General features: G+C 36.4%; 50 protein-coding genes, 1 pseudogene and 1 other annotated feature (1 of these 52 running past the window's edge). Of the genes and pseudogenes, 3 read left to right on the top strand and 48 right to left on the bottom strand.

The genetic code is table 11. The features are described from left to right. Positions 1 to 424: 424 nt before the first annotated feature. The 38 genes and pseudogenes from ACIP9W_RS03225 to ACIP9W_RS03040 all read right to left on the bottom strand — a co-directional run bounded on the left by ACIP9W_RS03225 (position 425) and on the right by ACIP9W_RS03040 (position 42249). Positions 425 to 877, bottom strand: coding sequence for a YrhA family protein (locus tag ACIP9W_RS03225; protein WP_400785914.1), 453 nt, complete (start codon positions 875 to 877; stop codon positions 425 to 427). Between the two features lie 12 nt (positions 878 to 889). Further along, complete coding sequence (locus ACIP9W_RS03220) at positions 890 to 2521, bottom strand: T7SS effector LXG polymorphic toxin (RefSeq protein WP_400785974.1); 1632 nt, start codon at positions 2519 to 2521, stop codon at positions 890 to 892. Positions 2522 to 2671: 150 nt separating this feature from the next. Next, on the bottom strand, positions 2672 to 3376 hold the full coding sequence (locus ACIP9W_RS03215) for a PoNe immunity protein domain-containing protein (RefSeq protein ID WP_400785912.1): 705 nt from the start codon (positions 3374 to 3376) through the stop codon (positions 2672 to 2674). A gap of 15 nt (positions 3377 to 3391) precedes the next feature. Beyond that, positions 3392 to 4540, bottom strand: a complete 1149-nt coding sequence (locus ACIP9W_RS03210) for a hypothetical protein (RefSeq protein WP_400785910.1) — start codon at positions 4538 to 4540, stop codon at positions 3392 to 3394. Between the two features lie 451 nt (positions 4541 to 4991). After that, entirely contained in the window at positions 4992 to 5321 is a 330-nt protein-coding gene (locus tag ACIP9W_RS03205; RefSeq protein ID WP_400785908.1) for a hypothetical protein, read from the bottom strand. A gap of 14 nt (positions 5322 to 5335) precedes the next feature. Further along, positions 5336 to 7252 (bottom strand): T7SS effector LXG polymorphic toxin, encoded by a 1917-nt coding sequence (locus tag ACIP9W_RS03200; protein ID WP_400785906.1) that lies wholly within the window; start codon positions 7250 to 7252, stop codon positions 5336 to 5338. A gap of 301 nt (positions 7253 to 7553) precedes the next feature. Continuing rightward, the gene (gene lysS, locus ACIP9W_RS03195) at positions 7554 to 9107 is read right to left on the bottom strand and encodes a lysine--tRNA ligase (RefSeq protein WP_400785904.1); all 1554 of its coding nucleotides are present in this window, start codon (positions 9105 to 9107) and stop codon (positions 7554 to 7556) included. 81 nt (positions 9108 to 9188) lie between these two features. Then, positions 9189 to 9442 (bottom strand) — a binding site (T-box leader). A gap of 119 nt (positions 9443 to 9561) precedes the next feature. Continuing rightward, positions 9562 to 10179 (bottom strand): nicotinate (nicotinamide) nucleotide adenylyltransferase, encoded by a 618-nt coding sequence (nadD, locus tag ACIP9W_RS03190; protein ID WP_400785901.1) that lies wholly within the window; start codon positions 10177 to 10179, stop codon positions 9562 to 9564. Between the two features lie 51 nt (positions 10180 to 10230). Next, positions 10231 to 11682, bottom strand: coding sequence for a nicotinate phosphoribosyltransferase (locus ACIP9W_RS03185; RefSeq protein ID WP_400785899.1), 1452 nt, complete (start codon positions 11680 to 11682; stop codon positions 10231 to 10233). A 20-nt stretch (positions 11683 to 11702) separates the two neighbouring features. Beyond that, positions 11703 to 12254: a cysteine hydrolase family protein gene (locus ACIP9W_RS03180; RefSeq protein WP_400785896.1), complete on the bottom strand. Its 552-nt coding sequence runs from the start codon at positions 12252 to 12254 to the stop codon at positions 11703 to 11705. Between the two features lie 90 nt (positions 12255 to 12344). Further along, positions 12345 to 13145 (bottom strand): NUDIX domain-containing protein, encoded by an 801-nt coding sequence (locus tag ACIP9W_RS03175; RefSeq protein WP_400785894.1) that lies wholly within the window; start codon positions 13143 to 13145, stop codon positions 12345 to 12347. Between the two features lie 219 nt (positions 13146 to 13364). After that, a complete protein-coding gene (gene splB, locus ACIP9W_RS03170) occupies positions 13365 to 14393 on the bottom strand; it encodes a spore photoproduct lyase (protein ID WP_400785892.1) in 1029 nt (342 codons plus the stop codon). 226 nt (positions 14394 to 14619) lie between these two features. Beyond that, positions 14620 to 15384, bottom strand: coding sequence for an IclR family transcriptional regulator (locus tag ACIP9W_RS03165; protein ID WP_400785889.1), 765 nt, complete (start codon positions 15382 to 15384; stop codon positions 14620 to 14622). 30 nt (positions 15385 to 15414) lie between these two features. After that, positions 15415 to 16599 carry a CaiB/BaiF CoA transferase family protein gene (locus tag ACIP9W_RS03160; protein WP_400785887.1) on the bottom strand — a complete coding sequence of 395 codons (1185 nt, stop codon included), beginning with the start codon at positions 16597 to 16599 and terminating at the stop codon, positions 15415 to 15417. Between the two features lie 37 nt (positions 16600 to 16636). Then, positions 16637 to 17446 carry an enoyl-CoA hydratase/isomerase family protein gene (locus ACIP9W_RS03155; protein ID WP_400785884.1) on the bottom strand — a complete coding sequence of 270 codons (810 nt, stop codon included), beginning with the start codon at positions 17444 to 17446 and terminating at the stop codon, positions 16637 to 16639. Next, the gene (locus ACIP9W_RS03150) at positions 17439 to 18464 is read right to left on the bottom strand and encodes an acyl-CoA dehydrogenase family protein (RefSeq protein ID WP_400785881.1); all 1026 of its coding nucleotides are present in this window, start codon (positions 18462 to 18464) and stop codon (positions 17439 to 17441) included. The genes ACIP9W_RS03155 and ACIP9W_RS03150 overlap by 8 nt, the downstream gene beginning before the upstream one ends. After that, positions 18461 to 19615 (bottom strand): acyl-CoA dehydrogenase family protein, encoded by a 1155-nt coding sequence (locus tag ACIP9W_RS03145; RefSeq protein WP_400785879.1) that lies wholly within the window; start codon positions 19613 to 19615, stop codon positions 18461 to 18463. Before ACIP9W_RS03145 ends, ACIP9W_RS03150 begins: the two co-directional genes overlap by 4 nt. 360 nt (positions 19616 to 19975) lie before the next feature. Continuing rightward, positions 19976 to 20629: a hypothetical protein gene (locus tag ACIP9W_RS03140; RefSeq protein WP_400785878.1), complete on the bottom strand. Its 654-nt coding sequence runs from the start codon at positions 20627 to 20629 to the stop codon at positions 19976 to 19978. Then, the gene (gene lhgO / locus ACIP9W_RS03135) at positions 20629 to 21852 is read right to left on the bottom strand and encodes an L-2-hydroxyglutarate oxidase (RefSeq protein ID WP_400785876.1); all 1224 of its coding nucleotides are present in this window, start codon (positions 21850 to 21852) and stop codon (positions 20629 to 20631) included. Before lhgO ends, ACIP9W_RS03140 begins: the two co-directional genes overlap by 1 nt. A gap of 22 nt (positions 21853 to 21874) precedes the next feature. Continuing rightward, on the bottom strand, positions 21875 to 23167 hold the full coding sequence (locus ACIP9W_RS03130) for a (Fe-S)-binding protein (protein ID WP_400785873.1): 1293 nt from the start codon (positions 23165 to 23167) through the stop codon (positions 21875 to 21877). Further along, a complete protein-coding gene (locus tag ACIP9W_RS03125) occupies positions 23160 to 24578 on the bottom strand; it encodes an FAD-binding oxidoreductase (protein ID WP_400785871.1) in 1419 nt (472 codons plus the stop codon). The genes ACIP9W_RS03130 and ACIP9W_RS03125 overlap by 8 nt, the downstream gene beginning before the upstream one ends. Before the next feature lie 165 nt (positions 24579 to 24743). Then, positions 24744 to 25541: an ABC transporter permease gene (locus ACIP9W_RS03120; protein WP_400785869.1), complete on the bottom strand. Its 798-nt coding sequence runs from the start codon at positions 25539 to 25541 to the stop codon at positions 24744 to 24746. Beyond that, the gene (locus ACIP9W_RS03115) at positions 25541 to 26494 is read right to left on the bottom strand and encodes an ABC transporter permease (RefSeq protein ID WP_400785866.1); all 954 of its coding nucleotides are present in this window, start codon (positions 26492 to 26494) and stop codon (positions 25541 to 25543) included. Before ACIP9W_RS03115 ends, ACIP9W_RS03120 begins: the two co-directional genes overlap by 1 nt. Beyond that, positions 26458 to 27558, bottom strand: a complete 1101-nt coding sequence (locus tag ACIP9W_RS03110; RefSeq protein ID WP_400785972.1) for an ABC transporter ATP-binding protein — start codon at positions 27556 to 27558, stop codon at positions 26458 to 26460. The genes ACIP9W_RS03115 and ACIP9W_RS03110 overlap by 37 nt, the downstream gene beginning before the upstream one ends. A 108-nt stretch (positions 27559 to 27666) precedes the next feature. Then, positions 27667 to 28761, bottom strand: a complete 1095-nt coding sequence (locus ACIP9W_RS03105; RefSeq protein WP_400785864.1) for an extracellular solute-binding protein — start codon at positions 28759 to 28761, stop codon at positions 27667 to 27669. 232 nt (positions 28762 to 28993) lie between these two features. Continuing rightward, the gene (locus ACIP9W_RS03100) at positions 28994 to 30370 is read right to left on the bottom strand and encodes a sigma-54-dependent transcriptional regulator (protein ID WP_400785861.1); all 1377 of its coding nucleotides are present in this window, start codon (positions 30368 to 30370) and stop codon (positions 28994 to 28996) included. Continuing rightward, on the bottom strand, positions 30367 to 31455 hold the full coding sequence (locus ACIP9W_RS03095) for a two-component system sensor histidine kinase NtrB (protein WP_400785859.1): 1089 nt from the start codon (positions 31453 to 31455) through the stop codon (positions 30367 to 30369). The genes ACIP9W_RS03100 and ACIP9W_RS03095 overlap by 4 nt, the downstream gene beginning before the upstream one ends. After that, on the bottom strand, positions 31452 to 32381 hold the full coding sequence (locus ACIP9W_RS03090) for a substrate-binding periplasmic protein (protein ID WP_400785857.1): 930 nt from the start codon (positions 32379 to 32381) through the stop codon (positions 31452 to 31454). The genes ACIP9W_RS03095 and ACIP9W_RS03090 overlap by 4 nt, the downstream gene beginning before the upstream one ends. A gap of 192 nt (positions 32382 to 32573) precedes the next feature. Continuing rightward, positions 32574 to 33800, bottom strand: a complete 1227-nt coding sequence (locus tag ACIP9W_RS03085; RefSeq protein ID WP_400785855.1) for an MFS transporter — start codon at positions 33798 to 33800, stop codon at positions 32574 to 32576. Next, positions 33797 to 34840 (bottom strand): ArsR/SmtB family transcription factor, encoded by a 1044-nt coding sequence (locus ACIP9W_RS03080; protein WP_400785853.1) that lies wholly within the window; start codon positions 34838 to 34840, stop codon positions 33797 to 33799. Before ACIP9W_RS03080 ends, ACIP9W_RS03085 begins: the two co-directional genes overlap by 4 nt. A 170-nt stretch (positions 34841 to 35010) precedes the next feature. Beyond that, a complete protein-coding gene (locus tag ACIP9W_RS03075; RefSeq protein ID WP_400785851.1) occupies positions 35011 to 35955 on the bottom strand; it encodes an MBL fold metallo-hydrolase in 945 nt (314 codons plus the stop codon). Positions 35956 to 35976: 21 nt separating this feature from the next. Further along, a complete protein-coding gene (locus ACIP9W_RS03070) occupies positions 35977 to 37062 on the bottom strand; it encodes a metallophosphoesterase (protein ID WP_400785848.1) in 1086 nt (361 codons plus the stop codon). A 130-nt stretch (positions 37063 to 37192) separates the two neighbouring features. Next, positions 37193 to 38398 (bottom strand): acyl-CoA dehydrogenase family protein, encoded by a 1206-nt coding sequence (locus tag ACIP9W_RS03065; protein ID WP_400785846.1) that lies wholly within the window; start codon positions 38396 to 38398, stop codon positions 37193 to 37195. Positions 38399 to 38414: 16 nt separating this feature from the next. Next, complete coding sequence (locus tag ACIP9W_RS03060; RefSeq protein WP_400785844.1) at positions 38415 to 39575, bottom strand: CaiB/BaiF CoA transferase family protein; 1161 nt, start codon at positions 39573 to 39575, stop codon at positions 38415 to 38417. Between the two features lie 270 nt (positions 39576 to 39845). Next, positions 39846 to 40163 (bottom strand): DUF3870 domain-containing protein, encoded by a 318-nt coding sequence (locus tag ACIP9W_RS03055; RefSeq protein ID WP_282244533.1) that lies wholly within the window; start codon positions 40161 to 40163, stop codon positions 39846 to 39848. 105 nt (positions 40164 to 40268) lie between these two features. Then, positions 40269 to 40370 (bottom strand): annotated as a pseudogene (locus tag ACIP9W_RS03050) (GNAT family N-acetyltransferase); the annotation flags it as partial. A gap of 101 nt (positions 40371 to 40471) precedes the next feature. After that, positions 40472 to 40786, bottom strand: coding sequence for a GNAT family N-acetyltransferase (locus ACIP9W_RS03045; RefSeq protein WP_400785841.1), 315 nt, complete (start codon positions 40784 to 40786; stop codon positions 40472 to 40474). A 776-nt stretch (positions 40787 to 41562) separates the two neighbouring features. Then, positions 41563 to 42249, bottom strand: a complete 687-nt coding sequence (locus ACIP9W_RS03040; RefSeq protein ID WP_400785839.1) for a Crp/Fnr family transcriptional regulator — start codon at positions 42247 to 42249, stop codon at positions 41563 to 41565. An 83-nt stretch (positions 42250 to 42332) separates the two neighbouring features. Between ACIP9W_RS03040 and ACIP9W_RS03035 the strand changes: the two genes are divergently transcribed. After that, positions 42333 to 43106 carry an HAD-IIB family hydrolase gene (locus ACIP9W_RS03035; RefSeq protein ID WP_400785836.1) on the top strand — a complete coding sequence of 258 codons (774 nt, stop codon included), beginning with the start codon at positions 42333 to 42335 and terminating at the stop codon, positions 43104 to 43106. Positions 43107 to 43325: 219 nt separating this feature from the next. Here the strand turns inward: ACIP9W_RS03035 and argH are convergent, their stop codons facing one another. Further along, entirely contained in the window at positions 43326 to 44699 is a 1374-nt protein-coding gene (gene argH, locus ACIP9W_RS03030) for an argininosuccinate lyase (RefSeq protein ID WP_400785834.1), read from the bottom strand. Further along, positions 44696 to 45904 carry an argininosuccinate synthase gene (locus tag ACIP9W_RS03025; protein ID WP_282244526.1) on the bottom strand — a complete coding sequence of 403 codons (1209 nt, stop codon included), beginning with the start codon at positions 45902 to 45904 and terminating at the stop codon, positions 44696 to 44698. Before ACIP9W_RS03025 ends, argH begins: the two co-directional genes overlap by 4 nt. Before the next feature lie 178 nt (positions 45905 to 46082). On the opposite strand from ACIP9W_RS03025, the gene ACIP9W_RS03020 reads away from it, so the two are divergent. Beyond that, complete coding sequence (locus tag ACIP9W_RS03020; RefSeq protein WP_282244525.1) at positions 46083 to 47102, top strand: NADH:flavin oxidoreductase/NADH oxidase; 1020 nt, start codon at positions 46083 to 46085, stop codon at positions 47100 to 47102. A gap of 374 nt (positions 47103 to 47476) precedes the next feature. Here ACIP9W_RS03020 and ACIP9W_RS03015 read toward each other — a convergent pair whose 3' ends face one another. From ACIP9W_RS03015 to ACIP9W_RS02980, 8 genes are all read right to left on the bottom strand, one after another. Further along, positions 47477 to 49129, bottom strand: coding sequence for a M20/M25/M40 family metallo-hydrolase (locus ACIP9W_RS03015; RefSeq protein ID WP_400785831.1), 1653 nt, complete (start codon positions 49127 to 49129; stop codon positions 47477 to 47479). 61 nt (positions 49130 to 49190) lie between these two features. After that, positions 49191 to 49874 carry an amino acid ABC transporter permease gene (locus tag ACIP9W_RS03010; protein ID WP_400785828.1) on the bottom strand — a complete coding sequence of 228 codons (684 nt, stop codon included), beginning with the start codon at positions 49872 to 49874 and terminating at the stop codon, positions 49191 to 49193. A 42-nt stretch (positions 49875 to 49916) separates the two neighbouring features. Then, complete coding sequence (locus tag ACIP9W_RS03005) at positions 49917 to 50732, bottom strand: transporter substrate-binding domain-containing protein (RefSeq protein WP_400785826.1); 816 nt, start codon at positions 50730 to 50732, stop codon at positions 49917 to 49919. Positions 50733 to 50775: 43 nt separating this feature from the next. After that, the gene (locus ACIP9W_RS03000; RefSeq protein ID WP_400785823.1) at positions 50776 to 51498 is read right to left on the bottom strand and encodes an amino acid ABC transporter ATP-binding protein; all 723 of its coding nucleotides are present in this window, start codon (positions 51496 to 51498) and stop codon (positions 50776 to 50778) included. Positions 51499 to 51575: 77 nt separating this feature from the next. Beyond that, complete coding sequence (gene gcvPB / locus ACIP9W_RS02995) at positions 51576 to 53153, bottom strand: aminomethyl-transferring glycine dehydrogenase subunit GcvPB (RefSeq protein WP_400785821.1); 1578 nt, start codon at positions 53151 to 53153, stop codon at positions 51576 to 51578. Between the two features lie 25 nt (positions 53154 to 53178). Beyond that, positions 53179 to 54570 carry an aminomethyl-transferring glycine dehydrogenase subunit GcvPA gene (gene gcvPA / locus ACIP9W_RS02990; RefSeq protein ID WP_142540615.1) on the bottom strand — a complete coding sequence of 464 codons (1392 nt, stop codon included), beginning with the start codon at positions 54568 to 54570 and terminating at the stop codon, positions 53179 to 53181. Positions 54571 to 54599: 29 nt separating this feature from the next. Continuing rightward, positions 54600 to 55385: an SDR family NAD(P)-dependent oxidoreductase gene (locus ACIP9W_RS02985; RefSeq protein ID WP_400785818.1), complete on the bottom strand. Its 786-nt coding sequence runs from the start codon at positions 55383 to 55385 to the stop codon at positions 54600 to 54602. 182 nt (positions 55386 to 55567) lie between these two features. Beyond that, complete coding sequence (locus ACIP9W_RS02980; RefSeq protein ID WP_400785816.1) at positions 55568 to 56314, bottom strand: SDR family NAD(P)-dependent oxidoreductase; 747 nt, start codon at positions 56312 to 56314, stop codon at positions 55568 to 55570. A gap of 351 nt (positions 56315 to 56665) precedes the next feature. Here ACIP9W_RS02980 and ACIP9W_RS02975 point away from each other — a divergent pair, with 351 nt between their 5' ends. Further along, on the top strand, positions 56666 to 57241 hold the 5' end (the start) of the coding sequence (locus tag ACIP9W_RS02975) for a sigma-54 interaction domain-containing protein (RefSeq protein WP_400785814.1). The gene runs 819 nt beyond the window's last position; 576 of the gene's 1395 nt are visible here — the first part of the coding sequence; its start codon is at positions 56666 to 56668; the stop codon falls past the right edge of the window.

Raw genomic sequence — 57241 nt, 5'->3', positions numbered from 1 at the left:
GCCAACCTGGGTAATGCCATCTGTTCCGGGTTTTGCCTTCTAGTCCTCCGCACGGAATCTCGCGATACCCGCACTACCAGTCAGCTATACACTTCCGCCACTACGGCATGTTAGGGACTTTCACCCGTTAGAGAAAAGCGCTGCCAAGCGCACAAAAGAGACTCCAAATCAAGTATGGAGTCTCTTTGAAATTATTAATCTGCTCAGAATTAGAAACATTATCCTCTAGAATTCTTAATTATTGACTTACATCTTCGTCAGATATTATAGGATTGCATTTTTTATTTATAATTTCAACTAATTCCTCTTTAGAATTTTTTCTATATTAGGACTTTCTGGATGTTGCATGCCTTTTTAAGTCGATAAACTGTTCTATGGAGCTTATAAAACGTTCTTATATTTACGTTAATTTTTTTAAATTTTTTTATAATAATGAATCTGACAATAGCTTTTCAAGCATTTCATCAAATTTTTTGAATTCAACCATTTCTCGCCCTGATGGATTATCTAATTCAATATATTGCTCTTTATTTGTATCATATACATACCAACTGATATTACTTTCTCCCAAAAACAAATATTTTTTTTGGTCTTCATTTTCATACCATATCTGATTAAAAGAAATTAATCCATTAATATGTTGGTTCGGTTTCTTTTCTAATAATACTTTATCTATTCCGTATAAAATAAACCCATTAAACTCTAAACCATTTATTACCTTAAGAACATTAATATATTCACTTGGTAATTTTTTTTGTAACTCTTCCTTAACATTTTTCTTAAATTTTTCTAACTCTGCTTCACTAGCACCTGTATTTACCTGCTCACCATATAAATTTTTTTCCTCTATTATTTCTTCTAATTTGATATTCCACATATTTTAAACCCCCTAACGTTTTTCAGGATACAATTTCCCTTCAGGAATTGGCCAATCAACTATTTGTTTTTCACCTGGAGCTAGTTGCTTTGCAAAACTATTTTGAAAATTCGTTATAACTTTATGATAAGGTTCATTCTGGATTAATATTAGGTTACTAAAACTATTTGTTCCGCTATCATCTATTGGTACTTTATGATGAACTTGCCAACCATCAGGAACTCTACCTTTTTGTAATTTTGCTATATCAATATCAGAGAAACCTGCATCCTTTAAAATCTCTGTATTTTTTGACAAGTCACTCAAAAATTGTTTTCTTATCGAATTATCAAACTCTTTTCTTAAGCTTTCTAATTCTGTTCTATCTCGTTTTACATATACTATTTCTTTTGTTTTTATTCCTTCTAGAGTAACACTTTCACCTCGAAGTTTTCCTGTAAAATCGGTCTTTGTCCCTCCTTCAATAACATTACTAGTACCCTTAGCCCCAATATCCACATTCTGTATGTCAGTCTTAACATCACCACTTTTGATCGTCGTAGGGATATCGGTTTTTGGTGGCAAATTAAAAGTAAAGGCATTTGGCGTACCTAATTGGTAACGTGTATTAGTTAATATATCTAGCTGATTTTGTGTTTTACCAAGTGGACTATTCACCACGTCTTGGTAAATGGGTGTATAGATGGATGCCATTTTCTCCGTGTTCACTACATTTCTTGCTTCCAATAAATCGCTGCCTTTTTTGACGAATTTTCCACCTGTACTCGCCCAGCCTGCAAAGGGAATCATTGCACTAAAAGAGAGTGCTGCGTTCGTCGTATCTCCTCGAGCGGTATAAATAATCCCATTTACACCATCGGCTATTTCTCCAACTCCTGGTATAAGTCCGGCCACATCTAATACAGTCTGGAAGATATCTAGTCCTATATTTTCTTTTGGTTTCTCAACTTGAACGGTCTCTTGTTTATATTCTACTTTAGAAACAACTTCATAGAAAACTGTTTCTCCAACCATATATTCTTTAACAAGCAATCCATTTTCATATTGATGGTATTTGACATTTTCCTCTACGTTTTCTTCGACAGTGGATACTTTTTTTCCTTCAAGTCCTTGGAAAGTCGCTAAGGTAAGCATGGTGCCAATCAACTTTTCCTGTTTCTCCACCCACAAGTTACTAGGATCTAAGTATACTTTTGGGAACAGTTCTGTTCTAATGTCACTTCTTAACGTAAGAACTTCCCACTGGCTTTGCTCAAAGGTTATATCTTTTACCCCTGATTTAAACAGTCCTTCCAAATCTGCTAGCCATGTGTCCATCGCCTGCAAGCCCTGTTCAATGGGATTTAGTACGGTAGTTTGAGACGCATCAAATTCATAAAGCCCAACGACCGTGTCATCCCTTTTTTTCTTAGAATCGATGACTCCTATTTGTACTCCACTATCATCCAAATGGGGTAAACCAACAATATCACTGACTTGGTCCATTATACTATTCGTTTGATCCGTTAAGCTTTCGGTCAGTTGACCAATTAGCGTCAGTCCGTCTTCCAGTTCGCCTTCTAGAAATTGTTCCAGTATGTAGCCTGCGGAATCTGGTTCGAACGAGTGAAGAGCTGCTTCCATCTGACTGAGGACTTGCTGAATTCCTTGTTAGCTAGCTAATAATAAAAGAGACTCCAAATCTGGTATGGAGTCTCTTTAAAATTATTAAATTACGTAGAATTATCTAGTATAGAATACACTCTTTCAAGTTTTAATATTAAAGGAAGTTTTAAATAAACTAGCAATTTCGTTTTAGATTCCTCTAAAATGTACCATGTCATAAGGATAATAGGGAATAGTTTTTAATATGCTATCATCTAGTCCTAATATCTTTACAATGGCTCCACTTTCAAAACTCCAATAGCCAAAGTATAATTTTTCACGATGCTTATGGCAGTCATACCATCCCATATCCTTATGTCCAACATACCACTTTTCTAACAGATATTCCTTCATTAAGGCAATAGCATCGCCTTCATTCTCCGCATGAATTACCTTTATCAGACTATTAAATGGTACTTCAAACAACAATGCACTATCCTGATAATTCACCTCACTTTTTCTTGAATGAATGATAAAATTATATAAAAAATCATCCAGGTGGCTGTTTTCTACTAACTTCACTAAAACATTAAAGGATTCATCATCAATCTCCAACATAACACCTATAGCTAGCATCCACAACATATCTTCATAACGTGCAGGATCCCAAAGTTCTTTCATGTCTTGCACTATTAAACGATAGTCATCAATGAGATTTTCTACCGGTTCGCCCATTGAATAATTAGCTATTAATATTTGAAATTTTAAATCATATACTTTTTTTTTGACGTTTACGACTCTATCTTCTCTTACTTCATTACTACTTAACTTTAACTCAAATTTATTTATTCTATTTTTTTCTTCAGCAACATATTCGTTAAAATATTTTGTATCTTTAAGTGAATCTCTTACCATTTTTTTCACACCCTTTTATTTTATTACATATCCATTATCATCTAATACTTTAGTTATAACAGAACCGTCTTCTCTAGTATTCACTAATATCCTATCATATCCTTCTAGCAAAATATCATCTGCATTATCTTTTCCTACTGCGCTTTCTAGTCTATTTCTTCCCTCTATCCATGTTTCACTCATTTGTCTTCCATCTTTGGTATTGCTTAGAGTAGAACTCCCATATTTGGCCTCACCGAGAATATATTTTGGAGGTGGGCCTAGGTCAAGGTATACCCCATCAATTCCTTTTACTATTTTATCATCTAGACTAGTTACTCTATCGTTACTAATTCTAGTAAAACCTTGACTTTCAAAATGGATATCCATTTTCATTTCACCATAGTTACCTTTTTGCTTGTTCGTTACTAAAGTTATATTCCCCGTTTCAACTTCCTCGACAACTTTTAATTGGTCTTGATTTAAGGTTGCACCCTTTGCTCCACCTTTGACATTATCCGTGGCTTTACTTGCACTTTGGGCATCTACTATCGCCTCGCTGCCTTTTTTGACGAATTTCCCACCAGTACTCGCCCATCCTGCAAAAGGGATCATTGCACCAAAAGATAATGCGGCGTTCGTTTTATCTCCTCTAGCGGTATAAATAACCCCGTTTACACCGTCCGCTATTTCGCCAAATCCTGGGACAAGTCCGGCCACATCTAATACGGTCTGGAATATATCTAGTCCTTTATTTTCCTTTGGTTTCTCAACTTGAACGGTCTCTTGTTTATATTCTACTTTAGAAACAACTTCATAGAAAACTGTTTCGCCTACCAAATACTCTTTAACAAGTAACCCATTTTCATATTGATGGTACTTGACATTTTCCTCTACGTTCTCTTCGACAGTGGCCACTTTTTTTCCTTCAAGACTTTGGTAAGTCGCTGCGGTAAGCATGGTGCCGATCAACTTTTCCTGTTTCTCCACCCACAAGTTACTAGGATCTAAGTATACTTTTGGGAACAGTTCTGTTCGAATGTCACTTCTTAACGTAAGAACTTCCCATTGGCTTTGCTCAAAGGTTATATCTTTTACCCCTGCTTTAAACAGTCCTTCCAAGTCTGCCAGCCATGTGTCCATCGCTTCTAAATCTGATAGGGCAGGTTGAGGTTGCGTAACCATGCCTCAACGTTTTATTAATCTTCGACCTGTCCAATACTTCACTACCTTTATATTCCATAACGCAAATTTATGTTTATTATGTTGTACCCTACAAAAAAACCTTGAAAGGCAAATTACCAATCAAGGTCTTATCAAAAATTCTTAATCTATTGTAATACAAAATATTGAATTAGATATAAAGAAATGATACGTTTGAAAATAAATACTCCATGACTTCTAAAAAAAATCTTAACTTCATTCATAACTTCAAAGTCATAATTTAGATACTAACGAGTATAATCATTATAAAAACTTAACAAGACCCATCACTTTACATTCACAATATATTTAGCAAATATACTTTATCTTTACGTCTATATATATGCTTTTATCCATGTTCATAACTAGTATTATTTTGTTTACAATTCAATACATAAAGTTGATACTGACCGTTTTAATGCTCAACTCTTTTTTAATCATCACCTAAAATTCTATCATCCAGCTTTTCTCTGTCTTCTGCAATTTGTTCATACGAACTAATAAGGTTACTAATATAATCAACCTGAACCTCTCTATCATCTTGAAACAAATGGATTGTAGCCCCTTTACTTATTAAAGCTCCCATTGTTTTCTTAAAATCTTTTAATTCATCTGTATCAAAATAATCACATTCTAGTACAACTTTATTATCTTCTATATTTGTTTTTATATCTTGAATACTTGCTCCATTATTCTGTCTGATAATAGATACATACTTTAATTTATTGGAATCATTATCAATTTTCAATTTCATTTTCACCATAAAATTTTCCCTCCCTAAAAGTCTTTAATTGGAATAATAGGCTCCCCCGGAATACTATTCCTCCAATTTCCACCATGCCATCCTTTTAAATGTTCATTAAAAGTTGCTGGATAGATTATTTCTCCTCTATCAGCAAGATGTGGATATTTCGAAGCACTATAACTATGATGCCCTGCAATTGGTTTATTAGCATATTTAGGAGTTTTACCAGCAAGAATATCTTTTAAGTGTTCTTGAGACCAATCACGAGTAAGTGGTTCATTATTTAATAATCTTTGTTGTTCTTGATACCAAAATTCTTTAACTCCTTTATCCCTTCTTTTAGCAAATTCTTTATTCCAAATGTAGTCTGCATACTCTTGTTTTGTGATAGTTCTATTATCAATCTTATCTTTTAACTCTTTCATTTTCTTAGAACTCATTTGTTTTGTCGTAGTTGGATGCTCTTTTAAATCTAGTCCTTTTGTTCTCTCTGCTATAATTTCTTTTGCCTCTTTTACGGATGGGATATAAGAAATTTCCTTACTAACTTCACCCGTACCCTTAGACCCAGCTTCCACATTCTTTATATCAGTCTTAACATCGACATCCGCACTTTTAATCGTCGTAGGAATCTCCGTTTTGGCTGATGGCATATTAAACGGAAGGGCATTCGGCGTACTATATTTGTAACCATTAGACAATATATCCAGGTGATTTTGTGTTTTTCCTAATGGACTATTGACGACATCTTGGTAAATGGGTGTATAGATGGATGCCATTTTCTCCGTGCTTACAACATTCCTTCTTTGATATAAATCGCTGCCTTTTTTGACGAATTTCCCACCAGTACTCGCCCATCCTGCAAAAGGGATCATTGCACCAAAAGATAATGCGGCGTTCGTTTTATCTCCTCTAGCGGTATAAATAACCCCGTTTACACCGTCCGCTATTTCGCCAAATCCTGGGACAAGTCCGGCCACATCTAATACGGTCTGGAATATATCTAGTCCTTTATTTTCCTTTGGTTTCTCAACTTGAACGGTCTCTTGTTTATATTCTACTTTAGAAACAACTTCATAGAAAACTGTTTCGCCTACCAAATACTCTTTAACAAGTAACCCATTTTCATATTGATGGTACTTGACATTTTCCTCTACGTTCTCTTCGACAGTGGTCACTTTTTTTCCTTCAAGACTTTGGTAAGTCGCTGCGGTAAGCATGGTGCCGATCAACTTTTCCTGTTTCTCCACCCACAAGTTACTAGGATCTAAGTATACTTTTGGGAACAGTTCTGTTCGAATGTCACTTCTTAACGTAAGAACTTCCCATTGGCTTTGCTCAAAGGTTATATCTTTTACCCCTGCTTTAAACAGTCCTTCCAAGTCTGCCAGCCATGTGTCCATCGCCTGCAAGCCCTGTTCGATGGGGTTTAGCGCGTTCGTCTGAGAGGCATCAAATTCGTGAAGCCCATTGACCGTGTCAGTGCGTTTTCTTTTAGAATCGATGACTCCCATTTGTACCCCACTATCATCCAAATGGGGTAAACCAACAATATCACTGACCTGGTCCATGATACTATTGGTCTCATCCGTCAAGCTTTCGGTCAGCTGGCCAATCAGCGTCAGTCCATCTTCCAGTTCGCCTTCTAGAAATTGTTCCAGTATGTAGCCTGCGGAATCTGGCTCGAGTGAATGAAGAGCTGCTTCCATCTGGCTGAGGACTTGTTGAAAGTTTTCGGAAAAGATGCGGAAAAATTGTAGAAATGGCAGATGACATTCCCGGTAAAAGGAGCGAATGGCATTTCCGCCTGCTCCTTTCAATTGTTCTTCCATATCAACCAGTCCTAATACTGACTGATAGATGGAATCTACTTCGCTTCTTAACCTATCAAGCATCGCTATGTTGCGTTGTAACCCATCTTCAAATAGATCTACATCTAACACTTTCATAAGCAATGCCTCACCAAAATTTTAGAAACAATCACTATTGAACGATGCCCATTTTCTTCATTATACAATAATCCCACGTACGTGAACATGCTTCTCCTCCTCTAGTAACCTATCAATAGTTATAATATTCCACTTTTACAATAGAAGGTAAAGAGAGAAGTTGTAATTTTCATAAAAACAATGCTTAGGAATTAAATAGAAAAAATTGGTTTGTAACTCTTCTACCACCACTCAAGGAAAATAGTGGTTATTTGGACAGCACTCATTATAGGTCTTATTCATCAGAAACAGGAATATCCACTCAAGAAAATGTAAGTAGTTTAACCATTTTCTCTCTACCAACCGCACTTATGAGTAAAGGTAATCTGGGTCCACTACTTTGACCTATAACTAATTGATAGACATTTTGAAATAAGTCTTTTTGGCTTTCACGCATTCTTTTTTTATCGTCTTCTTCACATATAGCATATATTTGGTTCATAAAAGAATCTCCTGATAAGGAAGTTTCATTTCTTAGCAACTCTGTTAGTTCGTTTACTTTGCTTCGTTGCTCAGTAGTCAAATTATTGTAGTACAAGATATTATTTTCCTTGTTTATACTTACCGATCGATGAGGATTCCAATATTTTATCCAATGAGCCACCCTGTCACTAATCGGATTGATCTCTTCCATTGTATATTCTTCTCCAGTTCGACTTAAGGAAGTTTGTAATAATTCATAGTTAAAACCTATAAGCGAGAAAATGCTTGCAACTTGGCTAAAACTCGGCTGTCTATTTATACTACCGCCACAAGCCAACTCCAATGTAAGTCGAATATCTTCTTTTATCAATCCCTTTACATAAGCTAATTGATATCGTTCAAACTCTGAGTAATTGCGCAGTACATCTTCATCTAGTCCAATATGAAAGGAAGCACTTGGTTTGTATTTGGCAAACATAAATAGAATAATTTCCGGTGTGTAGACTAATAGAAGATCATTTGGTGTTAGTACGTTTCCTGATGAGCTAGACATTTTTTCATTTGTCCCTTTTAGTCCAATAAATTCATACGCGGTATAGTCAGGCGCCTCGTAATTAAAGATTTCTTTCGCAATAGCTTTAGAAACATTGTAACTTCCAGTTGCAGATGAATGATCTCTTCCCCCTGGTTCAAATACTACATCTTCCATCATCCAGCGCATTGCCCAATCGACTTTCCAATTTAGTTTTATCCTGTTTTTTCCCCCTAGTGATTGCACTCCTTCATTCCCACAAGTACAGGTGTATTCGATTTGTCCGAGTTCTTCGTTAAAAGCACTTATAGCGGTCGTATCCTTGTTACAGCTGTCACAATATAAGGTGATGGGGAAAAATGCTTCACTTTGTTCGGAAGAAAAAGGGCTGGACTTAAAACGCATGAGTATCTCGTATATCTCTTTCCTTTTCTTCAATGCAATCCTAATGTAGTCCGAATATCGTCCACTTTGATACTCCACACTTTGGTATATAAACTCAGGTTGGATGCCAAAAGCTTGTAAGGATTGTTCAAACTCTTTTTCAAAATAATGAGCATAACTTCCTTCTCCAAAAGGGTTTGGGACATCCGAATAAGGTATACCAACAAATCTTTCAAAAGATGCTGGTACATTTTGAGGAACTTTTCTTAACCGATCAAAGTCATCCCACGAAAAAATAAACCTCGTTTTTTTACCTAAGCTTTCTAAAGCCCTCACTACAAAAAAAGTTGTTACGATCTCCCGGAAATTCCCGATATGGACAGAACCAGAAGGGCTAATCCCTGAAGCACAAGTAAAAACCTCTTTTGTTGGATGTTTTTCAATTAATCTTTCCGCTATTTCATATGCCCAGTGCATACACTCCACCTCTTTTTTTCTATTTTTCCTTCCACACATTTTAAATAAAATAAAAAAACTCCCACCTCCCAAGATTTTCATCTTGAGGGCGAGAGTTTGAATTCGCGGTACCACCTCAGTTTGCTTGTTGATCACTCAATAAGCCTTATCAGGTACGGCCATTTGGCGATACCTTATCCCTGTAACGGAGGAAACCGTCGTAGCATCCCTAAGACTCGCTTAGTTCCATACGAAGCTCGGAGTTTTTTTTCAATAAGAATTCCCATCCCTTTTTTCACCAACCAAGGGTCTCTGTAATGCTGCATCTTATCTAATCGTCTCGTCATCGCTAATAAGTTATTGTTACTGATAATAGCAAATACCATTTAACCAATCAACTGTTTTTTTCAAAAAGTCTAATTATTCATTTTAGACAGTGGTTAATGAGGGCTAAGTTACTTTTCGCAGCAACATATCACCTACTATATAGTCCATGTTTTTTTATATAGTTATAGCATGAAGAAGGTAATAAATATTTCGGTTCTCCGCCCATAGCAAATTCTTCTCGAATATACGTCGAGCTAATCTCCATTGCCAATCCTTTATCAACTAAATGGAAGGTTGAACCATCATCATTGTTTCTAAGTATTGCAGAGCGACTTATAGTAGATAGCATATCTACTCCCTCTCTTGCCATCACTATGAACTTGTTTTCAGAAACTAACTCTCTCCCTTTAACCCATTCACCTTTTGCAATATCTACTAACAAATCTGCTCCCATAATGAAGTACACTTCATCATTTGGATACTTCTTCTTAAAATGTACCATTGTGTCATACGTATATATATTCCAAGCATCTTGCTTCATTTCATGATCATCTGCAATAAAACGACTATCATCTTCAATAGCCAGTTGAAGCATATTCCAACGATGCTCATCTTCCGTTTTCATTCTTTTGTCTTTTCTTTTACTTGAGCAAGGCAAGAAAATCACCTTATCCAATTTACAGCGATGTGCAACAGTGCTTGCTGTCCATAAATGTACGTTTGTGATTGGGTCAAATGAAGACCCATAAATACCGATCTTAGCCATTAATTGTTTCCTCCAAATCCCTTGTTCGACTTTTTCAATATAATCGCAACATTATCTTCGCACTTTTTCTTGAATTTCACGGATTCGCTCCATCTTGTTATCCCAACAAGCTTGACTCAAATCGACTGGGTACTCTTCTGGATTCATCGTACGTTTATATTCATTCCATAATAAATTTAAATTGTCGTTTGCATAGCGTTGTATTTCTTGAATTGTAGGTAATTCATATTCAACAGAACCGTTCACTATTACATCTAAATGCAATTCCTTTGCAGTAAAATCAGTTACGAATTTACTAATGTAGGTGTGTACCGGATGAAACATTTTCAAACGCTCTTCTTCTTGTGGTTTTTCATGCGCTAAAGCAATATAGTCTCCTTCTGCATGACCGTTGACGTTATTGATAATACGATATATACGTTTCATTCCCGGTGTTGTTACCTTTTCTGGATTAGCAGAGATTTTAATGGTATCTACCATTTCTCCAGCTTCATTCTCAATGGAAACTAATTTATATACAGCGCCAAGAGCGGGCTGATCATAGGCAGTAATCAATTTTGTTCCAACACCCCAAGTATCTATTCGAGCTCCTTGTGCTTTTAAGTTCATAATCGTGTATTCATCCAAATCATTAGAAGCGGAAATTTTCGCTTCTGTAAAACCAGCTTCATCTAACATTTTCCTTGCTTCTTTTGAAAGGTAAGCCATATCCCCACTATCTAAACGAATCCCTATAAAATTAATCTTATCGCCAAATTCCTTGGCTACCCGAATAGCATTAGGTACACCAGAACGCAGCGTATCATATGTGTCTACTAAGAAAACACAATCCTTATGTGCTTCTGCATATTTGGTGAAAGCTACATATTCATCCTGATAAGCTTGCACCATCGCATGTGCATGTGTTCCAGCTACAGGGATACCAAATAATTTCCCTGCACGCACATTACTTGTTGCAGAAAACCCTCCGATATAAGCAGCCCTAGTGCCCCAAATTGCCGCATCTAATTCTTGTGCGCGTCTAGTACCGAACTCCATTGCTATCTCGTCACCAATCACGTGTTTGATCCGGGAAGCTTTTGTAGCGATTAATGTCTGGAAGTTCACTATATTCAATAAGGCTGTTTCAATCAATTGAGCTTCAGCTAATGGAGCTTCTATTTGCAAGATAGGTTCATTAGCAAATACCAATTCTCCTTCTTTCATGGAACGAATCGATCCTGTGAATTGAAGATTACTCAAATATTCAAGATACTGTTCAGAATATTGCCCTTCCTCCCGTAGATAGGCGATATCGCTCTCCGAAAACCCGAAGTTTTCAATAAATTCAATTATACGCTGCAACCCTGCGAACAGGGAATAGCCATTCCCAAACGGAAGCTTACGGAAATAAATTTCAAAAACAGCTTTCTTATTGTGTATGCCATCCTTCCAATAAGTCTCCACCATATTAATTTGATATAGGTCTGTGTGTAACATGAAACTATCATCTGCGTATTTCATTTTATTTTCCTCCTTTAATTTTAAACGATCTTTGCTCCAAGTGAATTTTCAAAATGCCCTAGTGCCCATTCATGTCCCGCTTGATTGAAGGAAGCTACTGCATCTTTATGGATGATAATATGAAATCCTTTGTTATAAGCGTCTACTGCTGTATGAAGCACACAAATATCGGTACAAACGCCAACTAAGTGAATTTCTGAAATTCCTCGTTCCCGTAATTTAATTTCTAAATCTGTTCCTGCAAATGCTGAATATCTTTTTTTATCCATGAAGTAGACATTTTCTCTTCTTTCATTTGTGTCGTATACATTTTTTAAAGAACCATATAAATTTCTACCTTCTGTATTTCTAATATTATGAGGGGGAAATAATTTCGTTTCGGGATGATATTTGTCCCCTATTTCATGGACATCCACAGCAAATACCGTAAAATCTCCATTTGCAATAAATTCCTCTGTCAGCTCGCTAATTTTTGTTTCCAATCTTTGACCTGGTTCACCACAAGTTAAAGAACCGTTTGTCGCAACAAAATCTTCCGTATAATCAATGTTAATCAATGCACGTTTTTGCATAATATCTTCTCCTCATCTTCAGTTTTTAATTAGTAATTATTGAATTACAAGTTACATTACCTAAAATGATTAGGAAAGAAAATAACTTTCCTAATGGTAAATAGACTCAATAATCTCAAAATCATTAAATGTATATAATTGAGATGGCCTAAATGAATTTCTATTCGTTTTTTTCGGCTTTCCTTCATTATCTATAGCCTTTTCGATAAAGGGAAGCTTTGGTGCTTTTGTAAAAAATACAGAATCATTTGAGATACGTGGATCCTCTCCCACAGTCAAAAGAACTCTTTGTAATTCAGATAAGGTGAATTCTTTCGGTAGAAAATTTCTGGCTATTGTTGATTGAATCATCTCTTTTTTGATGGACTTCAATGCATCGCTAATTATTTGGCGATGGTCAAAAGCTAAATCCAACTTGAAAACTTCTTCTATGTCGAATAATTCCACTTCTGCAGCATCGTCATTTGCTTGTCGCTGTCCTATATGATTATCAGGAACTATTGCGTAAAAGGCATTTGAAATCATCCATCCACGAGGATCGCGACCAAATTCGTCATAAACGCCAAAATGCTTAATATGCAATCCGTCTACATTTGTTTCTTCTTTCAATTCTCTCTTTGCCGCCATGAAAGCCGTTTCTTTTTTCGGAGCGTCTACGAAACCACCAGGAAGGGCCCATTTTCCTCCTTCAATATTAGGATTATTTTCGCTATCTTTTTCAGCTCGTTTGATTAACATAATATTCAGTGTCATCTTTGGCGGAGCCTTCTCTAATACTTTTTCCGATACAATCGTAAAAATGGCGATATCCGCTGTGTATCCATCTGGTGTGCGGTATTTAGAAGAATCATATTTCTTTAGAAATTCTTCTTCTGTCTTATAGTTTGTCATGAAAATAAATCATCCCTTTTAGTAATTTGTAATTATTGAATTACTATTTGTTTATATGATATTCCTTCTTCGTTTATTTTGCAACTCTTTTGTTTAAAATATTTTAAGAAAATTCTACTTTTTAGAGAAATCTGGTTATTTAATTGGATTTTAAGTCTGCTAGACTGTTTGGTTACGCACAAAAAATAGCCCCAGTTTCCCGAGGCCATACGTTTTTTATTAAGTAAAATATTCTAACTTAGCATTAGGAAAGTACTTTTCCATATAGCCGTATAGATGAGATTTTATTTCTTCCTCTTCGTCCTTTTGGTAAATATACTTACCGATTCCATACTTGCCCCATTTGTAACGTCTTTTTTCTTCGTCTAATTCCAATTTTGTCTTTGGATAATTCTTTTCAATCACTTTTTTGGCGGGCTTTGTAAACCGGTGTTGAATAAATTCAAATGTAATATCCTCTCTTGCATCTTGCGGCAATTCTTCGTCAAGCCGTTCAAACAAGTGGCGATAGCCTTCCTCCCAGCCCTCATGCAGATAGATTGGTGCAATGATAAATCCAAGCGGGTAGCCAGCTCTTGCCACTTTTCCTGCAGCCTCGATTCTTTTATCGAGAGGAGAAGTGCCAGGTTCAAAGTTTTTAATAACATAATCAGCATTTACACTAAATCGGAATCGCGTCTTGCCATTATGCTTGGCATCCAACAAGTGGTCGACAAAATGGAATTTAGTTACAAAACGTAGCCTACCTAGTTCTGTTTGACCAATGTGTTCAATGGCTCTTTTCAATGAATGCGTTAAATGGTCAATACCCACAATATCGGATGTACAGGCTGCTTCGAATCGGGTAATCTCTGGAGCGCGTTCTTCAATATAGCGATCAGCTGCTTCCAAAATTTCCTCTACGTTTACGTAAGTTCGAATATAAGGTTTGCTGCCCATCGTCGTTTGCAAATAACAATAATGACAATGTCCCATACAACCTGTTGCAAGCGGGATTGCATATTCAGCTGAAGGTTTGGATGTATCAAATTTTAGTGTTTTTCGAATACCTACAACTAAAGTAGATTTAGCGATACGATATTTTTGAGCATCCGTCTCACCCGGCAAATCTCTAATTTGGTTATGTGAAGTCGTAAAGCGAGTTTCAATTCCCATCTTCTCAAACTTTTCCTTCAACTCTTTACCAAGCGGATAATCAAGTGAATTTGGTTCAAAATATACAAGCTGTGGTGTGAAGGGTTTATTCATATTGCGTACAACCTAATTCATAATTATTATCCATTTAATCATCTTACTCCTTTTACTTAGCTTGTCTAAAAAGTGAGTAATTATGAAAAGGATTTAATTACGAGTGAGTTCCCACAAAACTATTCAATTATTAAAACAATTCTACCTTGTACATGTATGAAATTATATAAATCTTTATTTATGATAGGATTATTTAGCTCCAATACATCACATTTAAGAATAATTCCTAATTCATAATTCTTTTTGCTGCATCCTTTAATAAACAAATAAGCTCTTCAATATCATACTCTTCCTGACGTATAACAGGAAATGTTACGGACAATGTACCAAGCAACAAGTTACCTTTAGCAAAAATTGGTACGCTTATGGACATAGCTCCTTTGACGCGCTCTCCTTTCGTCATTGCATATCCTTGGTTTCGGATAACAGATAATTGTTCAAGAAGACTTTCTTTCGAATCTACCGTACTATCCGTAATTCTTTTTAATTCAATCATATTTATAAAGTTTTGAATAAATGTATTGTCTTGATATGCAAGCAAAATTTTAGCGGAGGCTCCCGCATACAATGGCGAGGTATGTCCAACAAAAGTAAGTGCTGACAGTTCGTGACGGCTTGGCAGATTATAGATACAACGGCGCTCATCATGTTCAATAATATTTAATGAGACATTCTCTTTTGTTTGGTCATTCAATTCTTCCATTATCGGAATGGCTCTAGAAAGAAGGGCATCATTTTGGGTTACCAGTTGCCCCAAAAACATAAGCTCTAGTCCTAATGAATACTGTTTAGTTTTCTCATCTTTTACTAGAAATCCTTCGTAAGCTAATGTACTAACGATTCTTTGCAAACTAGAAAGGGAAATTTCAGTCCGCTTAGAAATTTCAGTCAATGATAATTTGGGATGTTCAATCGAAAATGCGCGTAACACTTGAATCACTCGGTGAATCGAAGACATGGAATAATTACTTTTAAATGTTTCTTCCTTCAAGGTGTACACCTCTTTCATATCTACTCCCATTTATAGTACATTATTTTCTTTCAATATTGAAACTTCCTTTTTTTTCAACTGAAGAAGTTCTTGTAATACTTCCTCATTATGCTGACCTAATGTTGGAGGAGCCATTCTTGTCCTCACATTAAGTCCACTATGTTTTAAGGGACTAGCCAGCAGTTTTACTTCACCTACTTCGTGTAGCAAATTTTCAATGCCTCCACGAGCAATGACTTGTTCTTGATCTAATGCTTGCTGAATATTATTCACGCGACCCACTGGGACTTTGGCATCTGAAAGGATATCTACCCATTGATCTGAATTTTTCGTTTTCAATACTTCCTCTATTAAAATTACCAATTCATTTTCATGTTTTTTTCTATCATTATTAGTTATAAAGCGTGAATCATTTCCCCATTCTGGATGACCAAGCGCGGCAGCAAACTTTTTAAATAGCCCGTCATTACCAGCACAAATCATAATAGCGAAGTCTCCGGTTTGGAATACTTGATAAGGTGCCACGTTATTATGTTGATTTCCTTTTCTCTCAGAAATCATTCCCGTGTTCAAATATGCACTTGCAACATTAGCCATGCTCGCCACTTGGACATCAAGTAGTGAGAGATCAATATATTGCCCTTCACCTGACATATCTCGCTGACGAATGGCAGTTACCACGCTAAGGGCAACATACACAGAGGTAATAATATCAGCAATTGGTATACCTACTTTTGTTGCAACATCTTGGGGATTACCAGTCACATCCATTAACCCACTCATTGCCTGGATAACAGGGTCAAAACCCGGTAATTCGCTAAGTGGTCCTGTTTGCCCGAATCCAGTAACTGAACAAACAATAATTCCAGGTTTTTTCTCTTTCAACACTTCATAATTAATACCTAACTTCTTCATAGTTCCAGCTTTAAAATTCTCGATAACTATATCTGATTTTTCAACAAGATCAAAGAAAAGCAGTTTTCCTTCTTCTGACTTCAAATCGATCGTGATAGATCGCTTGTTACGATTAGCACTTAAATAATAGGTACTCTCTCCATTTAAAAAAGGGCCCCAATCTCTCATACTATCAGAACCCCCGGGCGGCTCTATTCTAATAACATCTGCCCCAAGGTCTCCTAAAATCATAGCACCAGCAGGAGCTGCATAAACACGTGATAGATCCAATACTCGTATATCATGCAATGGCTGAATCATTTTACTGCACCCCTTTTCATCGTTTTCTCCTAGTATATTACTTTCCAAATTCCGGTTTTCTTTTCTCCATGACCGCCTGCACACCTTCCTTGTGATCTACTTCTTCCATCACGAAGGCCATTTTGGATGAGATATAATCGAGAGACGATCGTAAAGTCATTTCACTGTTCTGATAAACAGCCCTTTTAATAAGCTGAGTTGCAAGCTGCGGACCGCTTGCCAATTTTTCCGCATACTCATCGACCGCTTGTTCTAGTTCCTCATCTGGAACGACAAATGTAACTAGTCCGCGTTCTTTCGCTACATTAGCTGTTAAAACTTCTCCTGTCCACAACATATGCAATGCCATATCTCGCCCTACAAGTCGTGGTAAAAAGTACGCCCCTCCATCTCCTGGTACTAATCCTACCTTAATATAACTTTCAGATAGTTTGGCAGACTCTGCCACAAAGCGAATATCACACATCAGAGCCATATCAAGTCCGGCACCAAATGCTACACCATGCACTTTTGCGATCACCGGTTTATCAATTTCTTCTAATAGAAGTGGAATTCGTTGCACTTTTTTCCAAAGAGAATTTTTTCTCCTAATTCCATTTGAAATATTATCTTTTTCTGATTTATAAAATCCATTGCCCGCAATCATTTCTTTAATATCTCCACCTGAACAGAAACCTTTTCCTGCTCCTTGAACAATCAAGACAGATATTTCATCTGAATCACGTACTTTTTCAAGAGCATCAATCCATAAATCTAACATTTCACCACTAAACGCATTTAAAGCCTCTGGTCGATTTAAAGTGATTTTAGCAATTTTATTATTTACTTCAAATAATAAATCAGACATGAACTTCCGCTCCTTTGACTTGAGTAATGGTCTCCCAAATTGTTTCTTCACGTGTCAGGTACATAGTAGCGAGCTTATCTGCCCAATATGTTTCATTTCCACCTTCTTCTCGCCATGCCCATAAGCGTCTCGTAAAATGATGCAACTCGTGTTCATAGGTCATCCCAATTCCTGCATGTAACTGGTGTGCGGCCTTCGCTACTAAATTTGCATTTGCTGAAAGCTCTATTTTCGCCATTGCTATTTGTTCTTTTCCTACATTTGTCTGATATGCTGCGCTAGTTACAGCTAAATTTGCATTTGCTGCAGCAGTTTCACCTGCCATTACAGCCAAGTGTTGCTGAATTGCCTGAAATTTATATAGAGAACGACCAAACTGTTGACGTTCTTTGGAGTAAAAAATAGACAATGCTAATACACTTTCCATTGCCCCAGTCATCATCGCAACCCGACTAAGCGCCATGTAGTTTGTATAATCTTCTAGAGCATTTTCAAACGTAGTGTTTAACTTTCTGTATTCTAAATGCTGTATCACCTTCACTGTGTCTCGTGGTTCTGCAGCAATATTTTCCTTGTTACTACTGATTTCATTTAAAGCGAGATTAACTACCTTATAGCCTACTGTTGATACCACAATTACTTCATCTGCATACCGGGCGAAAGGGACGTATTTTAGTTCCTCGTCACTTCCATTTTCAAAATGTATAACCCGTAGCTTATCTTCAACTTCACCTTCATGAATTGCTATAAACTGATTGGCATAAATTACTTCTGCTAAAGGAATTGGAGCTGCATACTTTCCGGCAATATGCAAAATAGCAAACACATCTTCATAGTCGCCACCAACCCCTCCTTTTTCTTCATCAATACCAAGGAGTGTTAATCCTGCTTCTTGAATTGCATGCCATAATGGCACATTCCATTCTCCTTCTTCGAAACGTTCTCGCTGTTCTTTTGTCGATAAGTCTTTTAGAATTTTTTCCGTTGTATCTTCAATGTACGATTTCATTTCGCTCATGCATAAACCACTCCTTTCGCTACAATACCTCTCATAATTTCAGTTGTTCCCCCGCGAAGGGTAAATCCTGGACCATGTAGAATAGATTCGGTTAGTAAACGAGTATATTCATCGGTAGACTGTTTATCAGGTAGTGTTGGTAACAACAATCGAATCACTTCAGCCACATGCTGTTCAAAATTCGTTCCTAAATCTTTAACAAGAGCCGCTGCCAAATTAACATCTTTTTTCTCTTCTAATAAAGCAGCTATTCCAGCGGACATATTACGGAGATACCACATTCGACTAACTAGTTTTGAAGCTTCCATCAAGCCTTGATGATCCCTTTTTTCTTTTAAAAGGTTGATAGCGGTCTCTAGTAATGGAAATGTACTCAAAATTCGTTCTGGACCACTTCTTTCGAAAGCTAATTCCGTCATTCCTTGTGACCATCCATCTCCTATTTTTCCTACTACTCGATTATCAGGAACGAAAACGTTTTCAAGAAAAACTTCATTGAAATGATGTTCACCTTTTAAGTATTGAATTGGACGTATGCTAACTCCCTCAGACTTTAAATCAACGATTAACTGGCTCATTCCATGGTGGCGTTTATTAGGATCCAGTTGAGCAGTACGACATAAAGTAATCATATAATGTGAATGATGTGCTCCTGATGTCCATGTTTTCATACCATTCACTAGCCATCCTCCATCTACTTTCTTGGCACTTGTCTTCAATGAAGCAAGGTCAGAACCTGAATTTGGTTCAGAAAGCCCTATGGAGAAATAACATTCCCCTTTTATAATTTGAGGGATGAAAAAATCTTTTTGCTCGTCTGTACCGAATTTTAACAATAACGGTCCTGTCTGGCGATCAGCGAACCAATGAGATGCTACAGGAGCACCTATAGCTAGTAATTCCTCTGTGATAATGTACCGATCGATTGAGGATCTTGCCTGGCCTCCATATTTTTTCGGGAAAGTAATTCCAATCCATCCTTGTTGGCCAAGCTTCTTTGAAAATTCAGCGTTGTAACCACTTAACCAAGAATCTGCATGCGTTTCAAATGTCCCTTTTGCCTTTTCTTCTTTTAAAAAAGAGCGAACAAACCGTCGGAATTCTTTCTGTTTTTCTGTAAATTCGAATGCAGGAAGTTGTAATTGTCTCATTATAATCTCCTTTTTACCGATATGCGGTAGTAATTATTCTTTAAAGGTAACTAAACAAATAATATCGATCATTAATTTGTTTGTCAATTCTGAATTTACTAAAAACAAATAATACATACTCGGTTTATTTCGTGTGTTCTACATGTTTGGATTCATTAGAGAATACAAGGAAATAAATTTATGAGAGTGGTTATTAAATATAGAAGAAGTATTGAAATAGATGATATATGAAAGTGTAATCAGTGAAAAATATTAACAAGAGAAAATCATCCCTGTATATGTGTATATTTACAGAGAATACACAGAGAAGGAATGATCTTCTTTTAATATTTACCAAAATTAAATGACGAGCGTCAAAGGTTATTTACTCATATTTAATCGATGAGTGTGCAAGTAATCTAGGCATCTTTTAGCAGATGCTCTTGGAGCAGTAAGTATAGGAACAGACGTATTTAGCTGATCGGCGATATGAGCCATACTATATTGAGAGAGGACAATTACATCCACCTTATCTTCTACTTGATGTACCATCTTTCGTATTTTTTCATCATGTTCATCTTTCTTGCCTAGGGAAAGTAAATGGATAAGACCCGGTTCAACTAGAGATTCCACTAAAATTTCGGGTTTTTTTCCTGTTAAGTAACTTAGTAACGCAATAGGAGTTTCTCTAACTGTTGATATCAAACCAACCCGTTCATAAGTAATTGCTTCATCAAGCATTGCTTCATCAGACCGAAAAAGCTTAACGGAATAAAGAGGTTGAAGAATATCTGTTACATTGTTAAAAGCAGAGCAAGTAAGCAAAATGCAGTCTACCTCTGATTGTATAGCTAAATTAACCAGTAAAGAAAAGCGATTTATGATTTCCGGTGTAAGAGAGCCACTAGTTTCAATCATAGTGAACAAGCCTGTATCCATGAAATGCAGAAGTTGAACATCAGGTGCTTCTTCATGGAACGCTTTTTCTATAGGTTTTAATGCGGTAGTTGTTGCGTGAATTAATCCAACTTTCATCAGTTAACCTCCCTTAGTCTAAATAGTTTACGGCTTTCAATCTGTTCAATTTTATCAACCACTGCTTTTCCAATCTCTAGTGAGGCAGTGGCCGCTGGCGAAGGCGCATTGCACACATGAACACTACTCCGACCATTTACGATGAAGAAATCATCCACAAGGCTACCATCGCTTTTAAGCGCTTGTGCGCGTACACCAGCTGGTGCAGCAATCAAGTCTTCTTCAGAAATATCAGGGATAAGAATACGTGCATTCTCAACAAATCTTTTTTTGCTTACAGATCGGGCGAATTCTTCTAAGCCTTCCTTTGAGTTTTTTAATCCCAGCTTCCAAAAGCCTGGATATGTAGCCATTTCTCCAAAGTCTTTTAGATTAAATGACATTTTTTTATATGCCTCTCTTTTAAATCCAGGTACTGCATTGGGACCAACATCAACTTCGCCATCAATCATTCGTGTGAAATGTACGCCCAAAAACGGAAAATCCGGGTTGGGTACAGGATAGATTAGATTTTTAACGAGTCTTCTTTTTTCTTTCTTCAGTTTGAAATATTCACCACGAAAAGGAAATATTTTCATATCAATTACATAGCCGGCCATTTTTGCTATTCTGTCGCTATGTAATCCGGTGCAGTTTACAAGAAACTTTGCTTTATATGTTTTATTGGTTGTTTCAATTGTTACTTCATTCGCCTGCTCGTTAATTGCTTTCACCTCAGCATTATATTCAATTAATCCACCGTAATTTTGAATAATCTCTGCCATTTTTTCTGCAACCGTTTTATAATTAACAATACCTGTTGTAGAAAGATGAATTGCTGCGGTACCATTTACATGAGGTTCTTTTTCAAGTAATTCTTCCTTATTTAATCTAGTCACATCAAGCTTGTTTAGTAGGGCTCGATTATAAAGTTTTTCAAGTTCTGGTAACTCTTTTGGATTCGTTGCAACTATAACTTTTCCACAAATGTCATGGGGAATTCCGTTTGTTTCGCAAAAAGCCCGCATACTTTCACTTCCGGCTTTTGCAAACTTCGCTTTATAGCTCCCTGGTTTATAATAAACTCCAGAATGAATTACCCCGCTATTATGTCCTGTTTGATGCAGTGCAAGTTCTGATTCTTTTTCTAGTATTGTAAGTTTCGCGTTAGGATTTCTTTCAAGAATTGTCATCCCTACTGACAAACCAACAATTCCTCCGCCAATAATAAGATAATCATTCAAATGCCTAACCTCCTTTATTACTTTAGTTAATCTCACATGCTTCAGCGATGAGTTCTACGAGATGGACAACCTGAATTTTATCTTGCAACCCTTCTCGCTTCACACCTAATAACATCTGAAGATGACAACCTGGATTTGTGGTTACAATCACATCAGGTACAATTTTTTTTACATTTTTCATCTTGTTATCAAGAACAAGCATCGATTCTTCGTGATGAACAATATTATATATTCCCGCTGATCCACAACACATATCTTTTTGTTCCATCGCTGTATAAGTAATGCCCGAAATTTGATTTAACAGTTGTAAAGGTTCAGCTACAATATGTTGAACATTCGTTAAATGGCAAGATGGCTGATAAGATACGGATTTATGAATGCTTTTTTGGAATGGCAATTCTAACTTCGATAAAAGAACGCTGATATCTTTATTTTTTTCACTAAAAATTGTTGCTCGTTCAAACCATGGATCTTTATCATCAAAATACAGTGGATATTCAACAAGTGCAGCTCCGCAACCACCTATCGAATTTACGATAAAATCAAGTTCATAGTTCTCAAAAGCTACAATATTCTTTTTTGCAAGTGTAACTGCTTGATTACTATCACCTGCATGATGCTGTAGTGCTCCACAACATCCTTGTTCTTTAATAGTGATAACTTCACAACCACCTGCTTCTAGTAGTTTAATCGCAAGGTCGTTAATATTAGCAAAGAACGTATCCATCACACATCCTGTAAAATAACCAATACGCAAAGGTGGAGAACTCTTTTCAGTAGATAACATATTTTTTCTTTTTAATGGAAGTTTAACAGCAGGTGTAATCGACTCCATACGTTGGATTGCTGAAGGGAACATTGATAGTACATTAGTTTTCCTAATCCCATTAATCAATTTTGTCTTTTGGAGAAAATAAAGACCTTGTCCCATTAATTTCAGTACTCTTTTATTTGGTAATGTATGATGAAATAGAAGAGATCTTACTGCATTTGTCTTACGACTTCTTTCTTTCTCTCTATACTCGGCCAATACATTGACAGCAGAAGTAAGAATTTTTCCATATTCAACATTCGTAGGACAAACGGTTTCACAAGCACGACAACCTAAACAGAGGTCAATTGGATTTGCCATATCCTGAATGGAAATTTTCCCTTCCGCGGCCATTTTTACAAGATTGATACGACCTCTTGGGGAATGTGTCTCTTTGCCAAAAGAAATATAAGTAGGGCATGTCGGTAAACAATGGCCACACTGAACACAACTAAACGTTTCATCGTAAGCGAGTTTTTTTCTTATTTCTTTGTTATCAATCATTTCGCAACTCAAACCTTTGTCCTGGTTCCGGAAAAATTTTTCCTGGATTTAGTATATTTTGAGGATCCCAAGCATCTTTGATTAACTTCATCATGTGTAAGCCATCTTTTCCTAACTCCATCTCCATGAATGGTGCTTTCATAAGGCCAATTCCATGTTCGCCAGATAGTGTTCCCCCCAGTTCCACTGCTGTTTCAAAAATTTCTTCAACTGCTTGTTCAACTCGACGCATCTCTTCTTCATCACGTTGGTCTGCAATAATATTCGGATGCAAATTGCCATCTCCTGCATGACCAAATACGACGAGATGAACATTATATTTTTCCCTAATCTCTTTAAGACGTTGAAACATTTCCGGTATCTTACTGCGGGGAACGGTTGCATCTTCCGAAATTTTTGTAGGCTTTATTTTTACAATAGCAGGAGAAACTAGTTTTCTTGCCTGCCATAATTGTTGGGCTTCTTCATTGTCTTTAGCTACTTGCACATGTCTTGCATTGACCATCATACAAGCTTCTGCCACTCGGACCATTTCTTCTTCTAAGGCAATTGGATGGCCGTCCAATTCGATCAATAGAATTGCTTCCACGTCAATAGGCAATCCAAGAGAAGCATATTCTTCCACAGCAATAATCGAATGCTGATCCATTATTTCCATTTTGGACGGCATAATCCCTGAACGAAGCACTTTAGAAATGGCACGACCGGAATCTACAATTTCATCAAATAAAACCATAGCTGTTTTCGTAGCCATTGGTTTCGGTATAAGTCGTAAGGTTGCCTCTGTAATTATTCCAAGTGTTCCTTCAGAACCAACAATTAACTTCGTCAAGTCGTATCCCGTAACATTTTTCACGGTCTGTCCGCCTGTTCGAATCACCTTTCCTTGAGCAGTTACCACTTCAAGACCAAGTACATAGTCTTTTGTTACACCGTATTTCAAGCCCCTTGGTCCGCCTGCATTTTCAGCTAGATTTCCTCCGATTGTTGACATATGAGAGCTACTCGGATCGGGTGGATACATCAGTCCGAATTCCTCTGCTTTTGTATTAATCTTCGCAGTGATAACACCCGGTGAAACAACTGCGACTAAATTATCTGGATCAATTTCAAGCTTCGTATTCCACAAAGAGAAGTCGAGCATAATTCCACCTTTGATAGGAAGTGGGCCGCCACTTAAACTCGTACCTGTTCCTCTTGCAGTGACGGGTATTTCGTGCTGCGTCGCCAATTTTAAAACTTTCACAACTTCCATAGTTGCCATTGGTTGACAAATAAAATCAGGTTTATAAATGCCAAAAGAAGCGTCGAACGAATAACTAAACAAATCATGTACCTCTGTTAATACTCTTAATGGATCACCGATTGCTTCAATGAGCTTTTCGATAATGGTATCTCTAAGCGCATTCATGTTCTTTCCTCCCCAAGTTATTTGAGGCAAACTAATCCAATCTAATGGCGAAGGAAATAAGATTAGCTTGCCGAGTTTTGTAGATTCAAGCGACAATTACACAAAAGGGAGATGTTATCTGGAGAATTTGACATGTACCTCACTTTTGCAATGTATATTAGTTGTTTAAGAACTTGGCCCTCCAAAAGCCTTTCCAACCCCTTGTAATTTTTCAAGAATAAGAATCAAAATAACAGAAATAAAGATTACTAGACTAGAAACAGATGCTATTAATGGATCATACGCATCCTGCATATGTGAAAATATCTCAAGAGGTAGCGTTCGCATGGTAGATGAGACCATAAATAGTGAAACAGTTACATTATCAAATGACGTAAGGAAAGCAAATAATCCCCCTGAAATAATCGCTGGACGTATTAGTGGCAACGTCACCTTCCAAAATACAACTAGCGGATTTGCGCCAAGAATAGTTGCAGCTCGTTCAAGATTGTAATCGAAACCGCTAAGACCAGTAAGTACAAGCCGGATAACATAAGGAATACATATGATTATATGAGCAATTAAAAAACCAGTTGGTGTGCCAGCAAGCATCATCGGTGTAAAATAAATTAGTAATGCTATACCGAGAACGAGTTGCGGAACACTCAGAGGAGCAGTCAATAGTGTTGTAATATAGGATTTTCCAGGTATTTCATACTTGGCAATAGCAATTGCTCCTAATGTGCCAAAAATCACTGAAAATAAAGCCGCCATAAAAGCAAATTTTGCACTATTACCTAGGGCTTCTATAAATTCAGGACGCTCCAATATCTTGGTATACCACATAAAAGAAAATCCCTGTGCCGGAAAGCTTGGATAATTTGCACTTGTAAAGGAAGCTGGGATAACTACAAGCAGTGGAATTAAAATATAGATAATACTGATCACTGCAACCGCTAAGCGTAGTCGGCCAAGAGTTTTCATTATCTGAATACCTCCTTATATTTCCCCAATTCAAAGACACGTGAAAAGACGAATACCGAAATAAGCGTTGTTGCTAGCAGAACATATGAAACAGCAGAACCGAAAGTCCAACGCAACAGACTGTTAATTTGATCGTATGCTACAACTGGCATTACTGGCACATTTGCCCCTCCCATTAAGGCTGGTGTAACATATGAGCTCATTGAAAGGCTGAACACAAGTACACAACCCGCTACGATACCTGGTAGGCTAAGTGGTAGCGTTATTGATAAGAAACTACGAAGAGGACTGCTCCCCAGAATAGCTCCAGCCTTCTCCAGATCCGGATCCACACCATATAAACTAGTAGCAATTGTAAGTATCATAAATGGTAAATATGCATTTGAAAGACCGATAACAACCCCGACCTCAGAAAATAATAGATTGAGCGGAGCATTGATAATTCCAATTGAAACTAGGAGATTATTAATAGTTCCATTCGGTAACAATAGGAGATACCAACCAAAATTACGAACAACAATACTAACTAAAAGTGGTGAGGCTACAAGCAAAGCTATATAACCTCGCACTCTTGGCGAACTTTTTGCCATCGTTAATGCAACTGGATAAGCAAGAAGAAGTGAAACGATTACTGTATATAAACTTATTCTTACTGTTAACCATAATGAGGACAGATAGTAACTATCAGTAAAGAACTGAATATAATTTTTGAAACTGTATACTGCATCAGCTCCACCTAAATTGTCTGTATCAATAAAACTTAAATACAAAATATAAAGCATCGGTACAACGAAAAAACCGACAAGAAACAATAGAATAGGAAGGAGAAGAAGAAGACCAGGATTTCTCCATTTACTTTTTTTATTTCTCGGTTGTCTTGGTGGTTCTATACGTTGCGTTATTTTTGTGCTTTGGGCTACTTCTTGACTAGCATCATGTCTGATGGATTCCATCCGATATACACCTCTTTCCCCTGCTCCCAAGAAGAGTCGATAGCATAAGTCAATACTTGATATGATTCACCATACATCCTTACATCTATATCCCATGAAGTACCGAGATAGTTCAATTGAGATATGTTAGCTTTGTAGAAATTTAATGGTTTTTGAGAAACAGTAGCCTTTGAGAGGATTTGTATTTTCTCCGGTCGAATGTATAGCTTAACGGGATCACCAGCATGACAAGAATGATCGTTGCCCATGATGTTATCTACATTTACTCGCATAATGTCATTATTCACTTTTACAACAATTTCTCTATTCTCTACTGCTATGATAGTACCTTCAAAACTATTAGATTTACCAATAAACTGATAGACAAATTCGGAACTTGGATGATTATAAATTGTAGTTGGTGTGCTGACTTGTTCTATTTTACCTTGATTCATTACAACAACTCGGTCAGATAGAGAAAGTGCCTCTTGCTGATCATGGGTAACAAAAATCGTCGTTACCCCAATTTCTTTCTGTAAGCGCTTTATTTCTGCACCAAGCTCATGGCGCAGCTTCGCATCAAGATTCGATAAGGGTTCATCAAGTAAAAGCAACTTTGGCTCTACTACAAGTGCCCGGCAAATAGCTACACGCTGACGTTGTCCACCAGAAAGTTCACGAGGATATCGATTTTCCAAACCTGACATTCTTACGAGTTCAAGATTTCTGGCAATACGTCTATCCTTCTCTGACTTCTCTATCTTGCGCAATTTTAGACCAAATTCTAAGTTTTCATATACAGTCATATGGGGAAATAAGGAATAAGACTGGAATACCATTCCTAAATCCCTCTTATATGGCGGTACTTTTGTTACTTTCTTGCCTTTAATATATACGTCGCCTTCATCTGCTTCGAGAAACCCTGCAATTAGGTTTAAGGTTGTTGATTTCCCACAACCTGATGGTCCAAGTAAGGTAAGTAACTCTCCCTGTTTTACTTCCAAATCAATCCCATTTAGCACGATATTTGAACCGTATTGTTTAAAAGCGCCTTTTATTTCAACATCATTTTTCAAACCTTGAATTGTTGGATTTTTTATTTCAACATCATTTTTAATAGCTTGTATCATTGGATCTTTTATATCTAGCTCGTTTTTTATTCCTTGCATCTTTTTATCCTCCTTTATTATTTCTTATTTTAGAAGTTTTCCAAGTTCGGGAGTAACCTCCTTCGCCCATCTGTCTGTCCACTCTCCGCGGACTTCTGCCATTTTGGCTACATCAGGTACAAAGGTTTTATCTGTTTCTTTCAGACCTATAATAGGTTCAAATTTTTCTAGGAGACTCATCCCTTGAACAACTGGATAAAATGCATTTTCTGCTATTAATCCTTGCGCCTCTTCACTAATTAAATAATTTATGAAATCAGTCGCTTCTTTTTGATGTTGTGCATTTTTCACAAGAGTAGCACTGAATGCTTGAAGAGGTACTCCTTCTTTTGGTACGACCATTTTAATTGGTACTCCGGAATTTGCCAGTTCTGCAATCGCGTAGCTTCCCATTACTGTAATATCGCCTGCACCTTGTTGGATAGCTGGGATTACCTGAGTAGAGTTTTTATAAAATGTAGTGGAATAGCCTGCTAGCTCTTTTGCTTTTTCCAGCCCTGCTTCCATATTTTCCGTGCTACCACCATTTGCTATTGCTAAAGCATTAAGAGTGTTAAAGCCCCAATCATTCGTAATATCAACAAAAGCTGTTTTACCCTTGTATGCAGGACTAGCTAAATCGTTCCATGACTCAATTGGTTTAATGCCGTTCTTTTCGAAACTTTCCGTGTTATAAGCTGGAGCAATTGCAAGACCAAACACTGGTGCAGCAGCACCTTCCACAGCTACAAAACGAGGATCAACATTTTTGAGATTGGTAACAACAGTTTCGTCAAGCATTTCAGAAAGCCCTTTGTCTTTTGCACGTTGAACATCGTTAGGAACAAAGATAGCAATATCAATTTGGGGAGAATTTTTCTGCAATTCTACTTTAGATAAAACTTCACCTGATAAACCGGCAACATAATTTATTTGGATACCAGTTTTTTCTTTATATTTTGGAGCAATTACGTCGCGTATCGTTTTTTCAATCACTCCTCCATTTCCTGCAATCGTAATTTCTTTAGCTCCACCTTCAGAGGATACATTGGTTGCTCCTGGTTGTTGTGGAGTAGGGTTTCCACAACCGGAAAGCAAAACAAGTAATGCAATAATAAATACACTTATAGTTTTTTTCATTTTAATAAACCTCCTAGTTTTCTTTGAATTCCTCATGGGTATACCAAGTAATATAGCTCCTAAAGTAAATACTTCTTTCCTCCTTCTCTATTTTTATATTTATAATGCAATTACCATGCCAATTTTCTGAACCTTCTAAATAAACTGATATAAAATTAAAAGAATGAAAAACCGGCAAACTTTTCCTGGTCAAGGAAAAGTTTGCCGGCATATATTTCCGTCTTCTTCTATATTACTCCTCTATTTCGTACTGTTTAATTTTATTGCGAAGACCACGCTCTGAAATTTGTAGGGCATGAGCAGTATTTTGTCGATTCCATCCATAATAATCTAGCGTTGCGGCGATCATCTTTTTTTCAATTTCCTTCATTGAAATACCTACTGGAATATATATCCCATCTTCCTCTTCATTGGTTACAGAAGTTGAAAAATCCTCTTTTTGTACCATTATATACGTTGGTAAATCATTATCTAATATGTAGTCACCTTTAGATAATGCAACAGCATATTCAATAATATTTTCTAGCTCACGTACATTTCCCGGATAATTGTAATCGAGTAGAAGTCGATAGGCATCTTTAGAAAAATGCTTATTGTTCCTATTCATTTCTAAACAATACTTTTGTAAGAAATAATCAATCAAAAGGGGTAAATCTTCTTTTCTTTCTCTTAAAGGAGGAACTATAAGGGGAATGACATTAAGCCTAAAATATAAATCGTCACGGAAAGTTCCCTCACTAACCATTTTCTCCAGTTTTTTATTGGTAGCGCTAATAATCCGTACATCTAACGAAATTTTTGTATTGGAACCCAATGGAGTAATTTCACGCTCTTGAAGTACACGTAGCAATTTTGCCTGAAGTGCAAAAGGCATCTCACTTACTTCATCTAGGAAGAGTGTACCTCCATTAGCGGATACCCATTTTCCTTGTTTGCGTTGCGTGGCACCGGTAAAAGCTCCTTTTTCATAACCAAACAACTCAGATTCGAGTAAGGCTTCGGGGATGGCAGCGCAATTTACAACTTCAAGTGGACCGTTTTTTCGTTTTCCGCTGTTGTGTATATTTCTCACTACTAGTTCTTTTCCACTGCCGCTTTCACCCATTATAAGAACATTTGAATCTATATCTTTAATGCGATCAATCAACGAAAAAACACGATACATAGCCTTACTCTTACCAATAAAGTTTTTATAACCAATCCTTTGCTCCAGTTCTTCCGTTAACGTTTCAACTCGAGATGATAAGCCCTTATATTCAAGGGCTTTCGATATAAGTAACTGAAGTTCCTCAATAATAATAGGCTTTTCAATATAATAGTAGGCACCCTGCTTAATAGCTTCAATAGAAGTTTCAATAGAGGAATAGGCAGTCATCATTATAACAGTAACGGACGAATCTTTTTTCTTAATCTCTTGAAGCATATCAAGTCCACTATAGATTCCTAACTTAAGATCCAGAAGAACTAAATCTATATTATCTTGTTCAATGATTTCAATCCCTTCCTGAGGATTACTAGTCGTTATAACATCGTAATTATCCTCAAGAGCAAAACTTAGGGATACGCAAATAGCAGTTTCGTCATCAATTATTAAGATCCGAGAATTCATCTTTCCTCCCCCTCTGTTTCGAACAATGGTAATAATACGGTAAATTTCGTACCTTGACTAGGATGGCTGTCCACCTGAATATCCCCATTATTTTCTTTAACCAACTTGTAAGATACAGATAAACCCAATCCTATACCTTTTTCCTTATTTGTATAAAAGGGTTCAAATATTCTATTAATATCTTCTTTTCTTATACCTATCCCTGTATCGGTAATTGTAATTTTCCCCGTATTGGCATGTTCTTTTTCTATCTTAACCGTAATTTTTTTCTCCTCAGTCTTCTCAACCGCATCAATTGCATTTAGCATTAAATTTAAGAGCACTTGACGTATTTGTTGTGGATCAATATAAAAAACTAAATCTCCCTCTACTGATTGTTCAAGGACAATTTGTTTGTTCTCTATAGTAATTTGAAGAAATGATAGCAATGAAGTAAGCTCGTTAATACTATTATATCTTTCCTTTTTAGGTGGACGGGGACGCGAATAATCAAGTAGATCAATTACAATTTTATTCAATCGGCCTACTTCTGCTGGTAAATGATCAATAATTGATGCTCGAAATTTAGGCTGATCATATTTTTTAGGAAGTAAATCAATAAAAGTTTTAATCGACGTTAAAGGATTACGAATTTCATGCGCGACACCAGCTACAAGTTGACCCAGCGCATGCATTTTCTCTTGTGAATTAAGTTTACGTTCGAGCTTTTTCTTTTCTGTTTCGTCATTCATGGAAAGCAAATAACCGGTCTGCCTTTCTTGAGAATCATACATTTGAACTACCCGGTAAGATATTAACTTTTGCTGCGTCCCCTCATTAACTTCCCAAATATAGGGGATAGTTGAATCATCCTTCCTTTCACTCCCAACTTTATATTGTAGAAATAGTTCGTTAAGAAGGGATGAATCTTGCAGGTTATCAACCTGATTAGGAGAGAGACCAAGTACATCTATTGCTTTGGCATTCCAGCTCGTTATCTTTAAATTAAGGTTATATGTAACAATGCCCGTATCGATATTATTCAACACTTGCTCTTTAAATGCATTATTATCAGCAATCAATTGGCGTTGTTCTTGCAGATTCATATTAAATTCACAAGTTTATGTGTCTGGATATTCACTTCCCTTTTAAGCCTTTGATTCCAGTTATAGATGAACAATATTCCAAGGGCGCCTGCCATTAACACAAGACTTAATAGGAAAATAAAATGCTTTAATTGAGTGATTTGAGCTTCAGATTGCGGCATTAACCATCTATAAATTATTGTATTAACTTCTCCTTTTGCCTTTAAGTCATTAAGAGTGTTATTCACCATCAGTAACAACTCTTTTTCGCCTTGTTTTACTGCTATTGTATAGTCAGCAGGTTCTATCACTTCTTCAAGGATTATAATTTTGTCTTCCTGCGGCGAATCTTTTAAAAAGAAAGCTGCAGTCCATTTATTCCCAACAAATACGTCTGCATTTCCATTAAGCAATGTTTCAAGGCCATCATATTGATTTGTTATTATGGTTAGATTTGAATTTCTCATATTGTTTAGCATGTTGAGTACTGGTGTTCGTTCTTCCAATACTACATGCTGATTTCGAACATCAGTAATTGATCGAATAGTGCCTACCTTTTCTTTAGGGATAATGAGTGAATCAGACATTGTAAAATAGGAGTCCGAAAAATCAAACCACTCATCATATTCTGTGCTATAAGTAATTCCAGCAATCGCATCAATTGTTCCATTTTTCAAAGCTGTTTCAGCATCTCTCATGTTCATTGGAATATATTTAAAAGTAAGGCCATTATCACTTGCTATTTTATCCATAATATCTATACTAATGCCTTTCAATGTTCCATCTTCATTTGTAAATGAGAAAGGCGGCAAATTCAAATCACCTGCAATATTGTATGTTTTTTTTACAGCAAATGCAGGTGGGACGTTAGTAAAAAATATTCCAACAGTTAAGAGAGAAATAAAAAGGCGAAATATTTTGACTTTTCTTCGTTTGATAGTGCCCACTTCCTTTAAACAATTATATCGCATTATTGCCGCATATAGGATGAATAAACTATTTTATATTGATTCTTCATGGGGAATTCTATTAAATGATTTACTATCACTTTAAATCTTTCTGTTTTTTTAACCGCAAGTATGTTTATCAAATTGGATGTGTTAATTATTTGGTTCTTTCATATAGGGCCTTCTATCAGTTCAACTGTTTTTAACTGGATCATCTATAAATTTAAAATAAGGCAATACTAATCCCAATAACGAAACCGAACAAATAATAGTTCCGATTAAAAAATAAAGTGGACGTATTCCCCATTGTTCACTCAAAACTCCACCAACAAGTACACCAAGTGGCATTACTCCCCTTATGATAAAAAGTCGGACAGAAGCTACTTTACCCATCAATTCATTTGGAACGGTTTGTTGAAATATCGTCATGTTATGGACACTAAAAAAAGCCATCGCAATTCCAGCAATTATCTCCGTCACTACCCCAAAAATAATGCTATCGTTAAACCCTAACGCAATAAATGTCACACCACCGATAACCAATGCACCCAACATTAAAACTCTACGACTCTTATATGTTATTTTCCCTACTAGTAGCGAGCCAATCACATAGCCGAGTGGAAAACTGGCCATAAAATAACCGTATTCAGCATAGCTTCCAGACAATTCTTTTGTTATATAAGGCAAGGTAACTACCATTGTCACGCCTACGCCAAATTGGACGAATGCTAAAAAGATTCCTAACCAAACGATAAGTCTCTGCTTAAAGAAATAGGATATGCCTTCGGAAAATTGTTCTAACCAAGATTTTCGTACACTAATGGAAATTCTATTTTCTTGAATAAAAAGTAAAAGAGTTCCGCTTGTAATTAGTGTGCCGCATACAAATAATAAAGTAGGTATAACACCTATATATTCAATGACACCCCCTCCCAAAATCGGAGCTAGAAAAGTCATTAATCGAACGGTTCCATCTATACAAGCATTCGCTTCCGTTAATTCTTCTTTCGAGACAATTGTCGGGGTGATTGCTTGGTTAGCAGGTGTATAAATAGGCGTTATTAGCCCCACCATAATTTGGACTATATAAATATGCCACACTTCAAGATTTCCACTAGCTAAAGAAACAAGTGGTATAAGGAAGATGATTCCCCGCGTCCACTGTGAAAATACCATGATCCATTTTCTACTCCATCGATCGATAAAGGGTCCAATTAATAATTGCAAAATAAGAGACGGTATAAAATATAGTAGCCACATGCTACCTAATGCCATCGTCGAATTAGTCAATTGATAAATTAGAATGGAATTACTAAAAGTTCCAAATGCACCGCCTAATTCGGAAATGACGTTACCTATCCAGATGAAGATAAAAGGACGATTTATCCATAGTGTTCTATTGCTTCGCCTCTTACTCATTGATTTAGATAAAATTCAAATTCTTTTGATAGCATACTAAGCGATTTTCTTTTAAGCATATACTTAGAATCGTTCATTTCTACTAGCTTTGCTGCTCTTAGTATTTTTAGATGATGATGGATGGTGGATTTACCTATGTTTAATTGCTCTGTGAGATTTTGTAATGTAAGATCCTGTTCATAAAGCAACTTAACAATGCGAAGTCTAACCTCATCTCCCAATGCTTTATGTTTTAATATTAAAAAATTATCGGGGGTGTACGGGTCATTTGGTGTTATACTTTCATTGGCAATAGGATAGTAAAATACTTTTGTATCTTCTAAATCCGATTCAATGTTCCATGGACGATAGATATATTGTGGGATTAATAATACATTGGACACATTGAGTTCTGGCAAATACGTAATTCCACCTGTTGTCCATTCGACCAGTTCTTCTGCAGTCATTTTATCTGCCATCTTTTGCTTCATTTCATAATCATTTTGCAAAATAGTATGGAGCTGCTCCGCATCTTGCATGATAACCGCCTCATACCACCCATTCATCACTTGGATTAAATGTTCTTTTAACCGTTTTCCGTTAGCCTGGCAAATGAATTCAATATAACTTGGAAAAAAAGAGTTTTCCTTCGTAATTTTCATCATTTCTTTCATAGCTAATGGATCTCCTAATGAAGCATTTCTTCTTAATTCTTGATAACTGTTTCCGATAAACGGCAAACATATAAATGTAAAATGTGGCATGGAAAGCTTTTGAATATAGTGTGTAAACTCATTTAAATCAGTGAAATCTCGTTGATGGAGTAACTGTAGTAAGGCTTTCCATGTATTTTTGTTTTCTACAAAGTCTAATTCGACTAATAGTTTGACAGGTAAAGATTCTTTGATTTCTTTCCAATAGTTCACTGGTTTTTCCATCGTTTTCATAAGTGGTGTATTTGTTATCGCTGCAATTCCTAATGCACATTCCCATAAAACTGAGTATTTTAAGCCGATTTTATATGTTTCCCTCTTTCTGCTTGTAAGATTGAGAACCTCCATTACATCACCTCTACTATGAATTCTATATACTCTGAATATATCATTCGATAATTATAGAATCAATAGAAGTTTTATTATTCTGACAATAAAATTAGCCAATCATTTAATGAAGATCCCTTAAGATCAATCGCATTCATCTTTGCCGCTTTGCTTAATATGTAACGTATATCTTAAAATTCTAAACTCACTTTCCTCTTGAAGCTTACTATCCCATCCAGTTCTAGACGTTCTACTTTTCCAATCGATTCTAAATACAATAATCGAGTAAGCGTAGCCATAAAAGAACTTAAATTGAGGATGATATTTGCAGTGTCGTATACTTCGTAACAGATTTGATTTGCCGTTTTTCCTTCCATTGACACAGACTGTAGAACTTGTTGTAGTCGATGTCTATGTTTCGCCGTCATCTCATGTATTCTCGCTGGGAGATCATATATCAAGTCTCCATGGCCAGGCAAAGTAATATCGGCCGGATATTTTTCCACCACCTTCAATGATAATAAATAATCTTGCAATGGATTTCCTTCTTCTCCCGACCATAGACCGATTACTGGACTAATACTGTTTAATACATGATCTCCGATTATCATAATTTTTTTATTTTTATTATAAAAGCAGAAATGGTCAGGTGCGTGACCTGGTGTCCAAATAGCTTCATATAATTCTTCTCCTAATTGGATATGCTGATGATTATTGAAAAAACCATCCGGTTCGAAATCATAAATGGAATTATCTTCATTTATTTTATTAGGAAGAGCAACTCCCCCATGTCTAATAATTAAGCTGTTTGTTCGATCCCTTCTATGGGAAACTCGATTTTTCTTCATTTCCACATAACCTAAATAGGAAACGATAACAGGTACCCCTACTTCCTGTTGAAACCATTTTGCCAGACCAATATGATCTTGGTGCGTATGCGTCAGAACAACTTTCTCTATGATGATTCCAGATGATAAAACTTCTTTCCATCCATCCTTCGCCTCTTTTGAATCAGTTCCTGTATCAATCACGGTATAGCCATTTTTTCCTTCTATTAAATAGCAGTTTACTGCTCCCATTCCAGTAGGAAAATTGATCACAAGTTTATGTATACCTTCTGCTACTTCTGTTAACATGTCACTTCCTCCTTTGGTGCATCAAAAGCAATCTCTCGGCAACCAACCAACCTCTCCATTTTCTTTTTTCATAAGCATATAACCGTCACATTCATTATCCACGATCCATACTTTCTCTCCTTGTTTAACTGACAGAAAAGTTGTGCTCACATCCGCCTTAGAAAGTGTCGCTTCATTCTCTAATTTTATATATTCATTTTTAATCCATTGTTCTATCCCGAGATTCGTATTTTCACATATAGTGAAGTACTTCTCTTGTCGTATGATTTGTAAGTCGTAATTGGGATATGTTACCGTTCCTACTCTATTCATAGAATCGTTATATTCTTTTTGCACGATGATTTCGTTTGTTAATTCATCAACATATGTATGTGTATACATGCCATCTTGGATAATTAGCGCATTTAATTGCCCATCTTTCTTAATCTGATTTCCCCCATCTAATGCAATGATTTTTTTATCCAGGTCAATAATCGGATTATGGGAACTAACTTGATTTGCACGGTAATTAACAACGGGCCAATGACCAACAATAACTGTTTTTTTCACTTGATGGACTTTGTTATAAAATTCTTGCGTATACAAAGCTGTCTCTTCTGAAGTTTCTCTCCAACTTTCCTTGTTATCAAGGCCTGCATGAATGACAATAAATTCATCTGTTTCATATGCAATTGGTAATGATTCTAACCAGTCTATTTCTTCTTGAAAATTTTGGCGATAATAACAGCTCAGCTCTTCTAAATTTATAAAATCATCTATGGTTTTACGATGCTTTGTTAGCATTTCGTTCAGAATAGAATGCTTTTGTCTATTCATATAAGCAATGATCCCCTCACTTCCATGAAAGACATAGCGATGAACTACATCACAGTTGCCTTTTGTTACATAGACATGAGAAGAACCTTCACACAGATTTCTTACAAATTGCACTACTTCTAAACTATTTGCCCCTTTTTCACAAAGATCGCCATTAATGAATAAATAATCATCCTTTGTATAATCTACTTTTTCTAACAGACGACTGAATAGCTTTAAATTTGCGTGTATATCCGAAATGACTATTACACGTTTAGTTTTATCTAATTGCAGTTTTATTACATCAATCACAAACTCAACTCCATACTATTATAATCTTACGAATATTATAGCAAAAAAAGTAACCAGCCATTTACTATATGGCCGATTACTTTCTAATTGTCACGTTAAGTCAACACTGTAAAATGTGAATGCAACTCATTTAAGAATTAACCAATTCTTGCTCCCAAGCAGGTAGCATTTTGTTTAATTGCTTATCTTCTCGGTATCCTAATACATATTCAGCTTGCATTATTGTATGGATTTCACGCGTTCCTTCATAGATAACAGGCGCTTTCGAATTACGTAAGTAACGTTCTACTGGATATTCGTCCGAATAGCCATTTGCCCCGTGAATTTGCACTGCATCATCTGCTGCTTGGTTGGCAAAATCACATGCTTGCCACTTTGCAAGAGACGTTTCTCGCGTATTTCGTTTTCCAGCGTTTTTCAGTTCTCCTGCGCGATATACTAGCAAACTGCTCATTTGATATCCGGCTTCCATTTTAGCGATCATTTGTTGAACTAATTGGTGTCTACCAATTTCTTTTCCAAATGTTTCGCGTGTATGGCAGTAGTTTACGCTAGCTTCTATACAAGCCATAATTTGTCCAACTGCTCCTGCCGCTACAGTGAAACGCCCGTTATCAAGCGCTGCCATCGCAATTTTGAACCCTTCGCCTTCTTCCCCAAGTAAGTTCTCTTTCGGTACTTTCACATTTTCGAAAAATAGCTCGCCTGTATTACCTGCACGAATTCCTAGTTTTCCTTTCGTTGCGATGGAAGAAAAACCTTGCCATGTACGCTCTACTATAAAGGCAGAAATCGCTTTATGTTTTTTCGATTTGTCTCCTGTATAGGCAAAAACTAAGAAGTGGTCTGCCACATCACATAGAGAAATCCATGCTTTTTGTCCATTTAAAATGTAGTGATCTCCATCTTTGACAGCAGTGGTTTCAAGCGCTGCCACATCAGACCCAGCTGCAGGCTCTGTTAAACCAAACGCACCGATTTTCTCTCCTTTTGCTTGTGGTACTAAATACTTCTGTTTTTGTTCTTCCGTTCCCCACTGCAAAAGCGTCAAGCTGTTCAATCCGATGTGCACAGAAACCGCTGTACGGAAAGCTGTATCGCCGCGCTCTAGCTCTTCACATACGATTGCGAGTGAATTGTAGTCCATTCCGCTTCCACCGTATTGTTCTGGAATACAAACACCCATGAATCCAAGGTCTGCGAGTTTCTTATAAATAGCTGGATCCGATTTTCCTGCCCGATCCCATTCGCCAATATAAGGCATAATTTCTTTGTCGACAAACCCTCTTACCGTTTTACGTAACATGTTTTGTTCGGCTGAAAATGAAAAGTTCATACTATAATCTCTCCTTTTAATTGGTTGTCTGTGTCATTCCTAATCGATTCATAATTTCCTCATTATGCTCACCCGGGTTAGGTGGGTGGTGCTTCATCTGAACCGGCGTCCTAGATAGCTTAAGTGGACTTCCTATCAGTTTAATACGACCCACTGTTGGATGATCTTGCGTGATAAACATATTACGCGCTTGCAGCTGTTTATCCTGGACAACTTCTTTTAAATTTTGAATTGGTCCACTTGGAATATTGTTTTTTCTACACTGCTCTTGCCAATAGGCGGTCTCTTTTGTTAATAAAACAGCTTGTAATAATGGAACTAGTTCATCTCTATTTTTCACGCGGTTAGGATTCGTTTGAAAAAGAACATTTTGAGCATATTCGGGTTTTCCAAGAACATCGCAAAATGCTTTAAATTGATGATCATTTCCTACGGCTATAACCATTTCCCCATCTAGCGTTTGAAATGCTTGATACGGAACAATATTTGCATGCGCATTTCCAAGCGCTTTCGGAATTTGTTCTGACATTAAATAGTTACTTCCAATATTCACTAGAGCACTTACTGCAGAATCATAGAGAGAAATATCTAGCTTTTGTCCTCTATCCGATTGTACACGCTCTAGTAAGGCAGCTTGAATTCCAATGCATGCATATAACCCAGTCAAAACATCGACAATTGCGACCCCTGTCTTTTGTGGGCCCGATTCCTTCGTACCAGTGATACTCATTAATCCACTCATCGCTTGAATGATAAAATCATAACCTGGAATATGTCGATCCGGTCCCGTTTCTCCAAAACCTGTAATCGAGCAATACACAATACGTGGATTAAGCTCCGCCAAGACGTCATAACCTAAACCGAAACGATCCATTGTTCCTGTTTTGAAATTATTAATAATTACATCACTTTCTTGAACCAACTTTTTAATAATTTCAACCCCGGCTTCTGATTTCAAGTCTAAAGTGATTGCCTTTTTGTTTCGATTCGCACTTAAATAGTAAGCACTTACTTCTTCTTTAAAGGGAGGACCCCATCTACGAGTTTCGTCACTTCCTCCAGGTGCTTCTACCTTGATAACCTCCGCACCTAAGTCACCCATGATCATCGTGCAATATGGACCAGCGAGAACACGTGATAAATCCAAGATTTTAATATTAGCAAGTGCTCCGGTCATTTAAACAATCACACCTTTCCTCAGTCAATTTAAAAAGCCAATTCAAAAAGATTACAGACCCGCTGTAAATCAAATTGAACTGGCTTATTATCTGCGGTAAAAAATCCTGGTAAGAATTTTAACAGATTAGGCAGTATTGGCTTTTATATTTTTCAAAAATAGTCATGGTTGTGAACGTTAAATCGTTTCGGCATGACTTATTGCTTCTTATTCTAGTACAACAATACGAGTTTGTAAACACTTTTATCTAAACTTTCAAAAATTTAAGATTTATTTTTTCTCCGCTATATACAACTCATAATGCTTATATAAATCTTTCAATGCAGACATTACCGCATTTCCTGCTTTGCCTAAATAATGATTCTTTATACTTGTAAGCGGTTGATCAATGCCATCTTGCAAACTATGTCCCCTCAATAGTTGTTGTACAAACGCTCGTCCATGTTCTGTTGCTAACGTACAACTCGCCGCAACAATCACTCCATATTTTTTATCGATTTCCACTGTAATTGTCAAAGTTTCATATAAATTTTGTGCCGCCATTCCTGCTGGTAATCTTGCATGCCCTGCTATAAAAACTGTATTCATAACCGTATCCCCTTTTGTTTTAAAGCTTAATTTAATATAAGAATACAGTAAGCAAATAATATTTAATAGAGGTTAATGGGAATATTCAGTATAATAATTATATATTTATTTATTAATAATAACCAGTGTTTGATGGTCTTCCCACTTCCCATTTATTAGAACATTTTCTTTAGCGATACCTTCCTTATGGAACCCCGCTTTTCTAACACTTTAACGGATTTTCGAAAGAAGTCTTCCATCCTCATGTTGGTGAGTCAAAAGAAACGATAAGTCGAGAAGCCCCCACTTCAAGTAGACCGTAAGGTTAACTAAGTGGTGGGTAGTTCACTAGATCCTAAATTATGAGGCATCACACCAGCTTCAATACGATGCAGCTTTAACTCCTTAAATTCGAACTCTACTGCCTGTCTTACTGCTTCGGACATATATCCTTTTCCATTTTGTCCTTTATCTAAATAATAGCCTATCCAACAACTTTGTAGATCCCCTTGCACAACTTCAGATAAAGTCACATTTCCAATTAACTGTTCATTTTCAGTAAGGAAAATACCAAATGAATAGAAAGTATCTCGCTCAGCACGTGAGATACTCTTTTTAATCCGCTCTATTTGTCTCTCCAACATATAAAATTCCTCATCTTTTAAAGGAGTATATAATTGGGAAAATTTCAATTTTCTGTTTCTAACTTTCATAAATCTTCGGCATCCGACACTTGCAATAATCTAATAAATATCGCTCGTTTATTCTCCATATAACTTCCTCCTCTAAAACAAAAAATCACGGGCAACACCCATGATTAAAATAGCAATTAATTTTATTTACTACAGGAAAGATTATTTCCACAATTGTTCTCACAATCACTCTAACTATTTTAATAGTAATAAAATTTCATCTATTGCACAACATTACCTCTTGCTTACTTGGAAAATCATTCAACCCCAACGATTTGCAAGTAAATAGGAAACTTTTATAATTGCTTCTTCTATTTTAAGACCTAACTATGTTTGTTTCTTTAAAAGGAATATTCAGTTCTATATAGTCATTTAACCCAGTCTAATCATCAAGTTTAACACCTACTATTATATTAAATTTTCTGATATTTCCTAGGCAATATTTTGATAGCTCTCGCAATTTTATTACTATTTTCACCTTCTATGATGCTATCTACAGAATTTTGCTGGTGTATTAGTTAATGATTGAAGAAGTTTGAGATTTCCGCTTTTCGATAGGACCAGCTATTAAAATAGTTGTGACATTCGTTTACGATGATGCGCTATAAATATGTTTTAATACTCGAACGTCCTTATACAAGCAAAAGATCTTTTTCTTGCCGATCCAACTCTTCCCTTCCATTCTGTTTCAAATAATAAAAAACTTATAAAGGAGAAGTAGCTACAAGTCATTCATACCTTAATCCATCTGAAAGCTCCTCTATCTTTGTCCACTCTATAACAATTATTTCTTTCTTTTTCTTCTCAATCACCTTTTTAAAAGCTAGTTTTTCAATAACTCGATTTAAATGTCTCGTCGTTGTTCCTATTAAAGAAGCTATTTCCATACTATTTGCCGTTTGAATTTCTTTACCAAAGCTTACACCATTCCGAACCGTACACAGATAGCTCGCGAACCTCGTTTCTACAGAGGCTAGTAAATTAATGCGAGATGCCGTGGGACATGTTTGAAGTTTGTATGTAGCATGGGCTAATAGCTGCTGTAAAAAAGCTATATCTTTCATTAATTCGTTGTATATATATGTTTGATGGATAAAAATAAAATCCGTCTCTTCCACTGCTGTCACTTGAGATTGGATTGGCACCTTTTGGACTAATTCAATATCTCCCATAAAGGAAATCGCTGAGCAAAATCTGAGCAACAGTGCTTTTCCCGTAATGACGCTTGTAGTGATTTTCGTTCGTCCGGAAACTTGTATATACAAACCATCGATATCGTCCCCTTCTACTAGAACCACTTCGTTGCGACTATATCGTCTAATTTGAAAGGGATGTTCTTCGCTAGTAAAAACTTTTTTTAATTCTTTATAATTCAAGTAATAAGTGCAAAGTACTTTATCTTGGATTATTTGCATCGTTAAAACTCCTTTTGGGACATCTGTCCTTTTCATTATATCGAAAATTTTCTACTATTAAGAGAGTGAAAGGACGGAGAGCCATGAAATTTGTTTTTGATCTAGATGGCACGATTTGTTTTAAGGGGCAACCTTTATGTAAAGAAATAACGCAGGCATTACAATATTGTCACCAAGTGGGACATGAAATTAGCTTTGCCTCTGCAAGACCAATTCGAGACCTACTTCCTGTGCTTCCAAAAGAAATGCATACGTATCCAATGATTGGAGGAAATGGGGCATTTGTTGCAAACGGTGGAAAAGTCACACATCTAACGGCATTTGATAATAAAACAAAAAAACAGATAGAAAAAATTATAGAGGAATTTCAATTATCCTATTTAATCGATAGTGCATGGGATTATACATATACCGGAAGTACAGAACATCCCATTTATCGAAATCTGGACCCTGATCAGTTAGCAAAAAACATTTCGATACATAAGATTAATGAAATGATTAAAGTTGTCCTATTTCCAAACGAACATACAAGTAAAATAGTATCTCGATTGAAATCGCTTCAAGTCAGAACATACATGCATGGACAAGAAAATATTTTAGATATTAGTCCTCTAGGGGTTGATAAATGGTCGGGCTTACAAAAACTAAATGTGAAACAGCAAGAATTCATAGCTTTTGGAAATGATGCAAATGATATTCCTATGTTTCAATTTGCAAAAGAAGCTGTTTGCGTTGGTAAACACGAAGAATTGCAGAAAGTAGCGACATTAAATGCTGAAAGTAATGCAGGGGCAGTCGCAGATAAGATTAGAGAGCTTAGTAAAGTTTATGCCGCTCATTTGGAAATGAACAGATGAAGATTCTCGTATTTCAGTTATAGCTAATGCCAGTTTGATACTTTTCCAACTAAACTCGAAATTTTTCCAACTAAATCATTGTTTTTTCCAACTAATCAACCAAATTTTCCAACTAAACCGGTATTTTTTCCAACTACTACTTGTAGAGAGAATAAAATTGTTATACCAATACAAAAAAACTGTAGACAGCTCCTCAAAATCAGAGTGTCTACAGTTTCCTTATGCTAATCGCTTTTTAGCTTCTTCTATTTGAATAGCAACTTGGTCAAAGCCCGTTCCGCCTAAAGAATTTCTTCTTCTTACAGCAGCAAGTGGTGATAATACGTCATAAATATCCGACTCGATTAAGCTGCTTGCTTCTTGTAAATCTTCTAGTGGAAGATCTAATAAGAAATAGCCTCTTTGGATGCAAAGGAATACTAATTTCCCTGTTACTTCATGTGCTTCACGGAATGGAAGTCCTTTAGCAGCAAGATAGTCCGCAAGTTCAGTTGCATTGGAAAAATCTTTGTGGACAGTATCGTGCAGACGTTCTTTGTGAACAGTCATCGTGCGTACCATACCTTCAAATATCTTCAATGATCCGACGATTGTATGTACTGTATCGAACATGCCTTCTTTGTCTTCCTGCATATCTTTATTGTAAGCTAATGGCAATCCTTTGATTACTGTTAGTAAGCCCATCAGGTTTCCATACACACGGCCTGTTTTCCCACGAATTAATTCAGCCATGTCAGGGTTCTTCTTCTGAGGCATAATACTAGAACCAGTAGAGAAAGAATCATCTAGTTCGATAAAGTTAAATTCGGAGCTTGACCACAAAATAATTTCTTCTGCGAATCTTGATAAGTGCGCCATTAACATGGAAGAGTTACTTAAAAATTCCACAATAAAATCGCGATCACTTACTGCATCCATACTGTTTGCATATACATTTGCGAAGCCTAAATACTCCGCTGAAAGTTTACGATCAATTGGAAAAGTAGTTCCTGCAAGCGCACCTGCTCCGAGCGGTGAAATATCGATACGTTTAATCGAATCTTTAAAACGATCCTTGTCTCGGTCCAGCATCCAGAAATATGCCATTAAGTGATGCGCAAAAGAGATTGGCTGCGCACGCTGTAAATGCGTATATCCCGGTGCAAGAGTTTCTATATGTGTTTCTGCTTGTGCGACTAGTGTTTGTTGGAAAATCTCGATTAACTCGATAATTTCTCCGACTCTATTTTTTAAATATAAATGCATATCCGTTGCTACTTGATCGTTTCGACTACGTCCAGTGTGCAATTTTCCACCTACTGGGCCAATCAAATCAATAAGCATTTTTTCTAAGTTTAAATGAATATCTTCGTTTGCAACTAGAAATTCCAATGCATTATCTGCTGCTAGTTTTTTTAATTGCTCCAAACCACTTAGAATTTGCTGCACGTCCTCCTGGGGCAAAATATTACATGCCCCAAGCATTTTAACGTGCGCGATACTACCATCTAAATCTTCTATTACTAGTGTTTGGTCAAATCCGATAGAAGCTCCAAATTCATCTACCCATTGTTCGGCAGATTTTTGGAATCTTCCTCCCCAAAGTTTGGTCATGCTTTCACCTTCTCTGCTCCCTTGTTCACCAAAGCGTGAACTTTTGTTGGAAGCCCCCATAGTTCGATAAATCCAACTGCTGAAGCATGGTTAAATTCATCTTCTGCTGTGTAAGTTGCAAGTTTTTCATTATATAAAGAGTTAGGTGATTTACGTCCTTCTACAATGGCATGCCCTTTAAATAGTTTCACACGAACTGTACCATTTACATACACTTGTGTTTCTTTTAAGAATGCTTCTAAAGCAGTTCTTAGTGGAGAGAACCAAAGTCCTTCATAAATAAGCTCTGTTAGTTTTTTCTCCATTACTGGTTTGAAATGCGCTAATTCTTTTACTAAAGTTATATCTTCTAATTCTTTATGTGCAAGTAATAATGTATGAGCACCTGGAATTTCATATACTTCACGTGATTTAATACCAACTAGACGGTTTTCTACATGATCGATACGGCCAATTCCATGCTTTCCAGCTAAATCATTTAACTTTAAAATTAATTCATAAAGTTTATATTCCACACCGTCAAGCGCGACAGGGACACCGTTTTTGAACTCGATTTCAATCACATCTGGAACATCAGGGGCATTTTCAAGTGAAACCGTTAAATCATATGCATCCTCTGGTGGTGCTGCCCACGGATCTTCTAGGATACCGCATTCATTTGCACGCCCCCAAAGGTTTTGGTCGATCGAGAACGGGCTATCTAGATTAATCGGAATTGGAATATTTTTTTCTTTTGCATATGCAATTTCTTCTTCACGACTCCAGCTCCACTCACGAACTGGTGCAATTACTTCTAATTCAGGGTTTAATGCTTTAATAGAAACTTCGAAACGAACTTGGTCATTCCCTTTTCCTGTACAGCCATGCGCTACTGCAGTTGCACCTGTTTGTTCCGCTATTTCTACAAGTTTTTTCGAAATTAACGGGCGTGATAGTGCAGATACAAGCGGATATTTGTTTTCATACCATGTATGCGCTTGTAATGAAATTAATGCATATTCATTCGCAAATTCTTCTCTTGCATCGATCATATAACTTTCAATCGCCCCAACTTGCAGCGCTTTGTTTTTTACGAATTCTAAATCTTTTCCTTCGCCAACGTCAAGACATACTGCCACTACATCATATCCTTGTTCTTTTAACCATGTAATTGCAACAGATGTGTCTAATCCACCTGAATAAGCTAAAACGACTTTTTTATTCATTATATATTCCTCCAATGTATCTTTATACGTAAATTTAGTATTAATATACACAATGTATCATGAGTAATGTATAAATACAACTAATAATTTATGATTATAAGAAATATTTTTATTAGACAGACAGATTAATTGATTCCGGGAGAGGAAACAAAGATAATGGAAAAAAGGAGTGAGTTTGATGAGTCATTTATTTTCACCTATTACACTAAAAGGCCTCACATTAAAAAATCGTGTTGTAATGCCCCCTATGTGTCAATATTCTGTCGAGGCAAAAGATGGTACTCCAACAGACTGGCATTTTGTCCATTATGTTTCTAGAGCGGTGGGAGGCACTGGGCTTGTTATCGTAGAAATGACCGATGTAGAACCTGATGGCAGAATAACAGATTTCGATTTAGGATTATGGTCAGATGAACAAATACCGGCTTATGAAAGAATCGTAAAAGAAGTACATAAGCATGATGCAAAAATCGGAATTCAAATTGCCCACGCTGGAAGAAAAGCCACAGATGCTACCCCGCCTGTTGGTGCTTCTAACATTCCTGTTGCTGAAAATTGGAAAGAACCAAGAGCACTTTCTACACAAGAAGTGAAAGAGATGGTTAGCAAGTATAAAGATGCGGCAAAACGAGCGGTGGCTGCTGGGTTTGATACAATCGAACTTCACGGAGCCCACGGTTATTTAATCCATCAATTCCATTCACCAGCTATTAATAATCGAACGGATGAGTATGGTAAAGACTTATCCAAATTTGGAGTAGAAATTATTCAAGCAGTGCGCAGTGTGATGCCAGAAGAAATGCCGCTTCTTTTCCGTATATCCGCGATTGAGTATATGGACGGTGGCTATGATTTAGAGCATTCATTAGAAATAGCTAAAAAGTATAAAGAAGCTGGCGTAGATGTTTTTCATGTTTCGAGTGGCGGTGAAGGTCCTGCTGGGAAATTAAAACCTGCTAACACTCCGGGATATCAGGTATCCTTTGCACGTGCATATAAAGAGGCATTAAATGTACCAGTAATTGCAGTTGGCATTTTAGATGATGCAAATTTGGCAGAGCAAACAGTTGCAAATGGTGATGCAGAACTTGTGGCAGTTGGTCGTGGAATGCTGAAGGATCCATACTGGGCATTGCATGCAGAAGAAACGATTACAGGAAAAGTAACTCCACCAACACAATATGAAAGAGGTTTTTAGTTACACTTCACCTGCCATTATGTTATAATGACAGGTGAAGATGAGTATATTAAAAAAAGACTGCTCGGTGCGCCAACACCAAACAGCCTTGTAATAAAATAGTATCGCTTCAAAGGCGATCAGCAATTAGGACGAGTAAACCTTCCCATGCTTGCTAGGCTCAAGGGCGGTTTACTTTTTTTATATGCAACTTCTCAGCATTCTTTGAAACAAATGATATGATAAAATCATTCTGTGTAGTCTTGAAAACTGTTTATTTTGAAAATAAATAGGCCTAGAAAATCTAACCTATACTAAAAACAAAAAATAGAATGTAAACAACTCGTTTATTACGTGATTGTCTACATTCTTAAAAGTTTATATTTGAAAGTCAATTAACCAATAAGCGTTTTAATTATTTCCTTTGTAATTGTTGGAATCACCTCGGTAGAAAATTCAATCTCCATACGTTCATAGCGTTTGTGAGCATCATAACCATAAGGTCCAATATTAATGGCAGGTACATTGATTTCTCTTATATCTTCATAATTCACGTAATGCTTTGTGCCCCAAGCAGGATTATTATTAATCACAGATTGGATAGATTTTTCATCATCTTTTAAAGCAACACAGCTCATGTCACAAATATACGGGAAATAATTTTTAGAAACGATTGGATATTTATATTGTGACTGAACCTTTTCTATTGCTTTATCTAAAGCCGAAATCAAATTTTCTTCTTGTTCATTTTTACCTGTAAGGTCTAAGCAAGGGGAATATAGGGATGAATAAAGTAAAATAATTGCTGGGCTTTGATCTTTCATCCATTTCCATTCCTCTTCCACAACCCTAGCTGCAAACATTCTTGTATCTAATTTTTCATCTAATAGTAGATTCGCTTTAAACTTGTTTATATGCGCTACAAAAACTTCCCCATGTTCCTCTTTTAACGATTTCGTCATGTCTTCATACAAGATTACCCGAGATTTCCAAGGTAATTGCTTGAAAGGTTGCTGACTTAGTCTACAAAAACTTTCATAACGTTCGTTCATTGTATTGAGAGCGTTTTCAAAAGCGATTACTGCTTGCTCCGAAAGCTTGGTTAGAACCTCTTGTGGAGACCATGAATGCACAAATAGATTAAAATATACATAAGCAGAAAGAGCTGTTTGCACTGTATAGGTAGGCTTTAAATCCATCTGTTTTAAAGAAATTGGAGGAGCGGGTGTTTCACCTAAATGACGATCACAAAGTTCTGGATTGTAGCTAATTTGTCTTGTTAATTCAGCTGCGATATAATTGGGATCTAATCCTTCGAAAGCAGAACCAACATGCGTTTCCGCTCCCGTAATGAAAAAAGAAGGAAGTAATTTACCAACAGTTCCTTTATAAACATAACGATTCTCATCACCGTCATATAAAGGAGCAACGAAATCCGAATTTATTAATCCTATATATTCGAAATCACGCTCTTCTTTCCATTTTTTTAATTCTTTAAGCCCTGATAAAACGCCTTTGGAACTTACTTCTTCGTCACATTCCGAAAAGAAAACAAGATTTCCAGCCAATTCTTCTGGGTGTTCAGAGAAATACTTTAGTAGTGACATATGACTAGCTACACCACTTTTCATGTCTAATACACCTCTACCAAAATACCATTCTCCTGAATCAAGCTGCTCTTTTACTAATTCCGGCAGTTGTTCATCATGTAATTTTTTCATCAGTTCTTCAGGATTACATGCAACATCTTTTAAATTTGTATAATCATCGATGCCAACCGTGTCCAGATGTCCCATTAGGATAATCGATTTTTTGTTACTTTTCTCTTTTGTTCCTTCTACAAATGCTAGGACGTTATATCTTTCCAATTGGTCATCACTAGTTTTTGAAAGAATTACTTGATCAGGTTTTTGGATAAAGTAAGGCATCTCAGAAATTATTTCATATATTTTCTTAGCAGCATCAATTTCACCTGGCGTTTCTACTATACTTTCAACACGAACTAATTCTTCTGTCAATTTCAGGATTTCATTTTTTGTAGTAATCATACTTCCTTCTCCTTTTCTTTATGCTTTACAGTTGGGTCTTTTACTTTGATGAAGAGAGAGCTTACTTTTTTAGTTTTTTGCCTACTCCTCCCGTATCTAATCTATTCTCAACGTAATTGAGTAGTAGCGTGAATATTAATACTAATGCTAAATAATAGAAACCTACAACTAAATATGTCTCAAAGGGCATATAGTTTTCAGCTGAAGCAGTTAAGGCATGGCTAAATAGCTCAGTAACAGCAATATAAGCTACAAGGGATGAATCTTTAAGACCAATTATAAACTGATTACCCAAAGCAGGAATTGCTCGTTTAAAAGCTTGCGGTAAAATAATCGTACTCATTGTCAAAGGAGCAGTCATACCAAGTGATCGTGCTGCCTCGTTTTGACCTCTATCTACAGATTGGATTGCCCCTCTGAAAATTTCTGCCAAATATGCACCCGAATGAATCCCTAATGCAACCGCACCAGCGATAAAATCACTAAGTACAATAACACTGGAAATTCCGTAATAGAGAAACATAATTAAAACTATTAATGGAAGACCACGAACTATAAAGATATAGAGATCTGCTAGTTTCATAAGTATCCAAATATTCGATACTTTAAAGAAGGCAAATACTAATCCTATTACAGTTGCAATTACTAGAGAGACAGCTGTTATAGATATCGTTATAGTAGTCGCTTCTAAAAAGGCAGTTCCATGTTTTTGGATAATGGACACAATACTTTCGATGAAATTCATTGTCAGTTATCTCCTTTACTAAGGGAACCTTAAAGTTGTAGTTTAGTCCTCCATAATATTTACGCCAAACCATTTTATACTTATTTTTTCATATGTGCCATCTTCTATAATTTCTGCGATGGCCACATTAATCTTGTCTAGTAAAGCTTGATGGTCTTTATTAATTGCTACAGCTATTTCTTCTCTATTTAGAACACCATCAACAGTTTTTATTTTCATTCCCTGTTCCTTAATCGCTGAGACTCCGACGATTTTGTCAGTAATCACTGCATCAATACGTCCTGGTATTAAATCTTGTAAAGCAAATATTTCACTAGGATAACCTTTCACATCGTTCGATAATGTCTCTGCTACTTCTTTATGAGTGCTAGCTTGCATTACACCAACTGACTTCTCACCTAAATCATCTTTTGATTGAACTGTGTCGTTTGTTTCTGCGACGAAAATTTGTGCACCGGAAATATAATATGGGTCGGAAAAGTCAACTTGTTTTAATCGTTCTTCTGTGGCAGTCATACTTCCTATGATTACATCATATTTATTTCCTTTTAATCCTTGAAGTATTGTTTCCCAAGGATTAGTTACTGGATTCGGTTCGAGCCCAATACGTTTTGCAATTTCGGTTCCAATTTCAACATCAAAACCAACAAGTTTGCCATTATCCTTATAATTTAAAGGTTTAAGTAGACCACTCATAGCAAAAGTAAGTTTTCCATCATGCACTAATTTCAAATCCTCTTCACTTTCTTTCACGGTAGCACTAGCATTCGATGAATCTTCTTTCTTTGCGCATCCTGCTAATAGAAAAATAAGGGTTGTGCATAAAATCATTATGGCGAACAATGTATTCTTTTTCATCTTTTTTCCTCCTTCTCTATATTTACAAACTATTTATTATTTTTTATAAAATTTTCGATAGAAATGTCTTTGTACGCTCATGTTGTGGTTTACTAAATAATTGGGTCGGGCTAGCTTCCTCGATGATATATCCTTCGTCCATAAAAATTACACGATCCCCTACTTCACGCGCAAACCCCATTTCATGGGTAACAACAACCATCGTCATTCCATCTTTAGCTAGCTCTTTCATCACATTTAGAACTTCTCCAACCATTTCAGGATCGAGTGCAGAAGTTGGTTCATCAAAAAGCATTACTTTTGGCTCCATTGCAAGCGCCCTTGCTATCGCAATCCTTTGTTTTTGCCCTCCAGAAAGCGAGTCGGGATATGCTTCTGCTTTCTCGACTAAACCCAACTTTTCAAGTAGAGTATATGCCATACCTTCTGCTTCTTGTCTGCTTTTTTTTCGTATTTTCATAGGGGCAATAATAATATTTTCTAAAACTGTCTTATGAGGAAATAGGTTGAACTGCTGAAAAATCATTCCGATATCTTGTCGCACTTTATTGATATTGATCTTTTTATCTGTAAGGTTAATATTATCTAATAGAATTGTTCCGGAAGTTGTCTCTTCTAGTTTGTTTAAACAACGTAAGAATGTTGATTTTCCTGATCCAGAAGGACCTATGACAACAACTACTTCTTTTTGGTTTATTTCCACATTAATATCCTTTAGAACTTCTAGATCCCCAAAAGATTTTTTCAAATTCGATACCTTTATCATGCGAGACACCACCTTACTTTTAATATCAATGACTCCCCATTAACAAGTGATTTAGATGTGTTAATGGGGAGAAAACCTTATGATCTTATTTTTTCTATTTCTTTACTCTTTTTTAAGTAAGACCTCCATGTAATTGCCCATTTTTCAGGGTTCTCAAAGAAATCTTGCTCATCTACTCGGTGAATAGTGCTATTATATGGGGCATTTTTTACTTTTTCAGGATTTTCATATGCTTCGTTTGCAATATATGTTAATGAAGCAATATACTCGTCTAAATCTGATTTCGAAGTTGACTCAGTTGGCTCTAACGTAAAAGGTTCAGGAACAACATATGGATGATGACTAGTCCAATATTGATGAGCAAAGTCGGCCATTCTTCGTGATATATCATCGGTAGTAACTCCCGTCTCTCGAGTTAACTGCTCCCAGCTATATCTCACTTGCTCCAAACGTTGACCTTTAATATATGGAGCACTTGCACCACGAATTTTCAAAATATGGTGATACAAGTAATTGTTGTTCAAAACTGCGATTTCAGCAACATCTTTTAATCCTTCTGCACCAATCGCTCGAATCCATGCATATGCGCGGACTACCATCTGAGGTACCCCTTGAAACGAACGAACTTTTCCAATGCTATGCTTCATATCACTTTTTAAAGTATATTGATCACCTTGCTTTTCAACTATTGGACCAGGCAAAAACTCTTTTAGTTTTGCAGCTACTCCTAGTGCCCCTGTTGCTGGACCTCCACATGCATGTGGTGTAGAAAATGTTTTATGAAGATTAAAGAAGCACATATCAAATCCTGCTTCTTTAGCTCTAGTAATTCCAAGCAAACCGTTTGCATTTGCCTGATCGTAATAGCAAATCCCACCAGCATCATGAACAACTTTTGTAAATTCTTTTATACGTGTATTGTATATACCAGTATCCTCTGGATTTGCTACTACAAATCCAGCTGTACGGTCAGATACTACTTCCTTTAACTTTTCAAGATCAGGAAAACCGTCTTTATCAGGATACAATGTAATGATTTTATATCCTTTTACAGCTGCAGTTGCTGCTTGAGATGGATGCGAGAAGATAGTTGTAATAATTTCATTTCGTTGCTCACCTTCCCCATTGCTTTCATGAAAAGCTCGAACGATGGAAGCCATTGAAAACAACGACTGTGTTCCACTGCCCGGTTGGAAAGAAAAGTAATCCATACCGGAAATTTCTCTCAAACAAAGATCTAATTTATGTGTTATTTCTAAAATACCTTGCACAGTACTTTCATCTTGTAGAGGATGAAGCTCTGTCATTTTGGGAGATGAAGCAATTTCTTCATTAATCTTAGGTGAATATTTAATTGTACAAGTACCTTGACCTATTTCAACGTTAAGAGCGCCTCCTAACATCTCTTGTGAAAGTCTTAAATAGTGACGAAGCACTCTATTTTGTGAAATTTCAGGTAATTTAGGAGCTGATTTTCTAATTAAAGATGCAGGTAAAGCTGATAGCCCATCCCCTACACAATCTACAATTTCACTTTCCACGTGAGGGAGTAAAACACCTCTTTCACCAGCATTATGAAGTTCAAAAATAATCGGTTCATCCCATTTAGCTTGCTGGAAATTTCGTACTTTATGTTCGCGGTTAATTTTCTTCATAGGAATTCATCCTTTTCAATTTATTTCATTTTGAGTTTATGCACTGCTTAATAACGGAAACAAGCTGGTCGATATCTTCTTTTGTATGAATTTCTGTTACACAGAATAAAGCACTTTGTTGTAATTCTGGAAAATCTTCAGAAAGGTCTTTACCTCCAAAAATTCTATTGTCTAGAAGATACTTATTAATCTCTTTCACTGATTTCCCAGTATAGGAGAAGTCCACAACGAACTCTTTAAAACTAGTTGACTCAAATCGTGATGCTACTACATTTGGAATACTTCCTATCTGTTGCATTGCATATTGCGATTTTTGCATAATAGATTTTCCAAGCTCATACATTCCCTCAGGACCCATTAAAGATAAATAAACTCCTGCAGTAATACCCCATAATGCCGTCTGTGTACCTACGAATTCTTTTCCTTTTTCTCTTTGTGCAAAGGAAGTTCGATCATAATACACATCACCAAACCCATACTCACCTTCTACAACTGTAGGTGCAATTCCAAATAATCTGGATGGGTATTCTTGCACAAATTTGATATCATCGTGGGTTGCAATAAACCCTGATTGACCACCACCGTAATTCATATGCATGCCTAATGGTTGAAGATCACCACAAACAATTTCAGCGCCATAGTGACTAGGTGGCTCGACAATACCTAGCGAACTAGGATCGACTCCCACAATCGTAATTGCTCCATGTTTTTTTGCTAGTTTACTAATTTGTTGACCTTGTGTTTCTAAAAATCCTAAATAGGATGGATTTTCAAAGTAGACAGCTGCTGTATTAGAAGATACTTTATTTTCCAAATCTTCGAGATCAATTTGTCCAGTATCTTCTTTATAGTCAATCAAACTTACATTTATATACGGAGAGCAATAGTTTTTAATAACTTTTAGCCGATCAGGTGAGATTGTTTTGGGTAATAATACATCTGTACGATTTGTTATTCGGGTCGCCATACGAATAGATGTTGACGCTGCTTGCGCCCAATCAAATGTCGGAACATTGACAACATCCATATCGACTAACTCTGCCATTAAACTCTGGTACTCAAAAAGAGCTTGGAAGCGACCATGATCTTCGTATGGATCCCCTGCATACCCAGTTACAAACTCTGCACGAGAATTTATTTCATCACAAATAGCTGGGATAAAATGATTCCAGCAACCAGCACCTAAAAAGTTCAGATATTCTGTTGTACTCGTATTTTTAGATAATAATCCCTCCATATATCTACGTAATTCATATTCCGAAAGCGCTTTCGGAATGTGCAATGTTTCACGGTAATGCAGCTCTTCTGGAATCCCGGAAAATAACTCCTCAATCGTCTTTACCCCAATTTCTTTTAACATTTGCTCTTTGATTTCAGGTACTGTATTTGGAATATAAGGATGTGCAACTTTTTTCAATTCTTTCATAACAATTTCCTCCTCATTTATTATGCTAGGCCTCCGCCATCAACCGTAAGAATCGTTCCCGTCACCCATGAAGCCAAATCACTAGCCAAGAACAATACACCTTTACCGATATCTAACGGGGTTCCAATTCTATTTAGTGGTCTATCAACCGCAGAAGATGCTAAAAAAGTATCCTCATCATGTTTTAATTGTATTGCTTCATCTCTTAGGAGAGGTGTGTCTGTATCGCCTGGACAAATACAATTCACTCGAATATTTTGAGGGCCATGATCAATAGCCATTGCTTTTGTTAAATTCACAACACCAGCTTTCGCTGCGCAGTAGGATGCTGCCAAATCCCCACCTTTCAATCCCCATCCTGATCCAGTATTAACAATACTTCCCCCACCATTTTTATCCATGATAGGAATAATATATTTAGACAATAGAAATGCTCCTTTTAGAGAAACATCTAGTACTAAATCCCAATCCTCCTCAGAATGATCAACAACCGTTTTTCGCCGGATGACTCCTGCATTATTAAAAAGCACATCAATTTTACCGAAGTCATCTTCAATTCTCTTAGCAGTTACTCTGCACTCTTCAGAAGATGTCACATTGCATTTGTAAAATTTCGCATTTATGTCTTTAATAATCATTTCCTCAGCAACTTTTTTTCCTTGGTCTTCATTGATATCTAATAATGCTACTGAGGCACCTAGTTCCCCAAATAAATTTGCAGTAGCTAAACCTATTCCTGACGCAGCACCTGTAATCGCAACTACCTTATTTTTAACACCTAGTAAATCTTCGTAATTCAAATACATCTCTCCCCTTTCTACGTAAATTAATATTGCAATTTTTGTGCCAACTTTTTTAAAGTAAAGAAGCACATATAAAACACAGGAATTGCTAACGATTATAAATTAATTCAATTAACATCTAGTGTCATAGATGACAAAAGTTTGACTGTTTTGTCATCTACGTCACTCGGTAAAAACTAGTGAATTTATGCTAGCTCTCCACCGTCAATTGGAATATGTTGTCCTGTAATATACTTCGCCTCTGAAGATGCTAAGAAAGCAAATAGTCCAGCAACTTCTTCAGGTTGAGCATGTCGTTTTAATGGAATTTTCTCATTTACTTGCTCTAATGCTTCTGGGCTATATTCTGCAATTTGCATTGGGGTAAGTACATATCCTGGACAAACTGTATTTACACGAATCGTTGGTGCTAATTCCAATGCCATAGTTCGGGCTAAAAGATTCACTCCAGCTTTAGATGCGTTGTAATCAGCATAATTCGGATGACCAACTAAACCATTTGTAGAAGCTGTCATTAAAATAACCCCACCTTTTTGTTGGATCATTCTTTTTGCCGCTTCTTGTGATGCATAGAATATACCATTGAGATTAACCCCAATTACTTTATCCCACTGTTCCGGAGTAATATCTAGAAAACTAGATCTAACGCTTATGCCGGCATTTGCAATAAGGATATCAATACCCCCAGCCAAGTCATCCATTTCTAGAAAGGCATTTTGTACACTTTCGTAATTGCTTACATCCGCGAAGATACCATGTTTTATTGTCGGACATTCTCTCAATATTCTATTTAATGACTCTTTATTATTATCAATAATAGTAACAATAGCTTTTTCATCTGCAAATCGAAGAGCAGTAGCTAGACCAATGCCACTTGCACCTCCAGTAATAACAACACGTTTATCCATTAGACTATCTTGATAATTACTCATAATTGTATCCACCTTTCAAATTTCAAAATTTTATTTCGTTTTAATATTTTATTATTTAAATTTCCCCATCTAGTTCCTCCCCTATAATTCAGGGCACTAATATCTTTTGCACCGTTGAATTTTTAAAATCTGTATTTACATTTTAGTCTTGCAATTTCTATGCCAACTTTAGTAGGCGGACTAAAACTATGACGGTGACAAGGAAATTAGTAAAAGTGGAAAGAGAAAACAATAATATGCTTCTGACACTTTTGACATAAGACATGACATATCTTTTTTTGTATATTGACTATTCCGAATTTTATAAATACAATGAGTTTTAAGTTGAATATTTTTTAAAGAGGTGATTAGGTGATTTTATTAAGTTCTATTTCGAAAGTGATACAAGCTTTTTCAGGGCTTTTGCAAGTCGATATTGCTTGTTTTGATAAAGAGGGACGTTTAATAGCCGCAACGGAGGATTATATTACCCAAAAGGGAATGAAGGTACATGTTCCTTTTTTTGATAAAATATACGGAAATCACATCACTCTACTTCATCAGCCAGGAGATATGAAAATGTGTGAAGGGTGCCATTTTTTTAATAATTGTCCATCGAATGCAGAACTTATTCAAGATATGATGTTAAATGGTGAAAAGTTTGGATATCTTTCATTGGTTAGTCTATCCCCTCAAAATAAAAGTATTTTAATCGAACAAAAAGATTTATACACAGAATGGTTAACACGTCTAAAAGATATTATCATATCAATTTTAAGGGATTCTAATGAGTTTAAAAGTAATCTTTCTCCCATTTATTCTTCAGGCAATTACATTTTTGGAAACAGTCAAGCATTCAAACATATTACAGAATTAGTGAAGAAGATACGAAATAGTACTTCTACAGTACTCATTACAGGAGAGACCGGGACTGGGAAAAGTATGTTG

Origin of the sequence: Psychrobacillus sp. NPDC093180, from assembly GCF_044754065.1 — a bacterium.
Lineage (GTDB): Bacteria > Bacillota > Bacilli > Bacillales_A > Planococcaceae > Psychrobacillus.
This window is presented reverse-complemented; position numbering and strand designations above follow the sequence as displayed.

Coding starts and splice junctions, on each gene's coding strand:
- ACIP9W_RS03225 (WP_400785914.1), bottom strand. CDS start 877: ATGTGGAATATCAAATTAGAAGAAATAATAGAGGAAAAAAATTTATAT.
- ACIP9W_RS03215 (WP_400785912.1), bottom strand. CDS start 3,376: ATGGTAAGAGATTCACTTAAAGATACAAAATATTTTAACGAATATGTT.
- ACIP9W_RS03210 (WP_400785910.1), bottom strand. CDS start 4,540: ATGGTTACGCAACCTCAACCTGCCCTATCAGATTTAGAAGCGATGGAC.
- ACIP9W_RS03205 (WP_400785908.1), bottom strand. CDS start 5,321: ATGGTGAAAATGAAATTGAAAATTGATAATGATTCCAATAAATTAAAG.
- ACIP9W_RS03200 (WP_400785906.1), bottom strand. CDS start 7,252: ATGAAAGTGTTAGATGTAGATCTATTTGAAGATGGGTTACAACGCAAC.
- lysS (WP_400785904.1), bottom strand. CDS start 9,107: ATGCACTGGGCATATGAAATAGCGGAAAGATTAATTGAAAAACATCCA.
- nadD (WP_400785901.1), bottom strand. CDS start 10,179: ATGGCTAAGATCGGTATTTATGGGTCTTCATTTGACCCAATCACAAAC.
- ACIP9W_RS03185 (WP_400785899.1), bottom strand. CDS start 11,682: ATGAAATACGCAGATGATAGTTTCATGTTACACACAGACCTATATCAA.
- ACIP9W_RS03180 (WP_400785896.1), bottom strand. CDS start 12,254: ATGCAAAAACGTGCATTGATTAACATTGATTATACGGAAGATTTTGTT.
- ACIP9W_RS03175 (WP_400785894.1), bottom strand. CDS start 13,145: ATGACAAACTATAAGACAGAAGAAGAATTTCTAAAGAAATATGATTCT.
- splB (WP_400785892.1), bottom strand. CDS start 14,393: ATGAATAAACCCTTCACACCACAGCTTGTATATTTTGAACCAAATTCA.
- ACIP9W_RS03160 (WP_400785887.1), bottom strand. CDS start 16,599: ATGATTCAGCCATTGCATGATATACGAGTATTGGATCTATCACGTGTT.
- ACIP9W_RS03155 (WP_400785884.1), bottom strand. CDS start 17,446: ATGTCTGATTTATTATTTGAAGTAAATAATAAAATTGCTAAAATCACT.
- ACIP9W_RS03150 (WP_400785881.1), bottom strand. CDS start 18,464: ATGAGCGAAATGAAATCGTACATTGAAGATACAACGGAAAAAATTCTA.
- ACIP9W_RS03145 (WP_400785879.1), bottom strand. CDS start 19,615: ATGAGACAATTACAACTTCCTGCATTCGAATTTACAGAAAAACAGAAA.
- ACIP9W_RS03140 (WP_400785878.1), bottom strand. CDS start 20,629: ATGAAAGTTGGATTAATTCACGCAACAACTACCGCATTAAAACCTATA.
- ACIP9W_RS03130 (WP_400785873.1), bottom strand. CDS start 23,167: ATGATTGATAACAAAGAAATAAGAAAAAAACTCGCTTACGATGAAACG.
- ACIP9W_RS03125 (WP_400785871.1), bottom strand. CDS start 24,578: ATGAATGCGCTTAGAGATACCATTATCGAAAAGCTCATTGAAGCAATC.
- ACIP9W_RS03120 (WP_400785869.1), bottom strand. CDS start 25,541: ATGAAAACTCTTGGCCGACTACGCTTAGCGGTTGCAGTGATCAGTATT.
- ACIP9W_RS03115 (WP_400785866.1), bottom strand. CDS start 26,494: ATGGAATCCATCAGACATGATGCTAGTCAAGAAGTAGCCCAAAGCACA.
- ACIP9W_RS03105 (WP_400785864.1), bottom strand. CDS start 28,761: ATGAAAAAAACTATAAGTGTATTTATTATTGCATTACTTGTTTTGCTT.
- ACIP9W_RS03100 (WP_400785861.1), bottom strand. CDS start 30,370: ATGAATTCTCGGATCTTAATAATTGATGACGAAACTGCTATTTGCGTA.
- ACIP9W_RS03095 (WP_400785859.1), bottom strand. CDS start 31,455: ATGAATCTGCAAGAACAACGCCAATTGATTGCTGATAATAATGCATTT.
- ACIP9W_RS03085 (WP_400785855.1), bottom strand. CDS start 33,800: ATGAGTAAGAGGCGAAGCAATAGAACACTATGGATAAATCGTCCTTTT.
- ACIP9W_RS03080 (WP_400785853.1), bottom strand. CDS start 34,840: ATGGAGGTTCTCAATCTTACAAGCAGAAAGAGGGAAACATATAAAATC.
- ACIP9W_RS03075 (WP_400785851.1), bottom strand. CDS start 35,955: ATGTTAACAGAAGTAGCAGAAGGTATACATAAACTTGTGATCAATTTT.
- ACIP9W_RS03065 (WP_400785846.1), bottom strand. CDS start 38,398: ATGAACTTTTCATTTTCAGCCGAACAAAACATGTTACGTAAAACGGTA.
- ACIP9W_RS03060 (WP_400785844.1), bottom strand. CDS start 39,575: ATGACCGGAGCACTTGCTAATATTAAAATCTTGGATTTATCACGTGTT.
- ACIP9W_RS03055 (WP_282244533.1), bottom strand. CDS start 40,163: ATGAATACAGTTTTTATAGCAGGGCATGCAAGATTACCAGCAGGAATG.
- ACIP9W_RS03045 (WP_400785841.1), bottom strand. CDS start 40,786: ATGTTGGAGAGACAAATAGAGCGGATTAAAAAGAGTATCTCACGTGCT.
- ACIP9W_RS03040 (WP_400785839.1), bottom strand. CDS start 42,249: ATGCAAATAATCCAAGATAAAGTACTTTGCACTTATTACTTGAATTAT.
- ACIP9W_RS03035 (WP_400785836.1), top strand. CDS start 42,333: ATGAAATTTGTTTTTGATCTAGATGGCACGATTTGTTTTAAGGGGCAA.
- argH (WP_400785834.1), bottom strand. CDS start 44,699: ATGACCAAACTTTGGGGAGGAAGATTCCAAAAATCTGCCGAACAATGG.
- ACIP9W_RS03025 (WP_282244526.1), bottom strand. CDS start 45,904: ATGAATAAAAAAGTCGTTTTAGCTTATTCAGGTGGATTAGACACATCT.
- ACIP9W_RS03020 (WP_282244525.1), top strand. CDS start 46,083: ATGAGTCATTTATTTTCACCTATTACACTAAAAGGCCTCACATTAAAA.
- ACIP9W_RS03015 (WP_400785831.1), bottom strand. CDS start 49,129: ATGATTACTACAAAAAATGAAATCCTGAAATTGACAGAAGAATTAGTT.
- ACIP9W_RS03010 (WP_400785828.1), bottom strand. CDS start 49,874: ATGAATTTCATCGAAAGTATTGTGTCCATTATCCAAAAACATGGAACT.
- ACIP9W_RS03005 (WP_400785826.1), bottom strand. CDS start 50,732: ATGAAAAAGAATACATTGTTCGCCATAATGATTTTATGCACAACCCTT.
- ACIP9W_RS03000 (WP_400785823.1), bottom strand. CDS start 51,498: ATGATAAAGGTATCGAATTTGAAAAAATCTTTTGGGGATCTAGAAGTT.
- gcvPB (WP_400785821.1), bottom strand. CDS start 53,153: ATGAAGAAAATTAACCGCGAACATAAAGTACGAAATTTCCAGCAAGCT.
- ACIP9W_RS02985 (WP_400785818.1), bottom strand. CDS start 55,385: ATGTATTTGAATTACGAAGATTTACTAGGTGTTAAAAATAAGGTAGTT.
- ACIP9W_RS02980 (WP_400785816.1), bottom strand. CDS start 56,314: ATGAGTAATTATCAAGATAGTCTAATGGATAAACGTGTTGTTATTACT.